At 60.2% G+C, this 56,280-nt stretch carries 54 protein-coding genes and 2 pseudogenes (2 of these 56 running past the window's edge); 25 read left to right on the forward strand and 31 right to left on the reverse strand.

Annotated features, from left to right (window positions below; translation table 11 throughout):
• The 6 genes and pseudogenes from H043_RS29190 to H043_RS29195 all read left to right on the forward strand — a co-directional run.
• A protein-coding gene (locus H043_RS29190) for a toxin C-terminal domain-containing protein (RefSeq protein ID WP_049827907.1) crosses the window boundary here: on the forward strand, positions 1 to 1,308 show its 3' end. The gene continues 10,464 nt to the left of window position 1, outside the view; only the last 1,308 of its 11,772 coding nucleotides appear in the window; its start codon lies off the left edge, out of view; the stop codon is at positions 1,306 to 1,308.
• Position 1,309: 1 nt separating this feature from the next.
• A complete protein-coding gene (locus H043_RS0118205; protein WP_049827908.1) occupies positions 1,310 to 1,501 on the forward strand; it encodes a hypothetical protein in 192 nt (63 codons plus the stop codon).
• A gap of 277 nt (positions 1,502 to 1,778) precedes the next feature.
• Positions 1,779 to 1,997: pseudogene (locus H043_RS31015) on the forward strand (deaminase domain-containing protein); the annotation flags it as partial.
• 29 nt (positions 1,998 to 2,026) lie between these two features.
• A complete protein-coding gene (locus H043_RS30720; RefSeq protein WP_256214316.1) occupies positions 2,027 to 2,392 on the forward strand; it encodes a hypothetical protein in 366 nt (121 codons plus the stop codon).
• Positions 2,393 to 2,676: 284 nt separating this feature from the next.
• A complete protein-coding gene (locus tag H043_RS0118220) occupies positions 2,677 to 3,225 on the forward strand; it encodes a hypothetical protein (RefSeq protein ID WP_027613048.1) in 549 nt (182 codons plus the stop codon).
• Between the two features lie 126 nt (positions 3,226 to 3,351).
• On the forward strand, positions 3,352 to 3,660 hold the full coding sequence (locus tag H043_RS29195) for a hypothetical protein (RefSeq protein WP_049827909.1): 309 nt from the start codon (positions 3,352 to 3,354) through the stop codon (positions 3,658 to 3,660).
• Between the two features lie 92 nt (positions 3,661 to 3,752).
• Here H043_RS29195 and H043_RS0118230 read toward each other — a convergent pair whose 3' ends face one another.
• Together H043_RS0118230 and H043_RS0118235 are read right to left on the reverse strand one after the other, a co-directional pair.
• Positions 3,753 to 4,796 carry an LLM class flavin-dependent oxidoreductase gene (locus H043_RS0118230; protein WP_027613049.1) on the reverse strand — a complete coding sequence of 348 codons (1,044 nt, stop codon included), beginning with the start codon at positions 4,794 to 4,796 and terminating at the stop codon, positions 3,753 to 3,755.
• 159 nt (positions 4,797 to 4,955) lie between these two features.
• Positions 4,956 to 5,441, reverse strand: a complete 486-nt coding sequence (locus H043_RS0118235) for a flavin reductase family protein (RefSeq protein ID WP_003225754.1) — start codon at positions 5,439 to 5,441, stop codon at positions 4,956 to 4,958.
• Between the two features lie 323 nt (positions 5,442 to 5,764).
• Between H043_RS0118235 and H043_RS0118240 the strand changes: the two genes are divergently transcribed.
• Complete coding sequence (locus tag H043_RS0118240) at positions 5,765 to 7,186, forward strand: cytosine permease (protein WP_027613050.1); 1,422 nt, start codon at positions 5,765 to 5,767, stop codon at positions 7,184 to 7,186.
• Positions 7,187 to 7,482: 296 nt separating this feature from the next.
• A complete protein-coding gene (locus H043_RS0118245; RefSeq protein ID WP_027613051.1) occupies positions 7,483 to 8,583 on the forward strand; it encodes a polyamine ABC transporter substrate-binding protein in 1,101 nt (366 codons plus the stop codon).
• Positions 8,584 to 8,822: 239 nt separating this feature from the next.
• Here the strand turns inward: H043_RS0118245 and H043_RS0118250 are convergent, their stop codons facing one another.
• Positions 8,823 to 9,794, reverse strand: coding sequence for a TerC family protein (locus H043_RS0118250; protein ID WP_027613052.1), 972 nt, complete (start codon positions 9,792 to 9,794; stop codon positions 8,823 to 8,825).
• A 203-nt stretch (positions 9,795 to 9,997) separates the two neighbouring features.
• On the opposite strand from H043_RS0118250, the gene H043_RS0118255 reads away from it, so the two are divergent.
• Entirely contained in the window at positions 9,998 to 10,708 is a 711-nt protein-coding gene (locus tag H043_RS0118255; protein ID WP_027613053.1) for a hypothetical protein, read from the forward strand.
• Positions 10,709 to 10,799: 91 nt separating this feature from the next.
• On the opposite strand, the gene H043_RS0118260 is transcribed toward H043_RS0118255, so the two are convergent.
• A complete protein-coding gene (locus H043_RS0118260) occupies positions 10,800 to 12,512 on the reverse strand; it encodes an amidase (RefSeq protein WP_027613054.1) in 1,713 nt (570 codons plus the stop codon).
• Positions 12,513 to 12,651: 139 nt separating this feature from the next.
• Positions 12,652 to 13,440: a helix-turn-helix domain-containing protein gene (locus H043_RS0118265; protein WP_027613055.1), complete on the reverse strand. Its 789-nt coding sequence runs from the start codon at positions 13,438 to 13,440 to the stop codon at positions 12,652 to 12,654.
• 85 nt (positions 13,441 to 13,525) lie between these two features.
• On the opposite strand from H043_RS0118265, the gene H043_RS0118270 reads away from it, so the two are divergent.
• On the forward strand, positions 13,526 to 14,524 hold the full coding sequence (locus H043_RS0118270; protein WP_027613056.1) for a bile acid:sodium symporter family protein: 999 nt from the start codon (positions 13,526 to 13,528) through the stop codon (positions 14,522 to 14,524).
• Between the two features lie 83 nt (positions 14,525 to 14,607).
• Here the strand turns inward: H043_RS0118270 and H043_RS0118275 are convergent, their stop codons facing one another.
• Positions 14,608 to 14,802, reverse strand: a complete 195-nt coding sequence (locus tag H043_RS0118275) for a PLD nuclease N-terminal domain-containing protein (protein WP_027613057.1) — start codon at positions 14,800 to 14,802, stop codon at positions 14,608 to 14,610.
• A 54-nt stretch (positions 14,803 to 14,856) separates the two neighbouring features.
• Complete coding sequence (locus H043_RS0118280; RefSeq protein ID WP_027613058.1) at positions 14,857 to 15,471, reverse strand: response regulator transcription factor; 615 nt, start codon at positions 15,469 to 15,471, stop codon at positions 14,857 to 14,859.
• Positions 15,472 to 15,584: 113 nt separating this feature from the next.
• On the opposite strand from H043_RS0118280, the gene H043_RS0118285 reads away from it, so the two are divergent.
• Positions 15,585 to 17,210, forward strand: a complete 1,626-nt coding sequence (locus H043_RS0118285; RefSeq protein ID WP_027613059.1) for a hybrid sensor histidine kinase/response regulator — start codon at positions 15,585 to 15,587, stop codon at positions 17,208 to 17,210.
• A gap of 1 nt (position 17,211) precedes the next feature.
• On the opposite strand, the gene yecR is transcribed toward H043_RS0118285, so the two are convergent.
• The 5 genes from yecR to H043_RS0118310 form a co-directional block, all read right to left on the reverse strand.
• On the reverse strand, positions 17,212 to 17,520 hold the full coding sequence (yecR, locus tag H043_RS0118290; protein WP_027613060.1) for a YecR family lipoprotein: 309 nt from the start codon (positions 17,518 to 17,520) through the stop codon (positions 17,212 to 17,214).
• A gap of 33 nt (positions 17,521 to 17,553) precedes the next feature.
• Positions 17,554 to 17,868 (reverse strand): hypothetical protein, encoded by a 315-nt coding sequence (locus H043_RS0118295; RefSeq protein ID WP_027613061.1) that lies wholly within the window; start codon positions 17,866 to 17,868, stop codon positions 17,554 to 17,556.
• A 184-nt stretch (positions 17,869 to 18,052) separates the two neighbouring features.
• A complete protein-coding gene (locus H043_RS30725; RefSeq protein WP_256214319.1) occupies positions 18,053 to 18,661 on the reverse strand; it encodes a phage infection protein in 609 nt (202 codons plus the stop codon).
• A 530-nt stretch (positions 18,662 to 19,191) separates the two neighbouring features.
• Positions 19,192 to 20,364, reverse strand: coding sequence for a cystathionine gamma-synthase (locus tag H043_RS0118305; protein ID WP_027613062.1), 1,173 nt, complete (start codon positions 20,362 to 20,364; stop codon positions 19,192 to 19,194).
• On the reverse strand, positions 20,361 to 21,737 hold the full coding sequence (locus tag H043_RS0118310) for a cystathionine beta-synthase (protein ID WP_027613063.1): 1,377 nt from the start codon (positions 21,735 to 21,737) through the stop codon (positions 20,361 to 20,363). The genes H043_RS0118305 and H043_RS0118310 overlap by 4 nt, the downstream gene beginning before the upstream one ends.
• 392 nt (positions 21,738 to 22,129) lie before the next feature.
• On the opposite strand from H043_RS0118310, the gene metE reads away from it, so the two are divergent.
• Positions 22,130 to 24,418, forward strand: a complete 2,289-nt coding sequence (gene metE, locus H043_RS0118315) for a 5-methyltetrahydropteroyltriglutamate--homocysteine S-methyltransferase (RefSeq protein WP_027613064.1) — start codon at positions 22,130 to 22,132, stop codon at positions 24,416 to 24,418.
• Between the two features lie 125 nt (positions 24,419 to 24,543).
• Here the strand turns inward: metE and H043_RS0118320 are convergent, their stop codons facing one another.
• Entirely contained in the window at positions 24,544 to 25,479 is a 936-nt protein-coding gene (locus H043_RS0118320) for a Ppx/GppA family phosphatase (protein ID WP_027613065.1), read from the reverse strand.
• 297 nt (positions 25,480 to 25,776) lie between these two features.
• Between H043_RS0118320 and H043_RS0118325 the strand changes: the two genes are divergently transcribed.
• Positions 25,777 to 26,004 carry a ParD-like family protein gene (locus H043_RS0118325; protein ID WP_025111624.1) on the forward strand — a complete coding sequence of 76 codons (228 nt, stop codon included), beginning with the start codon at positions 25,777 to 25,779 and terminating at the stop codon, positions 26,002 to 26,004.
• Positions 26,001 to 26,792: a type I methionyl aminopeptidase gene (map, locus tag H043_RS0118330; protein WP_027613066.1), complete on the forward strand. Its 792-nt coding sequence runs from the start codon at positions 26,001 to 26,003 to the stop codon at positions 26,790 to 26,792. The genes H043_RS0118325 and map overlap by 4 nt, the downstream gene beginning before the upstream one ends.
• 5 nt (positions 26,793 to 26,797) lie before the next feature.
• On the opposite strand, the pseudogene H043_RS30730 reads toward map, so the two are convergent.
• The 6 genes and pseudogenes from H043_RS30730 to ribBA form a co-directional block, all read right to left on the reverse strand.
• Positions 26,798 to 26,929: pseudogene (locus H043_RS30730) on the reverse strand (metal ABC transporter ATP-binding protein); the annotation flags it as partial.
• On the reverse strand, positions 26,926 to 28,080 hold the full coding sequence (locus tag H043_RS0118335) for an ABC transporter ATP-binding protein (RefSeq protein WP_027613067.1): 1,155 nt from the start codon (positions 28,078 to 28,080) through the stop codon (positions 26,926 to 26,928). The gene H043_RS0118335 and the pseudogene H043_RS30730, both read right to left, overlap by 4 nt.
• 17 nt (positions 28,081 to 28,097) lie before the next feature.
• Positions 28,098 to 28,907 (reverse strand): ABC transporter permease, encoded by an 810-nt coding sequence (locus tag H043_RS0118340; RefSeq protein WP_025111627.1) that lies wholly within the window; start codon positions 28,905 to 28,907, stop codon positions 28,098 to 28,100.
• 6 nt (positions 28,908 to 28,913) lie between these two features.
• Positions 28,914 to 29,828 carry an ABC transporter permease gene (locus H043_RS0118345; RefSeq protein ID WP_027613068.1) on the reverse strand — a complete coding sequence of 305 codons (915 nt, stop codon included), beginning with the start codon at positions 29,826 to 29,828 and terminating at the stop codon, positions 28,914 to 28,916.
• Positions 29,825 to 30,850 (reverse strand): ABC transporter substrate-binding protein, encoded by a 1,026-nt coding sequence (locus H043_RS0118350; protein WP_027613069.1) that lies wholly within the window; start codon positions 30,848 to 30,850, stop codon positions 29,825 to 29,827. The genes H043_RS0118345 and H043_RS0118350 overlap by 4 nt, the downstream gene beginning before the upstream one ends.
• Positions 30,851 to 31,170: 320 nt before the next feature.
• A complete protein-coding gene (gene ribBA, locus H043_RS0118355) occupies positions 31,171 to 32,280 on the reverse strand; it encodes a bifunctional 3,4-dihydroxy-2-butanone-4-phosphate synthase/GTP cyclohydrolase II (RefSeq protein ID WP_027613070.1) in 1,110 nt (369 codons plus the stop codon).
• Positions 32,281 to 32,349: 69 nt separating this feature from the next.
• Between ribBA and H043_RS0118360 the strand changes: the two genes are divergently transcribed.
• The gene (locus H043_RS0118360; protein ID WP_027613071.1) at positions 32,350 to 32,646 is read left to right on the forward strand and encodes a DUF1330 domain-containing protein; all 297 of its coding nucleotides are present in this window, start codon (positions 32,350 to 32,352) and stop codon (positions 32,644 to 32,646) included.
• 124 nt (positions 32,647 to 32,770) lie between these two features.
• On the opposite strand, the gene H043_RS0118365 is transcribed toward H043_RS0118360, so the two are convergent.
• From H043_RS0118365 to H043_RS0118395, 7 genes are all read right to left on the reverse strand, one after another.
• Positions 32,771 to 33,334, reverse strand: coding sequence for an NUDIX hydrolase (locus H043_RS0118365; RefSeq protein ID WP_027613072.1), 564 nt, complete (start codon positions 33,332 to 33,334; stop codon positions 32,771 to 32,773).
• Position 33,335: 1 nt separating this feature from the next.
• A complete protein-coding gene (locus H043_RS0118370; protein ID WP_007968636.1) occupies positions 33,336 to 34,088 on the reverse strand; it encodes a GntR family transcriptional regulator in 753 nt (250 codons plus the stop codon).
• 58 nt (positions 34,089 to 34,146) lie between these two features.
• On the reverse strand, positions 34,147 to 34,536 hold the full coding sequence (locus H043_RS0118375; protein WP_027613073.1) for a carboxymuconolactone decarboxylase family protein: 390 nt from the start codon (positions 34,534 to 34,536) through the stop codon (positions 34,147 to 34,149).
• 134 nt (positions 34,537 to 34,670) lie between these two features.
• Positions 34,671 to 35,156, reverse strand: coding sequence for a flavin reductase family protein (locus H043_RS0118380; RefSeq protein WP_027613074.1), 486 nt, complete (start codon positions 35,154 to 35,156; stop codon positions 34,671 to 34,673).
• A 12-nt stretch (positions 35,157 to 35,168) separates the two neighbouring features.
• Positions 35,169 to 36,650, reverse strand: coding sequence for an aldehyde dehydrogenase (locus tag H043_RS0118385; RefSeq protein WP_027613075.1), 1,482 nt, complete (start codon positions 36,648 to 36,650; stop codon positions 35,169 to 35,171).
• Positions 36,647 to 37,480 carry an alpha/beta fold hydrolase gene (locus H043_RS0118390; RefSeq protein WP_027613076.1) on the reverse strand — a complete coding sequence of 278 codons (834 nt, stop codon included), beginning with the start codon at positions 37,478 to 37,480 and terminating at the stop codon, positions 36,647 to 36,649. The genes H043_RS0118385 and H043_RS0118390 overlap by 4 nt, the downstream gene beginning before the upstream one ends.
• A gap of 31 nt (positions 37,481 to 37,511) precedes the next feature.
• Complete coding sequence (locus H043_RS0118395) at positions 37,512 to 38,102, reverse strand: amino acid synthesis family protein (protein WP_027613077.1); 591 nt, start codon at positions 38,100 to 38,102, stop codon at positions 37,512 to 37,514.
• A gap of 461 nt (positions 38,103 to 38,563) precedes the next feature.
• Between H043_RS0118395 and H043_RS0118400 the strand changes: the two genes are divergently transcribed.
• Both H043_RS0118400 and H043_RS0118405 read left to right on the forward strand, forming a co-directional pair.
• Positions 38,564 to 39,607, forward strand: a complete 1,044-nt coding sequence (locus H043_RS0118400) for a YCF48-related protein (protein WP_027613078.1) — start codon at positions 38,564 to 38,566, stop codon at positions 39,605 to 39,607.
• Positions 39,604 to 41,988, forward strand: a complete 2,385-nt coding sequence (locus H043_RS0118405; RefSeq protein ID WP_049827910.1) for an RND family transporter — start codon at positions 39,604 to 39,606, stop codon at positions 41,986 to 41,988. Before H043_RS0118400 ends, H043_RS0118405 begins: the two co-directional genes overlap by 4 nt.
• A gap of 181 nt (positions 41,989 to 42,169) precedes the next feature.
• Here H043_RS0118405 and H043_RS0118410 read toward each other — a convergent pair whose 3' ends face one another.
• Positions 42,170 to 42,889, reverse strand: a complete 720-nt coding sequence (locus H043_RS0118410) for a FadR/GntR family transcriptional regulator (RefSeq protein ID WP_027613080.1) — start codon at positions 42,887 to 42,889, stop codon at positions 42,170 to 42,172.
• 186 nt (positions 42,890 to 43,075) lie between these two features.
• Positions 43,076 to 44,812, reverse strand: a complete 1,737-nt coding sequence (locus H043_RS0118415) for an IlvD/Edd family dehydratase (RefSeq protein WP_027613081.1) — start codon at positions 44,810 to 44,812, stop codon at positions 43,076 to 43,078.
• 194 nt (positions 44,813 to 45,006) lie between these two features.
• On the opposite strand from H043_RS0118415, the gene H043_RS0118420 reads away from it, so the two are divergent.
• The 8 genes from H043_RS0118420 (at position 45,007) to H043_RS0118455 (ending at position 51,776) form a co-directional block, all read left to right on the forward strand.
• Entirely contained in the window at positions 45,007 to 46,329 is a 1,323-nt protein-coding gene (locus H043_RS0118420) for an MFS transporter (protein WP_007968618.1), read from the forward strand.
• A gap of 158 nt (positions 46,330 to 46,487) precedes the next feature.
• Positions 46,488 to 47,480: an AraD1 family protein gene (gene araD1, locus H043_RS0118425; protein ID WP_027613082.1), complete on the forward strand. Its 993-nt coding sequence runs from the start codon at positions 46,488 to 46,490 to the stop codon at positions 47,478 to 47,480.
• A 9-nt stretch (positions 47,481 to 47,489) separates the two neighbouring features.
• Positions 47,490 to 49,070 (forward strand): aldehyde dehydrogenase (NADP(+)), encoded by a 1,581-nt coding sequence (locus H043_RS0118430; RefSeq protein ID WP_027613083.1) that lies wholly within the window; start codon positions 47,490 to 47,492, stop codon positions 49,068 to 49,070.
• A gap of 169 nt (positions 49,071 to 49,239) precedes the next feature.
• Positions 49,240 to 49,542 carry a DUF5629 family protein gene (locus H043_RS0118435; protein WP_027613084.1) on the forward strand — a complete coding sequence of 101 codons (303 nt, stop codon included), beginning with the start codon at positions 49,240 to 49,242 and terminating at the stop codon, positions 49,540 to 49,542.
• On the forward strand, positions 49,539 to 50,714 hold the full coding sequence (locus tag H043_RS0118440) for a lactonase family protein (RefSeq protein ID WP_027613085.1): 1,176 nt from the start codon (positions 49,539 to 49,541) through the stop codon (positions 50,712 to 50,714). Before H043_RS0118435 ends, H043_RS0118440 begins: the two co-directional genes overlap by 4 nt.
• A gap of 157 nt (positions 50,715 to 50,871) precedes the next feature.
• Positions 50,872 to 51,051, forward strand: a complete 180-nt coding sequence (locus H043_RS0118445; RefSeq protein WP_007968605.1) for a hypothetical protein — start codon at positions 50,872 to 50,874, stop codon at positions 51,049 to 51,051.
• A 261-nt stretch (positions 51,052 to 51,312) separates the two neighbouring features.
• Positions 51,313 to 51,522: a hypothetical protein gene (locus tag H043_RS0118450; protein ID WP_027613086.1), complete on the forward strand. Its 210-nt coding sequence runs from the start codon at positions 51,313 to 51,315 to the stop codon at positions 51,520 to 51,522.
• Positions 51,519 to 51,776, forward strand: coding sequence for a hypothetical protein (locus tag H043_RS0118455; protein WP_027613087.1), 258 nt, complete (start codon positions 51,519 to 51,521; stop codon positions 51,774 to 51,776). Before H043_RS0118450 ends, H043_RS0118455 begins: the two co-directional genes overlap by 4 nt.
• 157 nt (positions 51,777 to 51,933) lie before the next feature.
• Here H043_RS0118455 and H043_RS0118460 read toward each other — a convergent pair whose 3' ends face one another.
• The 3 genes in view from H043_RS0118460 to H043_RS0118470 are tightly spaced (each overlapping or abutting the next) and all read right to left on the reverse strand, a layout consistent with a single transcriptional unit that may run on beyond the window.
• On the reverse strand, positions 51,934 to 52,518 hold the full coding sequence (locus H043_RS0118460) for a glutathione S-transferase (RefSeq protein WP_027613088.1): 585 nt from the start codon (positions 52,516 to 52,518) through the stop codon (positions 51,934 to 51,936).
• Positions 52,515 to 56,156, reverse strand: coding sequence for an SbcC/MukB-like Walker B domain-containing protein (locus H043_RS0118465; RefSeq protein WP_027613089.1), 3,642 nt, complete (start codon positions 56,154 to 56,156; stop codon positions 52,515 to 52,517). The genes H043_RS0118460 and H043_RS0118465 overlap by 4 nt, the downstream gene beginning before the upstream one ends.
• Positions 56,153 to 56,280, reverse strand: partial view of an exonuclease SbcCD subunit D C-terminal domain-containing protein gene (locus H043_RS0118470; protein WP_027613090.1) — the end only. The gene runs 1,117 nt beyond the window's last position; only the last 128 of its 1,245 coding nucleotides appear in the window; its start codon lies off the right edge, out of view; it ends in the stop codon at positions 56,153 to 56,155. The genes H043_RS0118465 and H043_RS0118470 overlap by 4 nt, the downstream gene beginning before the upstream one ends.

Here is a 56,280-nt window from a genome sequence, read left to right on the forward strand (position 1 = left end):
AACCCTACAGAGTTGACGTTTGATTCGGCCGGCGCCAAGACAGTGGCAATCAAGATTGCAGCCGACACGGTGGCCAAAACGGTAATGGGCGGTAGTCTGACGGATAATCTGGTCGACGCGACGTTGGGAGCCGGGATCAGTATTGGCGGGGCACTCGGGGCCAGCAAGATCGGTGATGTAACCCTGTTTGAAAACGGTAAGTTGACGAAACTCGCAATGCACGCCGCTCTCGGCGGCCTGATGGCTGAGGCTATGGGGGGCGACTTCCGTACAGGGGCTCTGGCTGCAGGGGTAAATGAAGCGGTTGTGGACTTCCTGGCTGAAAAGCTGTTACCGGTCGGGGTCGACAAAAATAGCCTTGAGTACCAACAAGGGGTTAGTAAGCTCCTGGCGGCGTCTCAACTGGTTGGCGTGTTGACGGCGGCCGTTACGGGGGGGAATGCGTCATCCGCTGCTGCAGTGACGGCAAACGCAACGCAGTACAACAACCTCGACCACCCTTCTGCTGAACGGCTACTCAAAGAGCTTGAGGGTTGTCGGGCCACTGAGGGCTGCAGTGCACAGAACATTCACGAGATTGTTGCGCAATACGAAGACTTGTCCACCAAACGTTCGATGGCCATCAATGCCTGTGACAGCAGGGCTTGTGTAGAGTCGATCCAGAAAAGTGCGGTTTCACTGGAAGCACCGGTGGCCAAGGATTTGATGGACTTCCTGCGGCGTAATATTTCCTACGATATGGCCGGGCTCCTCACTGGGAATCCAGGGGTAATTGCTGTTCCATCGCAGGGCGTTGATGGCTGGGGAGCGCTGTTTACTTCGGATAAGCAAATAGCTTTTGCGAAGAACCTCAAGGAGGGCTGGCTGACGCCGAGCGAGTTGGCAGGGGTCGATCAATGGGCCAAGGAGACCAGTTGGCTTGATCAACAGGCTGGACGACAGCTGTCTCTGGAAGAGCGGGCAACGATGTTGACTGAGCTGAAGATCACGCTGGGTATGGCGATCTTGGGCAAAAGTCCGATAGGTGCAGGCGGCGGCGGTGCAACGAGTCCGCGTGTAAGAGTTGAGCCTGTATATAAAACGAATGCAGAGGCTCAGCAGGCAGCGAAAATGCTAGGATTTGCAAAAATAAACGAAACAGTACACGGTGGCCAGGCGGTATTTAAGCTAGGGAGTCGTTATATTACTAGAGATCTTGATGGGCATAATGGTGGTGCTTGGAAGATGGCAGATTCAGTTAGGGCTCTTGGTAGTAAAAAGACGCGATCAGGAACCTACGATGCAAACTTAAATCGCATTGGAGATTGATATGGACGATAAAATAACTCCCGGCTGGGTTGGTCGGGGGAAAACTATTAAGCAACTTATCGTTGAGTTGCAATCTTTCGAAAATCAAAATTTGTTGGTTGAAATATCAACTGATGATGGTATGACCAAAAGGCCGATTAGCTTGGTTGTGAAGTCTGGTGATACTTGCGTACTGGTACATTGCGAGCAGTAAAGGGGGCGGATTTATTTGCCTAGTCCTTCTGGAGGAGGGTAAATGGGGACAGACCACGTTTAGAAACACTCCGAAAATGTGGTCTGTCCCCGTTAACCTCCAGGCCTTATAAACGCCCTTCAAGAAATACGCAGGGAACTTCCGGATCAAGGGAATGCTGCATTCGCACAAATAAAGATTGACTCGCTATCTACCGAGCCCATGGGGTCAAGGCATACAGTAAATACAATGAGCGTGATGGATCCTATTTGCCGAAACCGCCAGGTGATGTGGATACATGGGTCTTGAAGCCGCAGGTCGCATCGAGCAAATATGTAAACTCACCGAGTACGTGCGAGATATGGATACGGAATTCAAGATTCTTGAAGCAGTGGCGCAACGGCTCGGTGATAACAAGGGTGCAGTTGAGAGAATAGACTTGATCTCCGAGAAGGCTGTCTGCCCTAGCTGTACGGATGTAATCTCCCAGTTCCGTAACCGCTATCCAAAAATTCAGTTGAATGTATTTACAGTGGAAAATTGTATATGCGAGTCGAAAGTATGTTTAATCAGGCTAGAGCTATGGTTGCAGGGAACTATAGCTACGCGATTGATGAGCTTGGTTTTCGTCCGGAACAAGCGTTTGCGTATACTCAAGATGAATTGGAGCGTCTTATGCGAAAGGATGCCCCTGGCGCTAACGCTGTTCTTCAGACTGCTATTTATATGGAAGGCATTCGTCGTGGGCTAAGGCTGTCAAGGGAAAGTCAATACGCGATTGATATGTTGGAGATTTTGGCAGATACGTACGAAAAGTGCAGCGTTGAGAGTCTTGTAGAAATCGGCGTTGATGATAAAGAATTAGAGATTATCCAGTCTGATATGGACACTGTTAGAAAAGTGTTTTTGTGATTGAAATTATTAGGCCGGGTTTCAATTGCTTCTATGAGGGTGGACCTGTGAAGAGTAAATGGGGGCAGTAAATGGGGAGACAGCAGTAAATGGGGACAGACCATGTTTAGAAAGCGCTTCGAAAATGTGGTCTGTCCCTGTTAACCGTGCGTTTCCACGTTTTCCAGGGCGATAGAACCTACAGGTTTTACCCAGAGTCAACATCGACGAAAGAGCCTTCCGCTTAATTGGATATAGCAGGAATCCAAAAAACGATTGTCAAAATCCGATTCAAGGGTAAGTAAATGGGCCTGTCAAAGACCGATTTTAATGAGGCGAGTCGGATAGCGAAAATACTATCGAATCGTCTTGAACTGAAAAAAGATCTGCCCGCGATGGTTTTTCGCGGTGCCGGGCTTGAGTATTACTTTTTTGAAAGGCCGCTGCTGAGCTCCATTGACGTCTTGCACGAATTGGTCCGCTTGAGCTATGAAACTTTTTCAACGAAAGTTTTTGTCCTGTTTGGCGAGCCGCAAAACGGCGCCTACTATGTATTAGATGGTCAGGGCCTTGAGGAAGATATTGAAAATTTAAGTGCTGGATTTCTAGATTTTTTCAAAGGAACCGTCGATTACCCAATGGTTATCGGTAATCTGGATTGTGATTGGTTGGCATTTGAAAGTGCGTGCGAAGAATATGGCGTATTGGCTTTAAATTCAGATGGCAGTCGTCTGGAGTTCTCTGAGTTCCTTCGCGAAAACTTGATAAGTTCCGAAGAGTTTCGAGGCCTGAAAGGTAATTATGAGATTCTGGATAAAATCATCGATGCCTTTCATGAATATTTCATGAGGTAAATGGGGACGGACCACGTTTAAAACCCACTCCGAAAATGTGGTCTGTCCCCGTTTACCCATGTCCCCGTTTACCCAATTTTTTAGGTGCGCAGGACGTTTGGGATAATATCGTTAAAGGAACTGTCGATGCCTATAACAAGTAAATCAATAATCAGCGGGCTATTCAAATACCGTGATTGGGTGGGGGTGGGGCTATTGCTCGCAGCGCTACTCAATGGCTACTTTCAGTTCAATGGCAGTTGGGGGCGTTTTTTTACGATACTTGCTGTTCAGTTATGGTTTGCTCAAGGTGTTTATAACTATTTAAGAGGGGCAACGGTTGCCATTGCACCCGGTGGATTAGGCAGGGATGCTGACCCCGCCGGGCGGGCGGCATTGGCAATTTTTGCTTTCTTTTTGTATGCGATATTTTTCTTTTCGGATTACCAGTATTGAATTGTTGATTGCAAAATTTCCTTTGATATTCGAACTGTTTCGGAGACACCTATAAAAAAACCGGGCTGATGCCCGGTTTTTTACAAGTCAGCTCAGCGAAACGCCGGCACCACATCCCTGATAAATAACTCCAACGACTTCTTCTTCTCCGCATGCGGCAAGCTGTTATCACACCAGAAACTGAACTCATCCACCCCCAGTTCCTGGTAATACTTGATCCGCGGAATAATCTCTTCCGGCGTACCAATCATCGCCGTCTTGTGCAGGCTCTCCAGCTCAAACTCTGGACGCCCGGCGAACTTCTCTTCCGGGCTCGGGGCGAGGAAGCCGTTGACCGGTACTTCCTTATTGCCGAACCACGCATCGAAGGTGCGGTAGAAACGCGAGATCGCCTTGGCGCCAACTTTCCAGCCTTCTGGGTCGTCAGCCGAGTGCACGTGGGTGTGACGCAGCACCATCAGTTGCGGACGCGGCACATCCGGGTTGTTATCCAGCGCAGTCTGGAACTTGTTCTTCAGGTCGACGACTTCTTCGTCGCCCTTCATCAATGGCGTGACCATCACATTGCAGCCGTTTGCCACGGCGAAGTTGTGCGAATCCGGGTCGCGGGCGGCGATCCACATTGGCGGATTCGGCTTCTGAATCGGTTTCGGCACGCTGGTGGAGGTGGGGAATTTCCAGATGTCGCCGTCGTGGGCGTAGTCGCCTTGCCACAGGGCGCGGACCACCGGGACCATTTCGCGCAGTGCCTGGCCGCCGCTGGAGGCGGGCATGCCGCCGGCCATGCGATCGAATTCGACCTGATAGGCGCCGCGCGCCAGGCCGACTTCCATGCGGCCGTTGCTGATGACGTCGAGCAGGGCGCATTCACCGGCCACCCGCAGTGGGTGCCAGAACGGCGCGATGATGGTGCCGGCTCCGAGGTGAATGGTGGTGGTTTTGGCGGCGAGGTAGGCCAGCAGCGGCATCGGGCTGGGTGAGATGGTGTATTCCATCGCGTGGTGTTCGCCGATCCACACGGTGCTGAAACCACCGGCCTCGGCCATCAGGGTCAGTTCGGTCAGGTCTTCGAACAGTTGACGGTGGCTGACGCTTTCGTCCCAGCGTTCCATGTGGATGAACAGGGAAAATTTCATGACGCTTCCTCGGATCTTTTATTGTTGAGGCTACAAAACTGTGTGGGAGGGGGCTTGCTCCCGAAAGCGGTGGGTCAATCGACATCTCTGGTGGCTGACACATCGCCTTCGGGAGCAAGCCCCCTCCCACAGTGGATTTGTGTGGGGTTGCAGTTTTGCTCAGGCCAGAACGGGCAGGGCGCCCATCTTGCCGTGGCAATACACCAGCGGCCCGGTGTGCTGCTCCGGGACGATCAGGTTCTTCACCGCGCCGACCATGATCGCGTGGTCACCACCTTCGTATTCGCGCCACAACTCACACTCAATGATAGCCGTCGCATTGGCCAGGATCGGGTTGCCCAGCTCGCTCAACGTCCACTCGATGCCCTGCGCCTTGTCCTTGCCTTTACGGGCGAAGGCATAAGCTTCGCTTTGCTGGCCACCGGAAAGGACGTGGATCGCGAAGCGCTTGTTCTTGATCAGCACAGGATAGGAGTCGGAGCTGTAGTTGGGGCAGAACAGCACCAGGGCCGGGTCCATCGACAGTGAACTGAAGGCGCTGGCGGTGAGGCCGACGATCTGGCCGTCATCGTCCAGCGTGGTGATGACAGTGACGCCGGACGGAAACGAGCCCATGACTTGTTTGTAGATGGCAGCATCGATCATTGGACGGTCCTCGGGTGTTGTGACGCGATTTTTATGTATTTGTTGGTCTGATGGTATACCAGTATTCTTTCTTTGCAAGGGCTTTTAGGCTGAACCGATAAACGTGGTGCTTTCGTCGGAAACTCAGCGTTTATTGGGCTTTCGGCTGGCCTGCAGGTCGCGGTATCAGTGAGGATGACGGATCAGATGGTGCCGTAAACTACGGATCAGTCTTGTGAAATGTTTGGAATACCATAATATGGTCTGCATCTGAGGGGCGACCCAGAGTCCCCCCGGTTTGGCTTCATACAAAGATAAGAACAGACAAACTCGAGTTCATGCATATGTCCCAGATGTCCCGGCAAGATCCGTTGATCGAGAATCACACGGTCGACTACGTCCCACTCGCGGAACGCCACGGGAAGGCCCGCGACCTTTTCACCTTATGGTTCAGCACCAACATCGCGCCACTGCCCATCGTCACTGGCGCCATGGTGGTTCAGGTGTTCCATCTCGATTTGCTTTGGGGGCTGCTGGCGATTGCGCTGGGGCACCTGATCGGCGGCGTGGTGATCGCTCTGGCGTCGGCGCAAGGCCCGCGCATGGGCATTCCGCAAATGGTCCAGAGTCGTGGTCAGTTCGGGCGTTACGGCGCACTGCTGATCGTGTTTTTTGCGGCGCTGATCTACATCGGCTTCTTCATTTCCAACATCGTGCTTGCCGGTAAATCGATTGTCGGCATCGCACCGTCGGTACCAGCGCCGCTGAGCATTCTGATCGGCGCACTGGCGGCCACGGCGATTGGCGTGATCGGCTACAACTTCATCCACACGCTCAACCGCATCGGCACCTGGGTGATGGGCAGCGCGCTGCTCGCCGGTTTCATCTACATCTTCGCCCACGACTTGCCGGCAGACTTCCTGACGCGCGGCAGCTTCAACCTGTCGGGCTGGCTGGCGACGGTGTCGCTGGGGATCATCTGGCAGATCAGCTTCTCGCCGTACGTGTCCGATTATTCGCGTTACCTGCCGGCGGATATCGGTATCGCCAAACCGTTCTGGGCCACTTATCTGGGGGCGACGCTGGGGACGATTCTGTCGTTCAGCTTTGGCGCGGTGGCGGTTTTGGCAACGCCTGAAGGCACCGAGGCGATGGCCGCGGTCAAGCAATCCACCGGGTGGCTCGGGCCGATTCTGATGGTGTTGTTTCTGCTCAATATCATCAGCCACAACGCGCTGAATCTGTACGGCGCGGTGCTGTCGATCATCACCTCGATCCAGACCTTTGCCAGTCAGTGGACGCCGAGCATCAAGGTGCGTGTGCTGTTGTCGAGCGTGGTGCTGGCGGGGTGCTGCGTGGTGGCGCTGGGTGCCTCGGCGAATTTCATTTCGCAGTTCATCGGGCTGATTCTGGCGTTGCTGCTGGTGTTGGTGCCGTGGGCGTCGATCAATCTGATCGATTTCTACCTGATCAAGCGCGGCGCGTATGACATTAGCTCGATTTTTCGCGCGGACGGCGGCATTTACGGGCGCTTCAATCCGCACGCGATCATTGCCTATTTCATCGGGATCATTGTGCAGCTGCCGTTCGCCAATACCTCGTTGTATGTCGGGCCGTACGCCAATCTGGTGGACGGTGCGGATCTGTCGTGGCTGTTTGGCCTGGTGGTGACGGTGCCGCTGTATTATTGCCTCGCCACACGCGGGCAGACGCAGAAGCAACGTGGCGAGGGGATTTATCCCCGATCGGCTGCGAAGCAGTCGTGAAATCAGCGAGTGCGGGCCCCTTTGAGATGTAAAGGGGGCCGCTTCGCGCCCCATCGGGGATGAATCCCCTCACCACAAGTGATCCCCGTCCAGCTTCCGCATTCCAGTGGTCATTCAAATTGGCCATTTCGATCCCCTTTTGGCCCATCCCCCACTGTGCCGCGACCCCGCGGTCGGCAAGAATCAAAGCCACAACGAAACGCTGGACCTTCCTTGCCCTTGGCTACCTTTACAGCCGCTGCCGTGTACAGAACATAAAAACCATCGATCTCACGTCGCATTCTGGGGAAACAACCATGGTCACGATGAAACGCATTCTGGGTGCCACCGTGTGTGGGCTGACGCTGCTGGCCAGCGCGGTACACGCCGAGCAGCGCGAGCTGCGGGTCTACAACTGGGCGGATTACGTTCTGCCGTCGGTGCCCAAGGATTTCGCCGCGAAAACCGGCATCAAAGTGACCTGGGACACCTTCGACACCAATGAATCGCTGGAAGCCAAGTTGCTCACCGGCAACTCCGGCTACGACCTGGTGGTGCCGTCGAACCAGTTCATCGACACTCAGATCAAGGCCGGGGTATTCCAGAAACTCGACAAGTCAAAACTGCCGAACTGGAGTCATCAGGATCCGGCGCTGCTCAAACTGCTCGACGCCAATGACCCTGGCAACCAGTACGGCGTGCCCTACATGTACGGCACGGTACTGATCGGTTTCAACCCGGCCAAAGTCAAGGCAGCGCTCGGCGACAACGCGCCGGTGGACAGCTGGGATCTGGTGTTCAAGCCGGAGAACATGGAGAAGCTCAAATCCTGCGGCGTGGCGATGCTCGATTCGCCGTCGGAAATTCTGCCGCTGGCCCTGCATTACCTCGGTCTCGATCCGAACAGCCAGAACCCGGCCGACTATGAAAAGGCCAAGGATCTGATGCTGAAGATTCGTCCGTACGTGACCTACTTCAACTCGGCCAAATACATGACCGACATCGCCAATGGCGACATCTGCGTGGCCATCGGATACTCCGGCAGCTTCTATCAGTTCGGCAACCGCGCGAAAGAGGCGGGTAACGGTGTGGTGGTCGATTGGCGTTTGCCGAAGGAAGGCGCGCCGATCTGGTTTGATACTTTCGCCATTCCGAAAAGCGCGAAGAATGTCGAAGAGGCGCATGAATTCCTCAACACCTTGCTCGATCCGAAAGTCATTGCGCCGATCAGCGACTTCCTCGGCTACCCGAACGTGAACAAGGATTCGATGCCGCTGGTGAACAAGGACATCACCGGCAACCCGAACCTGACGCCAACGCCTGAGGCTCTGAAAACCCTCTATGTCGTCCAGCCACTGCCGCAAAAACTCGAACGCGTACGCACGCGGGTGTGGACCAGCATCAAGTCCGACAAGTAACGCCGCGGTCACCTGTAGGAGTGAGCCTGCTCGCGATGCGTCGTGTCAGCCGACATTCAATAAAGGTGTCGGCTGACCCGACGCCTTCGCGAGCAAGCCCGCTCCCACAGGTGATAGTCAGTGGATGGAGGATCCGGAGCTGGCCGAGATCAAAGGGTGGGAGTGGGCTTGCTCACGAAGGGGCCGGCACATCCAGCATCAATGTCGGCTGACACGACGCATCGCGAGCAGGCTCACTCCTACAGGTTTTGTGGCGCGTTTTTACTCATCACCAGACTCAACACCACCGATCCCAGAATCACCCCGCCGACCACCGCCAGTGACCACTCCACCGGCATGTGAAACCAAGGCATCAGCGTCATCTTGCCGCCGATGAACACCAGCACAATTGCCAGTCCGTACTTGAGCAAATGAAAGCGATCGGCCATGTCTGCCAGCAGGAAGTACAACGCACGCAGGCCCATGATCGCGAAGATGTTCGAGGTGAACACAATGAACGGGTCGGTGGTGACGGCGAAGATCGCGGGGATGCTATCGACTGCAAACATCAGGTCGCTGGCCTCGATCAGCACCAGCACGAGGAACATCGGCGTGGCCCAGCGCACGCCGTTCTGCAGCACGAAAAAGCGCTCGCCATGAAAGCCCTGAGTGATCCGCATGTGCCCGCGCACCCAGCGCAGCAGCGGGTTTTTGTCGAGGTCCGGTTGCTGCTCGGCGAACATCAGCATCTTGATCCCGGTGATGATCAGGAACACCCCGAAGGCATACAACAGCCACTCGAACTGCGACACCAGCCACACCCCGGCAAAGATCATCGCCGCGCGCATCACGATCGCCCCGAGTACGCCGTACAGCAGCACCCGGCGCTGCAATTCCGGTGGCACGGCGAAGTAGCTGAAGATCATCACGAAGACGAACATGTTGTCGATCGACAGTGATTGCTCGATCAAATAACCGGTGAGGAATTCCAGCGTCTTGCGCTGGGCAATTTCGGCGCCGAACTCGCCATTCAGATACCACCAGAGCAATCCGGCGAAAGCCATGGCCAGTCCGCACCAGGCGATCACCCAACAGGACGCTTCCCGCACTGAAACGCGGTGTGCCTTGCGTCCGCCGAAGACGAACAGGTCCAGTGCAAGCATGGCGAGAACGAAGATGATAAACGCGCCCCACATCCATGGTTCGCCAATATTGATGTTGGTGGTTGGCATGGTTGGCTCCCTGGCTTTTATTGAATTAGGGTCAGGCAGGGCCATGCTAGCGGCGAGTTTAGATGTAAGAAAAATCGCTTATTTCTTAGCGACAGTTCGGGAAAAACGAAGTGTTGTACTGATGATGCGCGCATAGCGGTATGATCGCCGCCTTCATTGGGTCGGGCGAATGCCTTGTCCGGCAACGAAAAGGAGTTTCGTAATTGAATCAGCCAGTCAATGAGTTGCGTGCAGAAGAGGGGTTGGAACGCTACCGGAAATACTTGCGCATCGAGGTTTCGTTATTCATTGCGGCGATGCTCGGCGCATTCGTACTCAATGGCTACGCTCATCTGGAAAAATATTATCTGGTGCTGGATGTGCCGTTTGACCGATTGAATATCAGTGGTCAAAAGCTTGCTGCGTATGGCGCTGCAGGACTTGGCGCGATGATCGGCGCGTTACTGTTCGCCATAGCATTTGTCATTGCCGTTTCATTGATCATTGCCTTGACTGAGCGGCCGGGAAGGCTGCCGGTATCCCCGACAAATCCTCTGTGGCTTGTGAGGTTTCGCCAACGTGCAAGTGAATTGAACATCGTGTTCAAACTCTTCGCTTTTTCCGCAGTCCTGGCCGGATTTTCCATTCTGGCCTGGTATCTGACCGTCCACGTACCCTCGATGTCGGGCAGAAAATCTGCCCTGGATACCGCCGCGAAGTGCGAGGAGCGCACCTTGACCTTCCGCAGCCTGGACCGCTACACCGCCTGCCAGGTCGCAGAGTCTGAGGACATGTTGTATCTGCTCAAGCGCGACTCAAAAAACAACACCCAGGTTTCGTTTTATACCTTTCAGCTCCCCAAAGCCGGCCTTGTTGAAAGTAAGGGAGAAAGCAAGAAAATGAAATTCGATCCGGATGATGACGACGCGAAATAACATGACTGTCGGCATCAGGACCGATCAAGTGCGCGCACCTGATCGGTCATCTGGCGTGCCCGAGGAGGCTGCAGCTGCCGCCTCGGGTTAGTTATTTGCCACGGGCCAACGCCGGAGTACGCGGCGGCACCTGACGCTTCGATCCGGTAGCCTCAAACGCCGAGGCCAGACGCAACAGATTCGAGTCATCGTAAGCACGACCGGCGAAGGTCAGGCCGACCGGCATGCCGATGTCGGCCATGATCCCCATCGGCACGGTGACAGTTGGCACGCCGAGGTGCCGGATCGCCAGATTGCCGTTGGCGACCCAGACGCCATTGCTCCAGGCGATGTCTGCCGATTCCGGATTGATATCGGCATCTGCCGGGCCGACGTCGGCGTTGGTCGGGAACAGCACCGCGTCGAGTTTCAGCGCATCCATCCAGTCTTCCAGATCAAGCTTGCGGGTCTTTTCCAGACCGCGCAGGCCATCGGGCAGCGTCGGGATCTGGTCCCACGGAGTGATTCCGCGCTCGGCCATGCGCACGTACTCGTCCATGCCGGCGGCCAGATCGCCTTCACGGTTGGGCAGGGTACCCGGGTCGTGCGGGAAGATTTTCGGCCCGTCGACATCGGCCAGGCGATTGAGCTTCGGATCGTCGTTGGCGCGCAGGAAATCGTCGAAGGCCCAGGCCGACAGATCCCACAGTTCGTGGTGCAGGAACTCCTTGGAAACGATGCCGCGATTGAACACGGTCGGCGCGCCCGGACGGTCGCCCTCGCAGTTGGAGACCAGCGGGAAATCCACTTCGATGACTTCGGCGCCGGCCGCTTCCAGAGCAGCGCGGGCCTGTTTCCACAGGTCGATCACTGACGCACGAGTGTTGATGCGTTGCCCGGTCGGGCCGCCGATGCCCGGCGCTTCGCTGGTGCCGGCTTCAGGGTCGGCATTGATGTACATCTTCGGCACACCGAGGCGTTTGCCGGCCAGTGCCGCGGGTTTCACTGCCAGTTCGGCGTAGGACGCCGGGCGCACCGAGGTGACGCTCGGGATCGGCACCCACGGCTGCAGGCGCCACAGGTCGCCACGGGTGTCGGGGTCTTCCGCGACGACCACGTCGAGCACTTCAAGCAGATCGGCCATGGTCCGTGCGTACGGCACCACCACATCCATGGTCGGCGTCAGCGGCCAGTTGCCGCGTACTGAAATCACTCCGCGCGACGGCGTGTAGGCGCACAAACCGTTGTTCGACGCCGGGCCGCGACCGCTCGACCAGGTTTCTTCCGCCAGGCCGAACGCCGAGAAGCTCGCAGCGGTGGCGGTGCCGGCGCCGTTGGACGATCCGGAGGCAAACGGCGCGGTCAGGTAGGCGGCGTTGTACGGGCTCTCGGCCCGGCCATAGACGCCACGCTGCATGCCGCCATTGGCCATCGGCGGCATGTTGGTCTTGCCCAGGCAGATCGCCCCGGCGGCGCGCAGGCGTTCGATGGTGAAGGCGTCGCGATGCGCCACCAGATCGGCGAAGGCCGGGCTGCCGGAGGCGGCGGTCAGACCCTTGACCAGATAGCTGTCCTTGGCGGTGTAAGGGATGCCGTCGAGCGGGCCGAGGGTTTCGCCCTTGGCCCGGCGCGCGTCGGACGCCCGGGCTTCGGCCAGTGCTTCGGGATTGCGCACCACTACGGCATTCAGTGCGGTGGCGGTGTTCGGGCCGTCGTAGGCGTCGATCCGGGCCAGATAGGCCTGCACCAGTTCAACCGCGGTGGTCTGGCCGGCTTCGAGCGCCGCGCGTAATTGAGCAATGGAGACTTCAGTGACTTCGATCATGCTGTTACCGCCGACAGGTTCGCTAAAGGGGTGGGTCATTATGGTTATCGTCGAAACGTGTGAAGAATTACCGATGGGCGAAACTCTACCCTGAACTTTGCCGAATGGCATGTGCTAATTCGATAAATATCGACAAAACTCAGCGAAAAAATTCACCCGGTGTCTCGCCAAACTGTTGGCGGAAGGCTGCGATGAACGCCGAGGTCGAGTCATAACCGCAGGCCAGAGCCACGTCGGTGACGCGTTCGCCACGTTCCAGCGGGGTCAGTGCGCCGAGCAATCGCAAGCGCTGGCGCCAGGCGCGGAAGGTCAGGCCGGTGTCGCGTAAAAACAGGCGGCTGAGGGTTTTTTCGGTGACGCCGAATTTTTCGCTCCAGTGCTGCAGTGTGGTCTGCTGTTCCGGATGTTGCTCCAGGCTTTGATAGATCTGCCGCAGACGGCTGTCCTGCGGCAGCGGCAGCATCAGGTCGATCTGCGGCGCCTCGGCCAGTTGATCGAGGATCACCTGGGCCAACCGACCATGTGCGCCACCCTCGTCATATTCCACCGGGACCAGACTGAACGCGCGGATCAGTTCGCGCAGCAGGTCGCTGACGCCCAACACATGACAGCGCTCCAGCGCCCAGCCGGCCACGCTGCAGTCGATGTACAGGCTGCGCATTTCGGTGTGCGGCGAGCTGAACACTCGGTGCGGCACGCCCGCCGGAATCCACACCGCGCGCTCCGGTGGCGCGACGAAACGCCCGGCGCCGGTCTGCACTTCGAGCACGCCCTGAATCGCGTACGACAATTGCACCCACGGGTGGCTGTGACGCCGGGTCAGTGCGCGATTGGGCAGCGATTCGGTGCGCCCGTACAGCGCACGGGGCAGGCTGGGCAGCCCGGGAATGCTGCGCCTGAAGCTTTTTTCATGTCCTTTAGGCGGCATCTGTTGGCTCTTCGGCGTTAGTCGGTAATTTCTGCTCACGTTAGAGTCGCAGTCACGTACTGGCAACCCCCGGATGAACAAGCCCATGACTCGCCCAAGATTCCTGCCCGACAACTTTACCCTGACCCTGATCGGCGTCGTGCTGCTGGCCAGTTTTCTGCCGGCCAGCGGGCAGGTCGCGGTGGGGTTCGGCTGGCTGACCAATATCGCCATTGCGCTGCTGTTTTTCCTGCATGGCGCCAAGCTGTCGCGTGAATCGATCATCGCCGGTGCCGGCCACTGGCGCCTGCACCTGTTGGTGTTCGGTCTGACCTTTGTGCTGTTCCCGCTGCTCGGGCTCGCGTTGAAACCGCTGCTGTCGCCGCTGATTGGCGACAAGCTGTACATGGGCATGCTGTATCTCTGCGCGTTGCCCGCCACCGTGCAGTCGGCAATTGCCTTCACCTCGCTGGCCCGAGGCAATATCCCGGCGGCGATCTGCAGTGCAGCGGCGTCGAGCCTGTTCGGGATCTTTCTCACGCCGTTGCTGGTGACGCTGCTGCTGAACGTGCACGGCGACGGTGGCTCGACCCTGGATGCGATCCTGAAAATCAGCGTGCAACTGCTGCTGCCGTTTATCGCCGGGCAGATCGCTCGGCGCTGGATCGGCGCATGGGTGGGGCGCAACAAGAACTGGCTGAAGTTTGTCGATCAGGGTTCGATTCTGCTGGTGGTGTACGGCGCATTCAGCGAGGCGGTCAACGAAGGTATCTGGCATCAGATTCCGGTAGTGGATCTGCTGGGGCTGGTGGTGGTCTGCTGCATCCTGCTGGGGCTGGTGCTGTTGGCGTCGACCTTGCTGGGCAAGGCGTTCGGTTTCAGCCAGGAAGACCGCATCACCATTTTGTTCTGCGGTTCGAAGAAGAGTCTGGCCACCGGCGTGCCGATGGCGCAGGTGTTGTTTGCCGGCAGCACCATCGGCGTGTTGATTCTGCCGCTGATGCTGTTCCATCAGATTCAGCTGATGGTCTGTGCGGTGCTGGCGCAGCGTTATGCCAAGCGGCCGGAATCGGTGCCGGAGCTGATGGCGCAGGTTGATCCATAATGCAGTGATGCCCGGCGGTCAGCCATCGCGAGCAGGCTCGCTCCCACAGTTGACCGCGCAGGGCATTACAGCGCAAGAATCCTTCAGTCCTGAGTCACGTGTTTCGGGCCGGCCAGTGCCCAGGCAATCAGGCCAAACAACGGCACGAACACGATGGCGATAATCCACACGCCTTTGTTGCTGCCTTTGCCTGCGCTCTTGCGCACGCGGTTGATCGCCCACAATTCAACGATCACAAGAACGACGGCGAGTACGATCCAGACGGGTTCAATTTGCATGGGCTACCTCCTGATGGTCTTTCAGTTAGGTGAGTCCAAGCGCGCAGGGTTCATTTAAATTGTGCCGCTGCCTCCCGAATACTTCACCGCAGCGGCTGCCCGCGACGGCACATTGAGCGTGCGCAACAGCGACGACACATGGATGCGCACGGTGAACGGCGAGATATCCAGTTCCCGGGCGATTTCCTTGTTGGTCTTGCCTTGGGCGATCAGCCGTAACACATCCTGCTGACGCGGGGTGAGGGCGGTGCCGGTCTCCAGCGGCAGCAGCCCGGAAGGCGCGAACCTGACCAGCACTTCGCCTTCGCGGATCGCCAGAATGGCCTGACCGATCTCATCCGGGACAATGTTCTTGCCGATGAAACCGTCGATGCCGGCCGCCATCACTTCGCCGATCAATGCCTCGTCGTCGACCATCGACACCACGATCAGCGTGGTGCGCGGCAGTTTTCGGCGCAGTTCGGCGAGTTGGCTGATGCAGGTCAGGCCGGGGAAGCGCAGGTCGAGAATCAGTGTGTCCGGCTCGCTGCCGTCGGGCAGCAAGGCCAGCACGGCGTCGAGGTCGCCGGCCTCCTCGATAGCCGCCTCGGGCAACAAACGCTGCACGGTGCGCCGCATGGCTTCGCGAAACAACGGGTGATCGTCGGCTATGATGATGCGGCATGTCATGACGTGACCCTCCCTGGATCAGCGTGGTTTACGGCATGCACCTTAGCACCGCAAGCGCAGATTGCCTGCCGGCCGCTGCTGAATCTGACGACTGTCGCACAAGGACGTTGCCCATGAAGTTCGAGAAAAACACCGAGCTGGATCAGGCCAATCTGCGGATCATCATCGCCAGCATTGCCATGGTTTACATCTGCGCGCTCGGTGTTTTGCCGGGGCAGCGCTTCGATACCTATCTGCCGGTGGTGGTCTACATCTCGCTGTTTCTGCTGGCGTCGATTGTCCTGCGCCAGGCCATCGCGCGCTGGCCGGGGCATTACCCGGCGCGACGAATATTCGCGATGATCCACGATTACACCGGCACCTGTTTCGGCCTGGTGCTCGGCGGTGAAGCGGCGTTGCCGCTTTACGCGGTGATCATCTGGGTCAACCTGGGCAACGGCATGCGCTATGGCTCGCGCTATCTGGCGATTGCCACGGTGTTGGCGCTGCTGGCGTTGCTGGCGGTCTATCGGTTGACGCCGGTGTGGCAGGCGCAACCGTACATGGTGCTGATGTTGATGCTCACCAGCACGGTGATTCCGTTCTACGCGCACTTGCTGCTGGAGCGCACGCGCAAGGCCTCCGAAGAGGCGGTCGCGGCCAATCTGGAGAAATCGCGGTTTCTCGCCCAGGCCAGCCATGATCTGCGCCAGCCGATTCACTCCATCGGGCTGTTCACGGCGTGCCTGCGTGAGTCGCGGCTGGGCGAGCAGGAGCGGCAGCTGGTCGACAACATCGACCGTTCGCTGCTCAACGTCTCGCAGTTGTTCCGTTCGATTCTCGACCTCTACACCCTCGACAACGGGCGCATCCTGCCGAGGTTGCAAGTGTTCAATCTTGGCGAGTGGCTGGCCGACCTGATCCGCCAGAACGCCGAGGCGGCGCGCTGGGCCGGCGTGGAGTTGCGTCTGCGCCCCTGCCAATACTGGGTACAGAGCGATCCGGCGTTGCTCGCGACCATGGTGCAGAACGTGCTTTCCAATTGCTTCAAATACGGCGCGCAACGCCCGGTACTGATCGGCGTGCGCAAGCGTGGCAACGGGCTGGCCATCGTGATTTATGACCGCGGCAACGGCATTGCCGAGGAACATCTGCCGAAGGTCTTCGAGGAGTTTTATCGAGTGCGTCAGGTGCGCGACAAGGACGTGGAAGGCGTCGGCCTCGGGCTGTCGATCGTCAAGCGTCTGGGGCAGTTGATAGGCGTCGATGTGGCCTTGCGCTCGCAGCTTGGGCGCGGCACGGCGGTCTCCCTGTATGGCTTGCCGGTGGCCGTGGCGCCGCAGTTGCCGGTCATGCGTGACGATGTGCGGCAGGCCGGCCTGTTGACCGGGCTGAAGGTGTGTCTGGTGGAGGATGATCGCAACGTCTTGCTGGCGACCTCGGCGCTGCTCGAGCGCTGGGGCTGCGTGGTGCAAGGCGAATTGAGCGGGCAGGGGCTGGTCACCGATTGCGACATCATCGTCGCCGATTACGATCTGGGTCCACATTCCACGGGCATCGAGTGCATTGACGAGGTGCGGCGCCAGCGGGGTTTTGCGGTGCCGGCGATGATCATCACCGGGCATGACATCGAGAAAATACAGGCGGCCTTGCACGACCGCCAAATTGCCATCCTGTCCAAACCGGTACGCCCGGCCGAGCTGCGCGCGACCTTGCGCAGCCTGCGCGACCGGCAAACCGAGCCGGCCGAGCAGGTTTGACTCAACGCTTGCAGAGGTAGTCCTGAGTGATGGTGGTTTGCAGGCAGTTGAACTGGCCCATGGTGCGGCAGATGTTCTTCTCGGAACCGGTCACCTCGGCGTTCTTGTAACCCCAGGTCTTGCAGCGCTCCATCGCCACAGTCAGGCCTTGCGCGGCGTTGGTCTGGCCGCTTTCGAACTGACCCAATTCGTAGGAGACCTGGACCACGCCGTCGTTCTTGCTGCCACCGGTGGCCTCCCATTGTTTGGGCGTGGCGCAGCCTGTCAGAGCGAGGGCGGTGAGAGTGAGAGTTGCGATCAGGATTTTCATGATGGAACGTAGTCCTTTACCGGGGATGAAGGTTTACTGGAACGGAATCGGCGAGGCGCCTTTGGGCAGGCACGACAGCGGCGGGGTCATGATGCCCATGCTCGCCACCGCGATAATCGCGCCGCTGGGCAACTCGCAGTTGTACTCGCCGGCGGGGGTGTAGGCGGTGTAGTAGGTGAGGGTGCTGTCGCTGCGGATGTTGTCGATTTTCGACACCGGTTTACCGATGACCGTCTGGGCCCGTTCTTTCATGCTGGCTTCTGTAGGTTTGGCGGTCTGGCAGCCGCTGGCACCAAGCAGCAGAGCGCTGACGATGGCCACTTTGCACAGATTGGAATGCAGTTTCATGGTGTTTCTTCCTTGGTGTTGTTCTGATTTCCAGGCACGACGATCCCGCGCACTGCACAGCGGCAATGTTGGAGAGCATCGGGGGTTGCGAGGGAATATAACGCCGGGTGGCGGGGCGGTCGATTAGCACAAATGTGCTAGTGCGGCGGAGGGAGAGGCGACCCAATGGGTCGCCTCGCGCCGATTACTGAGGGGAGTTGAACTGGTCGGAATAGCTGCCGGTCATCAGCGCCGAAGCGACGCGATCAGAACCGACACCAACGCGTGAGTAGGCATAACGATTGGCGCCGACCTTGTCGGTGCCGTCGGAAGCCAGTGTGCCTGCGCCGACGTGATCGGAGCCATCGGAGGCTACTGCGCCAGCCCCGACGTGATCGGAACCATCCGAGGCGACTGCACCAGCGCCGACATGATCCGAACCGTCCGAGGCGACTGCACCAGCCCCGACATGATCCGAACCGTCCGAGGCGACTGCACCAGCCCCGACATGATCCGAACCGTCCGAGGCGACTGCGCCAGCGCCGACATGATCGGAACCGTCCGAGGCGACTGCACCAGCCCCGACATGATCCGAACCGTCCGAGGCGACTGCACCAGCGCCGACGTGATCGGAACCATCGGAAGCCACTGCGCCAGCACCGACATGATCAGAGCCATCGGACGCCACTGCAGCGGCTCCGACATGATCCGAACCATCAGAGGCCACCGCCTGCGGCTGCGCAGCCCAAACCGTTGGCAACATCACGGTCGCCGCGACCGCAAGGATGGCGCCTGACAAAAGCGTGTGTTTCATGATTTTCTCCACGACCCATCAGCCACACAGCATTCGTTGGCCCGGGGTTGACCAGGTTGGCAATTGGCACGGGCGCGCTGGATGGGCGCACGGGTGCCGACGTTTTTGCATGAAACCGCGTTAGCGAACTGAAAAGTATAGATCGGCAAAATGCAGGCGCAGGTGCGACAACATGCAAGCGATAGTCGGTTAACTTCCTTGCACACGGGCGCTTGAAGGAAATCAGTCTAAAAACACCACCCGCGACTCGATGCTTTTGCTAGCCTCAAAGGTGTAGGCGAAGACGCAGACTGATGCGCAAGCGGATAGCAAGGGGACGTGGGGCGCGTTCCGAAGGGTACACGGTTAGAAAGATCTCCGCGCTGAGATCCAGCCCTTATGCCGTGTGAGGCAGCAAAGCACCGCTCTTTTTCCATGGTTGCTTTTGTACTGTGAGAGGCCCGATAAACCTTGTAAGCCAGAGACCAGCACTGGCCGCCTACTCGAACACCAAAGCCCGCATTGCTGCGGGCTTTGTCGTTGTTGCAGGGTCAGATTTTGGTCAGTGCGTGCGCCAGATCGGCGCGCAGGTCTTCGAGATCTTCGACCCCCACCGACAGACGCACCAGGCCATCGCCGATGCCCAGTTTCGCGCGGGTTTCAGCTGGAATGGTCGCGTGGGTCATGATCGCCGGATGCTCGATCAGGCTTTCAACACCGCCCAAACTCTCTGCCAGGGCAAAGATCTTCACGTTTTCCAGAAAGCGCCGTGCGCCCTCCAGATCACTGTTCAGATCCACCGAGATCATCCCGCCAAAACCATGCATCTGCCGTTTGGCCAACTCATGCTGCGGGTGCGACGGCAGGCCCGGGTAGTAGACGCGTTTGACCTGCGGTTGCTGCTCCAGCCACTTGGCCAGTTCCAGCGCGTTGCTGCAGTGACGTTCCATGCGCAGCGCCAGGGTTTTCACCCCGCGCAGGGTCAGGAACGCATCGAACGGCCCGGAAATCGCGCCGACCGCGTTTTGCAGGAAGCCGAGTTTGTCCGCCAGTTCGGCATTCTGCCCAACCACCGCGATACCACCGATCACGTCGGAGTGACCGTTCAGGTACTTGGTGGTCGAGTGCAGCACGATGTCGAAACCCAGCTCCAGCGGGCGCTGAATGTACGGGCTGGCGAAGGTGTTGTCGGCAACGCTGATGATCCCGCGTGCGCGGCAGATGCGCGCAATCGCGGCCAGATCCGACAGGCTCAGCAGCGGGTTGGTCGGCGACTCGACAATCACCAGGCGGGTGTCGTCCTGCAGCGCCGCTTCGAACGCCGCCAGGTCAGTCAGATCGACATAGCTGAAGCGATGCCCGGCACTGCGCTGGCGCACCTTGTCAAACAGACGGAACGTGCCGCCGTACAGGTCATTGCCGGAGATCACATGCGAACCGGCATCGATCAGTTCGAGCACGGTGGAAATGGTCGCCAGCCCGGAAGCGAACGCGAACGCGCGGGTGCCACCTTCCAGATCCGCCACGCAACGCTCCAGGGCAAAACGCGTCGGGTTGTGCGAGCGCCCGTAGTCGAAGCCCTTGTGCACGCCGGGGCTGTCTTGCAGGTACGTCGAGTTGGCGTAGATCGGCGGCATCAGCGCACCGGTGGTCGGGTCCGGCGCTTGCCCGGCGTGGATCACCCGGGTCGCGAAGCCTTGGGATTTATCGTCGTGCTGACTCATGCGAGGGATCTCCGTAATTGGTTGAGCATGTCGGTGCGGGTAATCAGGCCGTGGAAGCCCGACGTGTCGGCGATGATCGCGACGAGGCCGCGACTGAGCACCGCTTCCAGCTCGGCGAGGTTGGCACCGGGGGCGAGGGTTTGCAGTTTGTCGGTCATCACGCTGGACACCGATTGACTGAAGCGCGCAGCGTCTTCGTGCACCGCCAGCAGGATGTCGGATTCGTCGATCACACCGACCAGTTGTTTGCCTTCCACCAGCACCGGCAATTGCGAAACATCCGCCAGGCGCATGCGCTGGAACGCGGTCAGCAGGGTGTCGTCGGGGCCGACGCTGATCACGCGGCCATCTTCGAAGCGCCGGGCGATCAGATCGCGCAGGTCGCCATAGCGTTTGCGCTGCAACAGGCCCTGATCGGTCATCCACTGGTCGTTGTAAACCTTGGACAGATAGCGCGTGCCGGTGTCGCAGACAAAGCTGACCACGCGTTTCGGCTCGGTCTGTTCGCGGCAATAACGCAGCGCGGCGGCGAGCAGGGTGCCGGTCGACGAGCCACCGAGAATGCCTTCGGCCTTGAGCAACTGGCGGGCGTGATCGAAGCTTTCTTCGTCGCTGATCGAGTAGGCGTGGCGCACGCTGGTGAGGTCGGTGATCGACGGAATGAAATCTTCGCCGATGCCTTCCACCGCCCATGAACCGGGCGTTGGCATCGTGCCGTCGCGGCTGTACTGAGCCATCACCGAACCGACCGGGTCGGCGAGGACCATTTCCAGATCCGGTTGTACCCGTTTGAAGAAGCGGCTCAGCCCGGTCAGGGTGCCGGCGGAACCGACGCCAACCACGATCGCATCCAGATCATGCTCGGTCTGCGCCCAGATCTCCGGCGCGGTGCTGCATTCGTGTGCCAGCGGGTTGGCGGGGTTGTTGAACTGGTCGGCGAAGAACGCGCCGGGAATGTCTTTTGCCAGGCGTGCGGCCACGTCCTGGTAATACTCGGGGTGGCCCTTGCCGACGTCGGAGCGGGTGATGTGCACTTCGGCGCCCATGGCTTTCAAGTGCAGGACTTTCTCGGTGGACATCTTGTCCGGGACTACCAGTACGACGCGGTAGCCTTTGGCCCGGCCGACCAGCGCCAGGCCCAGACCGGTGTTGCCGGCGGTGGCCTCGACGATGGTGCCACCCGGTTGCAGGCGCCCGTCGCGTTCAGCGGCATCGATCATCGCCAGACCGATGCGATCCTTGATCGAGCCGCCGGGGTTTTGTGATTCCAGTTTGAGAAACAGTGTGCAGAGGCCGGTATCGAAGCGGGTAACCTGTACCAGCGGCGTATTGCCGATCAGCCCAAGTACGGCAGGGCGTGAATCCTTTGACATTTCTTCACCTCTTGTAGTGGTGTTGATCGCGTTCCATTCGCGGGGAAAAGCTCGCGTGCAACATAGGCTTAGACATGATCCGTCGCAACCTTTAACCCGCCGCTGCGCCAGCCATTTCGATCTAACCATAGAACAGAATCGCAGCCTGCAAGCGCCCGGTTTCAGAGGGTTTACATCAAGGCGCCATCGAGTATTGAAAGGGCGTCGCCAGCGCCCCTCACAGCTTGATCTGCGTAGGAATATCCTGCAGGGCGAATCGTGTTTTCAGCGGGCATACGGCCGACAACTGATCATGAGGGAAACTTGTGATCATCAAGATTAAAATGAGTTTGTCTCACTAGAGGCTGATCCTGACAATGGCCGCCATCAACAAGACATTGGAGTTGTTTGTCATGGCACTGGCCCATTCCCTCGGATTTCCGCGCATTGGTCGCGACCGCGAATTGAAAAAAGCGCAAGAGGCGTTCTGGAAAGGAGAACTGAACGAGGCCGGCCTGCGTGAAGTGGGTCGTGAATTACGCAAGGCCCACTGGGACTTGCAGAAGAACGCCGGCATCGAGCTGCTGCCGGTGGGCGATTTCGCCTGGTACGACCAGGTGCTGACCCACTCGCTGATGTTCGGGGTGGTTCCCGAGCGCTTCCGACCGCACGACGGCAAAGCCACGCTGCAAACCTTGTTCGGCATGGCCCGTGGTGTCAGCGACAGTTGCTGCGGCGGTGCCCATGCGCAGGAAATGACCAAGTGGTTCGACACCAACTACCACTATCTGGTACCGGAATTCAGTGCCGATCAACAGTTCCAGCTCGGCTGGGAACAGTTGTTCGAAGAAGTCGAAGAGGCTCGCGAACTGGGGCATAACGTCAAACCGGTGATCATCGGCCCACTGACTTATCTATGGCTGGGCAAGGCCAAAGGCGCCGAGTTCGACAAGCTGGAATTGCTTGATCGTTTGCTGCCGCTGTATGGGCAGATCTTCGCCCGGCTGGCCGCACTCGGTGTGGAATGGGTGCAGATCGATGAGCCGATTCTGGTGCTCGACCTGCCGCAGGAGTGGAAGAATGCTTTCGAGCGTGCGTACAACCAGATCCAGCGTGATCCGCTGAAGAAACTGCTCGCCACTTACTTCGGTGGTCTGGAAGAGAACCTCGGTCTGGCCGCCAACCTGCCGGTCGACGGTTTGCACATCGACCTGGTGCGCGCAGCGGAACAGTACCCGACCATCCTTGATCGCCTGCCGGCCTACAAGGTGCTGTCGCTGGGTGTGGTCAACGGCCGCAACGTCTGGCGCTGCGATCTGGAAAATGCGCTGGCGACTTTGCAGCATGCACATGAGCGCCTGGGTGATCGCCTGTGGGTCGCGCCATCGTGCTCGCTGTTGCACAGTCCGGTGGATCTGGGCCGCGAAGACCAGCTCGATGCCGAGCTGAAAAGTTGGCTGGCGTTTGCCGTGCAGAAGTGCGAAGAAGTCGCCGTGCTGGCGCAGGCGGTCAACGAGCCGGAAGCGCCGAAAGTGCTGCGCGCCTTGGCCCAAAGTCGCTCGGTACAGACCAGCCGCGCCGCCTCGCCTCGTATTCACAAACCGGCAGTGCAGGCCCGTGTGGCGGCCATTACTGCGCAGGATAGCCAGCGCCAATCGCCGTTTACCCAGCGCATCGCCAAGCAGCGCGCCGGCCTCGATTTGCCACTGTTCCCGACCACCACTATCGGTTCGTTTCCGCAAACTGCGTCGATCCGCCTGGCGCGGCAGTCGTTCAAGCAAGGCAAACTGAGCGAAGCCGAATACACCGAAGCCATGTACAGCGAGATCCGCCACGCCGTGCAAATTCAGGAGCAGTTGGGCCTCGACGTGCTGGTGCACGGTGAAGCCGAGCGCAACGACATGGTCGAGTACTTCGCCGAGCAACTCGACGGCTACGCGTTTACCCGTTTTGGCTGGGTGCAAAGCTATGGTTCGCGTTGCGTCAAACCGGCGGTGATCTTCGGTGATTTGAGCCGTCCGCAAGCCATGACCGTGGACTGGATCCGCTACGCCCAGGGCCTGACCGGCAAGGTCATGAAAGGCATGCTGACGGGACCTGTGACCATGCTGATGTGGTCGTTCCCGCGCGAAGACGTGTCCCGTGAAGTGCAGGCGCGGCAACTGGCGCTGGCGCTCCGTGACGAAGTGGTGGACCTGGAAGCCGCCGGAATCAGGATCGTGCAGATCGATGAAGCCGCGTTCCGCGAAGGTTTGCCGCTGCGCCGCGCGCAATGGCAGCACTATCTGGATTGGGCCACCGAAGCGTTCCGCCTGTGTGCCTCCGGTGTACGCGACGAAACGCAGATCCACACGCACATGTGCTACAGCGAATTCAATGATGTGATCGAGTCCATCGCCGCCATGGACGCCGATGTGATCACCATCGAAACCTCGCGCTCGGACATGGAACTGCTGGAGGCGTTCGAGGCCTTCGATTACCCGAACGAGATCGGCCCGGGCGTCTACGACATTCACTCGCCGCGGGTGCCGGATGCTTCGGAAATGGCCAATCTGCTGCGCAAGGCAGCGCAGCGAGTTCCGGCCGAGCGGTTGTGGGTCAACCCGGATTGCGGTCTGAAAACCCGTGGCTGGCCGGAGACAGAAGCGGCGTTGGTACACATGGTCACCGCCGCCCGGCAACTGCGCAAAGAACTGGCCTGAGGAGACACCCACCAAACCCTGTGGGAGCGAGCCTGCTCGCGAAGGCGGCGTGTCAGTCGAATAATGTTTCTCTGATACACCGCTTTCGCGAGCAGGCTCGCTCCCACACTGAGTTCAGTGATCGGTCAGTGACGGCTCATCAAACCATGCAACACACCGAGGCGCAGCCCCGGTTCCGACGGCGCCATCTGCGAAATGCCAAACACCTTGAACGCCGCCAGCATCAGCACCAGCCCTCCCGGGAGGATGCTCTGGCGATGCGGCTGCAAGCCTGCCAGCTTCAATTGCTGAACGTTCTTCACCTTCAGCAGCAACAGCGACAAACGCAACAACCCACCATAGGTGATGCCATCCTGACCGAAGTCATTCAAGCGATTGGCCTTGAGCACCTTCGCCAGCATCCGCGCCGTGCCGGAGGAACCAATGGTCTGTTGCCAGCCCTGCGCGCGATAGCGGCGGGCGACTTTTTCGAATTGCAGGATCGCCACGCGCTCGGCTTCCTGCAGTGCACCGGGCGCGATGCGTCCGTCAGGGAAATAGCGTGCGCCCAGGCTGCCGCTGCCGATGGCGATGCTTTCGGTGAGCAGCGGTTGCGACCCCTGGCCGAGAATCAGCTCGGTGGAACCACCACCGATGTCGACCACCAGCCGCATGTCCTCCGCCCCCGGCAGGGTATGAGCGACGCCGGCATACACCAGTTGCGCCTCTTCATGGCCGGAGATGACGTCGATGCGAAAACCCAGATGGCGTTCGGCACTGTGCAGAAACAACTGCGCATTGTCGGCCTCGCGCACCGCGCTGGTCGCCACGGCCCGCACCTTGCCGGCCTCGAAGCCGCGCAGTTTCTTGCCGAACCGCGCCAGCGCCTGCCAGCCACGATCCAGCGCCATTTCGTCCAGTGCACCGCCGTCGAAGCCTTCGGCCAGCCGCACCGGTTCACGCAGGGTTTTGACTTCCTGAATCATGAAGCCTTTTCGACTGCGAACCGACTGGCCGATCATCAGGCGAAACGCATTCGAGCCCAGGTCGATGGCGGCAAACAGCGAGGCGTCTTCTTTCATGGGAATCCCTGCGAAACATCCGTCGAAGGGTCAAGACGGTTTGCGAGGATTCTGCGATGCGCTTGATGACATCCTGATGACGGGGCAGGGGCGGTTCAGTGAATTGTTGGCTGTCATGACACTGTCATTATCCGGCGTCTATCCTGAGCCCAATACATCGCGTGTTCTTAAAGTTTTTGCTGCCTCTTTGGGCAGCTTTTTTTTGCCCGCGATTTGGCAAGCCGTGCGCAAGGTTTGCAATCGTGGGCGTCCCTTGGCTAATATACGATCCATATACACTTCGTATCGGATTCGGATATGGGCATCGTAAAGATTTCAGAAGACATGCACGAGAACCTGCGCATCTCCAGCACCGCGCTCAGCCGCTCGATCAACGCGCAGGCCGAGCACTGGATGCGCATCGGCATGCTCGCCGAGCTGCACCCCAACCTCGACCACAGCGCCATTTGCCGCTTGCTGATCCGCGCCGAACAGAACGGCGGGCTGGATCTGCATCAACTGACTCAGGAAGCCGTCAGCGCATGAGAAATCAGATCAAGATCAATACCCCTGCGGAAATCGCGAAGTCGCGCGCGGCGGGCAAACTCGCCGCCGAAGTGCTGGCAATGCTGGTACCGCATGTGAAGGCCGGCGTGACTACCGATGAGCTGGATCGGTTGTGCAACGATTACATCGTCAACGTGCAGAAAGCCATTCCGGCCAACGTCGGTTATCACGGTTTCCCGAAAACCGTCTGCGCCTCGGTCAACGACGTGGTGTGCCACGGCATCCCGTCGGGCACGCCGCTGAAGGATGGCGACATCGTCAATCTCGACATCGCGGTAATCAAGGACGGCTGGTTCGGCGACACCAGCCGCATGTACGTGGTCGGCGAGGCGACGCCTGAAGCACAACACCTGATCAAGACCACCTACGACGCCATGTGCGCCGGCATTCGCAGGGTGCGTCCGGGCGCGACACTGGGCGACATCGGTCATGCGATCCAGAGCCTGGCGGAGAGCGAAGGTTTCAGCGTGGTGCGCGAGTATTGCGGGCATGGCATTGGCAAGGTGTATCACGATGAACCGCAGATCCTGCATTACGGTTTCCCCAATCAGGGCATGAAGCTCAAGGCGGGGATGATTTTTACCGTTGAACCGATGCTCAATGCCGGCAAGCGCCATGTGAAGAACATGCCGGACGGCTGGACGGTGCTGACCAAGGATGGCTCGCTGTCGGCGCAGTGGGAGCATATGGTCGCGGTGACCGAAACCGGCTTCGAAATCCTCACCGCCTGGCCGGACGCAATAGAAGGTTTCACCCCTATCGCCTGAACACCACCAGACCCCTGTGGGAGCGGGCTTGCTCGCGAATGCGGTGTGTCATTCAACATAAACAGTGACTGACACGTCGCCTTCGCGAGCAAGCCCGCTCCCACAGGGGGGATTTGCGGTGCTGCCGAGATCCTCAGTGAGAACCGGCGGCTTTGTTGAGGTCGCTTTCAGCCCATTCGGTGTAGACGCAGGCATCCGCCGTAGCCCAGCGCACTCGCACCGGATCGCCAGCCTTGAGCGGCATGCCCGCCGCCGACAGCGCTTTAACCGTCATCGAAGTACCGCCCGACGTCACCACGCTGCACGTCTGGCTTTCGCCAAGAAACAGCACCTCCACGACCTTGGCCGACACCTCATTCCAACCCGCTGCCAGCGGCTCCTCGCTCGCCTGCTGCACGCTCAGCGCCACAGCTTTTTCCGGCCGCACCATCAGCAGCACATCCTGATCGGTATGCAAGCCAGCGGTCAGTCGAATCGACAATGACTGTCCTTCAAACGAAGCCGCCGCATTGCCCTGGGCCTTGAGCTTGAGGAAGTTCGAGTTGCCGAGGAATGACGCGACAAACGCGTTCGGCGGATTCTGATACAGGTCATAACCGCTGCCCAGGCCAACAATCTTGCCGTGACTGAAAATTGCGATGCGCTGCGACAGGCGCATGGCTTCTTCCTGATCGTGGGTCACGTAGACGATGGTGATGCCCAGGCGCCGATGCAGCTGGCGCAGTTCATCCTGCAAGTCTTCACGCAGTTTTTTATCCAGCGCGCCGAGCGGTTCGTCCATCAGCAGAATACGTGGCTCGTAGACCAGCGCCCGGGCGATGGCGACCCGCTGCTGCTGGCCGCCAGAGAGTTGCGAAGGGCGGCGATGGGCGAATTGTTCGAGCTGCACCAGTTTCAACATCGCATCGACACGCTTGTCACGTTCGGCGGCGGCGAGTTTGCGGATCGCCAGCGGGAAGGCGATGTTGTCGCGCACCGACAGATGCGGGAACAGCGAATAGCGCTGGAACACCATGCCAATGTCGCGCTTGTGCGGCGGCACGTTGACCAGCGACTGACCGTTGACCAGGATCTCGCCGCAGCTCGGGGTTTCGAACCCGGCGAGCATCGACAGCGTGGTGCTTTTGCCCGAGCCGCTGGAGCCGAGGAAGGTCAGGAACTCGCCGTCCTTGATGTCCAGCGAGATGTTGTCGACGGCGGCAAAGTCGCCGTAGTGCTTGTTCAGATTGCGCAGGCTGACCAGGGGTTTGTCGTTCTGCTGGGATGCGTCTTTGATCACGGCACTCATGTCGTACTCCTGGGCGCTCAGGCGCTGATTTCGTTGCGCCGGCGCAGCGCGGCGGCGATCACCATGACCAATACCGACAGGCCGATCAGCAGCGTCGAAGCGACGGCGATCACCGGGGTCAGGTCCTGGCGCAAAGTGGTCCACATTTTCACGGGAAGGGTTTGCAGGGTCGGGCTGGCCATCATCACGCTGAGCACCACTTCGTCCCACGAAACCAGAAAGGCGAAGAGGGCGCCGGCAACCATACCCGGACGGATCGCCGGGAACGTCACCTTGAACACCGCTTGCAGGCGTGAGGCGCCGCAGATCACCGCCGCGTCTTCAATCGACTGATCGAACAGCTTCAGCGAGTTGATGATCGAGATGATGGTGAACGGCAGCGCGACGATCACATGGCTGACCACAAACGCAAACATGGTCCCGGTGTAACCGAGCTTGAGAAACAGCGCGTACACCGCCACGGCGATGATCACCAGCGGCACGATCATCGGCAGGGTGAACAGGCCGTAGAGCATTTCCCGACCGGGGAAGCGCCCGCGCACCAGAGCAAACGCGGTTGGCAGACCGAGGGCCACGGCGCAAATCGTGGTCAGCACGGCAACCTTGAGGCTGGCCGCCGCAGCGTTCATCCAGTCGGCGTTGGAGAAGAACTGGCCGTACCATTTCAGCGTCCAGCCCGGCGGTGGGAACACCAGCCACTGCGACGAGCCGAACGACAGCAGGACGATGAACACGATCGGCAACAGCAGGAACAAACCGATCAGTCCGGTGGTTGCATACAAGCCGAAACGCATCCGCCGGCTCATGGCATTGGGAGTCAGGAGCATCTCGGCTTACCTCGCGTTGCTGGCGCCAACCGGGGATTCCGGCTGAAGCTTCAGGTAGAAGTAGAACAGCACCAGCGTGATCGCGATCAGCAACGCGGCGCCGGCACTGGCCAGGCCCCAGTTGAGGAACGATTGCACCTGCTGAATGATGAACTCCGGCAGCATCATGTTCTGCGCCCCACCGAGCAGCGCCGGGGTCACGTAGTAACCGAGCGACATCACGAACACCATCAACCCGCCGGACGCCAGACCCGGCCGGCACAGCGGCAGGAACACCCGGAAGAAGTTGGTCCACGGGCTGGCGCCGCAGATCGAGCCGGCTTGGAGAATCATCGGGTCGATGGCCTGCATGGTCGCCTGCAACGGCAGGACGATGAACGGGATCATGATGTAGCTCATGCCGATCACCACGCCGGTCAGGTTGTGCACCATTTCCAGCGGCTGATCGATGATGCCCAGCGCCATCAGCGCCTTGTTGATCACCCCCGAAGCTTGCAGCAGCACCAGCCACGAATAGGTGCGGGCGAGCAGGCTGGTCCACATCGATAGCAGCACGATATTGAGGATCCAGCGGCCCCAGCCGCGCGGCACCAACGTGATCGCCCAAGCCAGCGGAAAGCCCAGCAACAGGCTGAAAATCGTCACCAGCCCGGCCACCGAGAAGGTGTTGAGCAGCACCCGCGCATACGCCGAGTTGGCGAACAGTTGTTCATAGTTGCCAAGGCCCGGGGTCGGTTCGAGCACGCCGCGCAACAGCAGGCCAATCAACGGCGCGAGAAAGAACAGGCCGAGGAACAGCAGTGCCGGGACCAGGTTGCCGGCACCTTTCCAGCGTTGTCTGAAGGTGTGGGTCGAGCCGGCAGCGCCGGTGGCGCTCCCGGTCACCGTTGCAGGACGGGGCGCAGTGGCCGCCATTTTCATTTGACCAGCCATTCGTTCCACCGTGTCGCGATGGCCGGGCCGTTCTTGGCCCAGTACGCGAAATCAAGAGTGATCTGATCCTTGGCGTAGGCCGTCGGCAGGTTCGGGGCCAGCACCGAGTCCAGGCGCGCCACGCTGTCGACGTTGACCGGGGCGTAGGCGGTCAGGTTGGAGAAGTCGGCCTGGCCTTTGGCACTGCTGGCGTTGGCCAGGAACTTCATCGCCGCGTCCTTGTTTTTCGAGCCTTTTGGAATCACCAGAATGTCGGCCATGACCAGGTTCTGTTTCCAGCTCACACCGACGGGTGCGCCATCTTCTTGCAGGGCGTGAATCCGGCCGTTCCAGAACTGGCCCATGCTCGCTTCACCGGAGGCCAGCAGTTGCTGCGACTGCGCGCCGCCGCCCCACCAGACGATGTCTTTCTTGATGGTGTCGAGTTTCTTGAAGGCGCGATCCAGATCCAGCGGGTAGAGCTTGTCAGCCGCTACGCCGTCGGCCAGCAGCGCCAGTTCGAGCACGCCGGGGCTCGGCCATTTGTACAGGGCGCGTTTGCCGGGGTAGGTCTTGGTGTCGAACAGGGCGCTCCAGTCCTGCGGCTTGTTGGCGCCGAGTTTGCCATCGTTGTAGCCGAGGACGAAGGAGAAGAAGAACGAGCCGACGCCGTGATCGCTGACGAAGCGCGGGTCGATCTTGTCGCGCTGGATGACTTTGAAATCGAGGGGTTCGAGCAGGCCCTCTGAAGCGGCGCGCAGGGCAAAGTCGGCTTCGACATCGACCACGTCCCATTGCACGTTGCCGCTCTCGACCATGGCCTTGAGTTTGCCGTAGTCGGTCGGGCCGTCCTGCACCACGGTGATGCCGCTGGCCTTGCTGAACGGATCGGCCCAGGCCTGTTTCTGCGCATCCTGGGTGCTACCGCCCCAGCTGACGAAGTTCACGCTTTCGGCGGCCATTGCAGCCTGGCCGGTCACGCTCAGCAGTCCCGCAAAAAGGATTGCGGTTGCAGCTTTGTTCAACACCATTTTTACGCCCTCATTGTTGTGTTTTTGAGCGGGCTTGCGTTGTTGCCCGCCTGTCGGGAGCAGTAGCCGGACGGTTTTTCAGGTCGCTCGGTCTATGGAATATCATATTATGGTATTCCAAACTTTGTGCAAGCACTTTGCCTTACCGGTTATCTGGCGGATGGGCTTTTTGTGAGCTCGAGGGAATTAAATTGAAATGCAAAACCCTGTAGGAGTGAGCCTGCTCGCGAAAGCGGTGTGACGTTCTGCGATGATGTTGGCTGATCCACCGCTATCGCGAGCAGGCTCACTCCTACAGTTGGAATTGTGGTTGGCGTGGATTATTCGCTGAAGGGGATGCTCTCGACCACTTCCAGGTCATACCCGGTCAACCCTGCATACTTCAGCGGCGGACCCAAGTGGCGCAGCTTGCCCACCCCCAGGTTCTGCAGAATCTGCGCCCCGGTACCCACCTCCGAATAAATCCGTGATTGCGAGCGGCTGAACTGCCGCGGCGGCTGGGTCAATTGCGGCACGCGCTCCAGTAGCGCCTGCGACGATTCATGATTGGCCAACACCACGACCACGCCATGGCCTTCCGCCGCGACCCGTTGCAGCGCCGCCCACAACGTCCAGTTGCTTGGCCCGCTGTACTCAGCGCCGACCAGATCACGCAGCGGATCAATCACATGCACACGCACCAGCGTCGGCTCTTCGCGGTGCAGATCGCCCATCACCATCGCCATGTGCACGCCACCCTCGATGCGGTCTTCGAAAGTGATCAGACGGAACGTGCCATGCACCGTCGGCAGCTCACGTTCGCCGATGCGTTCGATGGTGTGCTCGGTGCTCAGGCGATAATGAATCAGGTCAGCGATGGTGCCGATCTTGATTCCGTGCTTGCGCGCGAACACTTCCAGATCCGGGCGGCGGGCCATGGTGCCGTCATCGTTCATCACCTCGACGATCACCGAGGCCGGGGTGAAACCGGCGAGGCGGGCGAGGTCGCAGCCGGCTTCGGTGTGGCCGGCGCGGGTCAGCACGCCGCCTTCCTTGGCGCGCAGCGGGAAGATGTGCCCAGGCTGCACCAAGTCTTCGGCGCGGGCGTCTTTGGCCACAGCGGCCGCGACCGTGCGTGCGCGGTCAGCTGCAGAAATGCCAGTGGTGACCCCGACCGCCGCTTCAATCGACACGGTAAACGCGGTACTGAACACGCTGCCGTTGCTCGGCACCATTTGCTCAAGGCCCAGGCGCTGGCAGTGCTCGTCGGTCAGTGTCAGGCAAATCAGCCCGCGTGCTTCACGGGCCATGAAGCTGATCGCTTCGGGCGTGCAACAATCGGCGGCCAGCAGCAGGTCGCCTTCGTTTTCCCGATCTTCGTCATCGACCAGCAGGACCATTTTGCCGAGGCGATAATCTTCGAGGATTTCTTCGATGCTGTTGAAGGCCATGCTGGACTCTCAGGGTTGGTTGCAAATAATATTGGTATACCATAATACAAAATCAACAAAGAGGTCACTATGAAGGCGTACTGGATTGCCCACGTGGATGTCGACGATGCCGAGCACTACAGCCAATACACCCAGCGCGCACCGGCAGCCTTCGCCGCGTTCGGCGCGAAATTTCTGGCCCGGGGCGGACGCAGCGAAGCGCTCGAGGGCAGGGCTACCCCTCAGCGTAGCGTGGTGATCGAATTCGAGAGCTATGAGAAGGCCGTGGCGTGCTACCACTCGGCGGCGTATCAGGAGGCGAAACGTTATCGCGAGGAATGGGCGAGGGCGGAGATCGTCATCGTAGAAGGCATCGCCCCACTTTAAGCAACACCACAAATCCCCTGTGGGAGCGGGCTTGCTCGCGAAGGCGGTCAATCATTCAACATTTCTATCGACTGACACACCGCCTTCGCGAGCAAGCCCGCTCCCACAGGGGCGAAGGTGATCCTCAGCGGATAAAGTGGATCTTCCCGCTGTCATCATTGCCCATGTAGATCCCATACACCCCGGCCTGACGCTCCTCGATGTAACGCTCAAGAATCTGCCGGATCGCCGGGTAATAGATCTGCTCCCACGGAATGTCCTCAGGGGCGAAGAATTTGTAGTCGAGGGTTTCCGGGCCGTACTGCCCGGTGATCTCCAGCGCGATCGCGCGGAAGATGATGTACACCTCGCTGATCTTCGGCACGCTGAAAATCGAATACGGCGAGACTATTTCCGCGCGCACGCCGCTTTCTTCCCAGACTTCGCGCAGCGCCGCCTGCTCGGTGGTCTCGCCGCTTTCCATGAAGCCGGCCGGCAGCGTCCAGGTGCCCGGGCGCGGGGGGATCGCCCGTTGGCACAAGAGATATTTGCCGTCCTGCTCGATAATGCAGCCGGCGATGATTTTCGGATTGACGTAGTGGATATAGCCGCAGCCGCGGCATATAAGGCGCTCGTGCGTATCGCCCGGCGGTACCTGCTGACCGAGGTCAGGGCCACCGCATTTCGGGCAAAAGCTCGGGCTGAACATGTCAGTGACCTATACGCGGTTCTTTCAGCGCGATCGGCAGGGTGATGTTCGGCGTGGCGCCGGTCTCTTCCTGTTTGCGCTTGAGGTAGTCGAGGGCCACGGCGGCAGCGGCGCGTACGTGATCGACACAGGCCTGATGCGCCGCCAGCGGATCGCCGCTCTTGATCGCCTCGACCATTTTTTCCATCTCGTGGTTGCTCGCGCCGCGCCGGTTTTCCTGGGACACTGAGGTCGCCCGCAGGTAGCTGATGCGCGCTTGCAACTGGCGTAATTGAGTGGCCGCCACATGGTTGCCCGAGCCTTCGAGCAGCACGTCGTAGAAGCCCTGTACCGAGTCGATCACCTGCTGCAGTTCGCCGTCCTTGAGCGCCTTGCGGTTCTCGTCGAGGGCTTTTTCCAGGGCCTTGATGTCCTTGGCCTTGGCACGCAGGGTGAACAGCTGGACGATCAGACCTTCGAGCACGCAGCGCAGCTCGTAGATGTCGACTGCATCGGCGAGGGTGATGATCGCCACCCGTGGGCCTTTGGCATCGGCGAACTCGACCAGACCTTCGGACTCCAGGTGGCGCAAGGCTTCGCGCACCGATGTGCGGCTGACACCGAGGCGATCGCACAGATCGCGTTCGACCAGACGATCACCGGGCATGAGCTGAAAATTCATGATCGCGCTACGCAGTTTATCCAGCACGATTTCGCGCAGGGTAACGGGGTTGCGATTGACCTTGAAGCTGTCGTCGAGTGGCTGGCGTTTCATGGGGTCCGCTCTTTAAGTTGGCTGTCCATGCCAGACGGGCATCTAAACAGCCGAGGGGTTAACTGGAGGCCTCGGCGTCGGCTTCGGCGAAGGCTTCACGGGCGAGCCGGAAACTGTCCACGGCTGCCGGGACGCCGCAATAAATACCGACCTGAAGCAGAATTTCGCGTATTTGCTCACGACTCAGGCCGTTACGCAAGGCGCCGCGCACATGCAGCTTGAGTTCGTGCGGGCGGTTGAGCGCCGAGATCATCGCCAGGTTGATCATGCTGCGCTCCTTGAGCGACAAACCCTCACGCCCCCAGACGTGGCCCCAGCAGTATTCGGTGACCATTTCCTGCAGTGGGCGGGTGAAGTCGTCGGCGTTGTCGATGGAGCGCTGCACATAGGCTTCGCCCAGCACCTGGGTGCGGATCTTCAGGCCTTTTTCGTACTTTTCGTTACTCATCATTCCTCCTGTCACCCTGTTTCCCCTGTGGGAGCGGGCTTGCTCGCGAATGCGGTAGATCATTCAATATTTATGTCGACTGACACGACGCCTTCGCGAGCAAGCCCGCTCCCACAGGGGGATCTATGTATCCATCAGGCCAGGGTTGGCAACGGCCCGAGCTTGCCCTTGTGATAGATCATCGGCGTCACCGGTTGCTCGGGCAGGATCAGGTTCTTCACCGCGCCGACAATGATCGCGTGATCACCACCGTCGTATTCACGCCACAACTCGCACTCGATGATTGCCGTGGCCTTGGCGAGGATCGGGTTACCGAGTTCGCTCAAATGCCACTCGATGTGCTTGGCCTTGTCCTTGCCTTTACCAGCAAAGGCATAGGCTTCGGCGGTCTGGTCGGCGGACAGCAAATGGATCGCGAACTTCTTGCTGTCGCGCAGCACCGGGTAGGTGTCGGAAGCGTAGTTGGGGCAGAACAGCACCAGCGCCGGATCAATCGACAGCGCACTGAAGGCGCTGGCGGTGATGCCGACAATGGCGCCGTCCGGGTCGAGGGTGGTCACCACCGTGACGCCGGACGGAAACGAGCTCATGACGTCTTTGTAAATGCCGGGTTCGATCATGTCGCAGGACTCCTAGCGCATCACAAACGGATCAGGCATCGGAGCCTGAGAGAGATTGATCCACACCGTTTTCAGTTCGGTGTAGGCCAGCACCGAATCGATGCCGCTTTCGCGTCCATAGCCACTGTTCTTGAAACCGCCGATCGGCGCCATGGCCGAAACTGCGCGGTAGGTGTTGACCCAGATGATCCCCGAACGCACATCCCGCGCCAGACGATGGGCGCGACCGAGATCGCGGGTCCAGATGCCGGCGGCGAGGCCGAACTGCGAGTCGTTGGCGATCGCCAGCGCTTCGGCTTCATCTTTAAAGCGAATCACCGATGCCACCGGGCCGAAGACTTCTTCCTGCATGATCCTCATCGAGTTGCGATCGCACTCGAACAGCGTCGGCTCGTAGAACCAGCCGTCACCGAGATCGGTCGGACGCTTGCCGCCGGTGCGCAACCGCGCGCCTTCAGCAAGGGCATCAGCCACCAGACCTTCGACCACCGCCAATTGCTGCGCGGTGGCCATCGGACCCATTTCGCTGCGGTCTTCCTGCGGGTTGCCGATGCGTATGCGCTGGGCGCGTTCGACCAGGCGGTTGACGAACTCGTCGTAGATTTCGTCCTGCACCAGCAGGCGCGAACCGGACACGCAGCTCTGGCCCGAGGCGGCGTAGATCCCGGCGATGGCGCCGTTGATCGCGCTGTCCAGATCGGCGTCGGCGAAGATGATGTTCGGCGATTTGCCGCCGAGTTCCAGCGACAGTTTGGCGAAGTTTTCGGCGCTGCTGCGCACCACATGCCGGGCCGTGGCCGCGCCGCCGGTGAAGGCGATCTTGCGGATCAGCGGATGGCGGGTGAGGGCGGCGCCGGTGCTCGGGCCGTAACCGGTGACAACGTTGACCACGCCCGGCGGAATCCCGGCTTCGAGGGCCAGACGTGCCAGCTCAAGGATGGTCGCCGAGGCGTGTTCGGAAGGCTTGATCACGATGGTGTTGCCGGCGGCGAGGGCCGGGGCCAGTTTGATCGCGGTCAGGTACAGCGGGCTGTTCCACGGAATGATCGCGGCAACCACACCCATCGCTTCGTGCACGGTGTAGGCAAACAGGTCGGGCTTGTCCAGCGGCAACGTACCGCCTTCGAGCTTGTCAGCCAGGCCTGCGGTGTAGTGGAAGAACTCCGGCAGATAGCCGACCTGACCCCGGGTTTCGCGGATCAGCTTGCCGTTGTCGCGGCTTTCCAGCTGCGCCAGTTGTTCCTTGTTTTCCGCGATCAGGTCACCGAGACGCCGCAGCAGCTTGCCGCGCGCGGTGGCGGTGAGGCCGCGCCAGGCCGGGCTGTCGAAAGCCGTCTGCGCCGCTTGCACGGCGCGTTCGACGTCAGCTTCACCGGCGTCAGGCAGTTCGGCCCAGGCTTGCGCGCTGGCCGGGTTGAGGCTTTCGAAGGTCTTGCCGGAGAGGGCGTCGACCCATTCTCCGCCGATGCACATCTGGAAGCGTGCGAGTGTCATGCAACGATCCCCTTTATAGGGTTTTGTCGGGAGTGTGCGTATTCGAGGAATTCCAGCAGCGTCTGATTGACCAGCCGCGGCGACTCTACCGGCATCATATGCCGTTGCTCGGGCAGCACCGCAACCTTCGCGCCGGGGATGCGCCGCGCCAGTTGCTCGGCCATTTCCGGGGTGGAACCGGGGTCGAGTTCGCCGGTGGCGATCAGCGTCGGCGCCTGGATGCTGCCGAGGTCGTCGGCGCGGTACATGTCCTGGGTGGCGAACAATTCGTAGGTGGTCAGGTAACCCTGCGGGTCGTTGCCGGCCAGGGTCTGACGAATGGCTGCGATCTGCGCCGGGTTGGCCGCCTGATATTCACGGCTGAACCAGCGCGACAGCGCCGCTTCGGCGTTGGCATCCGGGCCGTGCTCAGCGGCCTGCGCGGTACGGGCGATAACCCCGGCGCGCTGTTCTTCACTGCGGTTGAACACGCTGTTAAGCACCACCAGGCTTTGCAGGCGCTCCGGGTAGTGCAGGGCAAACGCCCGTGCCACCAGTCCGCCCATGGAGAAACCGATCACCGCTGCCTGGGGCAGATTCAGGTGATCGAGCAGCTCCAGCAACTGATCGGCATAACCGAGCAGGCCGGTGCCGCTGGCCGGGCGCGGGCTGGCGCCGTGGCCGAGCATGTCGTAGGCGATCACCTGGTATTGGGCAGACAGGCCAACGTTCTGGCCGCCCCACATTTCTTTGTTCAGGCCCACGCCGTGGATCAAGACCACGGGCTGGCCTTGGCCGGTCGCCAGGTAACTGGTGCCAGCCGGGGTGAGTTCAGCGGTGAGCCGAATCATGGAGCGCTCCTGCAATGCCTTTTTATTGTGATTACTGGGCTTTTTCGGCGGCCAGTTCTTCCAGATCGATGTAGCGGTTGCCGATGCGCGGGTGCAGGCGACCACCGTCGGCGCAACCGAGCACCACCACGATTTCGTCGGCACGCGGCGCGTCTTCGATCTGCATTTCCAGGGTGATGTAGTGCGAACGCTGGCCTTCGTCGTCCTTGTGCATCATCGGGATCTGAATCGAAGTGCCCGGGCCGCCGCGCTTGTTGGTGAAGCTCAGGTAGCTCTTGGCCTTGACCGCCTCGCGGTAGTGATTACCGAAGCGCAGGGTATGGATCACCGCCGAGGCGTGTTCGATCTCACCGTCGGCGCCGACCACTGCCGCTTTGCCGTACGCCTCGATCTTCTCGGCGCCGCCGATGATGCCCACCAGACGCTCGACCATCGTGGCGCCGAGGTCGGAGCAGTTGGCGCGGATCTGCGGTTTCAGATCCTCGACGAAACCGTTGCCGACCCACGGGTTCTTCATCACCACGGCCAGCCCGACCATGGTCACCGGCTTGTCAGTGGCCTTGCCGCCTTCGATGAAGGTTTCTTCGACATAGCTGACGATCTTGCGAATTTCGAAACTCATGAGCTGCTCCGTAGGGGGATTGAGAGTGTCTGTGCGTCTGATGGTATACCATAATACCGATCGTGCAAGTCCCCCACGCAAGATTTGCCGCATCCATCCGGCGAATGGCGGTGTATTCACTGCCAGCCCCAATCTCACAAACACCATTACACCCTGTGGGAGGGGGCTTGCTCCCGAAAGCGGTGGATCAGTCGACATCTCGGGTGCCTGACACAGCGCCTTCGGGAGCAAGCCCCCTCCCACGATGGAAATCACCGCTGACAGGGGGGGGCATCCGGTTAACAAAAGATAACGTGGCGCCGATTGTCAGACGTTTCCAAAGCCCGATAGGATGAGCCAGCTTCCCAAGGCGCTCTGGACTGCGGGTTTCACGGCTATGCTTGTGACCTGTCAGTCACCACGAGCACCCTTGCGGCGCCCTAAGGCCCAATGGCCTAACAATAATAAATAGGGGAAGGTCTATGAGTCGTTGCCGCCCGCCGGCGTTTCGCAACACCGCGTTGCTGGCCACAGCCCTCACACTGCTGGGCTGTGCTGCCTTGTCGGCACCCGTGCTGGCCGCCGAAGCGCCCGCCGACGGGGTGTATTCCACCGAATCGGCCAAAGCCGCCAAAAGCCTGATACTCGATGTTGTCCACGCCGGCACCCGGTTGGTGGCGGTGGGTGATCGCGGGCACATTCTCTATTCCGATGACCAGGGCAAGACCTGGACCCAGGCCAAGGTGCCGACCCGGCAACTGCTGACGGCGGTGTATTTCGTCGACGACAAGCACGGCTGGGCGGTCGGTCACGACGCGCAGATTCTCGCCAGCGAAGACGGCGGCCTGACCTGGAGCAAACAGTTCGAAGACCTCAAGCGCGAAGCACCGCTGCTCGACGTCTGGTTCCAGGACGTTAATCACGGTGTTGCGGTCGGTGCTTACGGTGCGCTGCTGGAAACCACCGACGGCGGCAAGAACTGGCAAGACGTCAGCGACCGCCTCGACAATCAGGATCAGTTCCACCTCAACGCCATCGCCGCCGTCAAGGACGCCGGGCTGTTCATCGTCGGCGAGCAGGGCAGCATGTTCCGCTCCCCGGACTGGGGCCAGACCTGGGAGAAAATCCAGGGCCCGTATCAAGGCTCGCTGTTCGGCGTGATCGGCACCGCGCAGGCGCAGACTCTGTTGGCCTACGGCCTGCGCGGCAACCTCTACCGCTCCAGCGATTTCGGCAGCACCTGGCAGCAGGTCGAACTCAAGGCCGCGCGCGGTGCGCTGGAGTTCGGTCTGTCCGGCGCCACGTTGCTCGCGGACGGCTCGATCGTGATCGTCGGCAACGGCGGCTCGGTGATCAGCAGCAGCGACAACGGCGAAACCTTCAGCGTGTTCAACCGCCCGGACCGCATCTCGCTGTCCTCGGTCACTGCGGCCGGCGACGGCAATCTGATTCTGACCGGGCAGGGCGGCGTGCACACCACGCAGCCCAACGGCGCCGAGATCAATAATAAGAAGGCGGGGCTATGACTTCCTTGATCACTCCTCAGCAGGACAAAGCGACGCTCCTCGAACGTCTGATTTTCAACAACCGCCCGGCCGTGATCCTGATCTGCCTGGTGGTCAGCATCTTCCTGTTCTGGCAGGCCACGCTGATTCGCCCATCCACCAGTTTCGAAAAAATGATCCCGCTCAAGCATCCGTTCATCGAGAAGATGATGGAGCACCGCAACGATCTGGCGAACCTGGGCAACACCGTACGGATTTCGGTGGAAGCCAAGGACGGCGACATCTTCTCCAGGGAGTACATGGAGACCCTGCGGCAGATCAACGACGAGGTGTTCTACATCTCCGGCGTCGACCGTTCCGGCCTCAAGTCGCTGTGGAGTCCGAGCGTACGCTGGACCGAAGTGACCGAGGAAGGTTTTGCCGGCGGTGAAGTGATTCCGCAGAGCTACGACGGCTCGCCGGACAGCCTCGACATGCTGCGCAACAACGTCCTCAAGTCGGGGCAGGTCGGGCGTCTGGTGTCCAATGACTTCAAGTCGAGCATCGTCGACATCCCGCTGCTGGAGTCCTACCCGGACCCGCAGGACCAGGGCAAGTTGCTCGCCCTGGACTATCGGAAGTTCTCCCATGAACTCGAAGACAAGATCCGCAACAAGTTCGAAGCACAGAACCCCAACGTCAAGATCCACATCGTCGGTTTCGCCAAGAAGGTCGGTGACCTGATCGACGGCTTGGTGATGGTGGTGATGTTCTTCGGCATCGCTTTCGTCATCACCCTGATCCTGCTGCTGTGGTTCACCAACTGCCTGCGCAGTACCGTCGCGGTGTTGAGCACCACGCTGGTGGCGGTGGTCTGGCAGCTCGGGCTGATGCACTTCTTCGGTTTCGGGCTGGATCCGTACTCGATGCTGGTGCCGTTCCTGATCTTCGCCATCGGCATTTCCCACGGCGTGCAGAAGATCAACGGGATCGCCCTTCAATCCAGCGAAGCCGATAACGCCTTGACGGCGGCGCGGCGCACCTTCCGGCAATTGTTCCTGCCGGGGATGATCGCGATCCTCGCCGACGCCGTCGGCTTCATCACTCTGCTGATCATCGACATCGGCGTGATCCGCGAACTCGCAATTGGCGCCTCCATCGGCGTGGCGGTGATCGTGTTCACCAACCTGATCCTGCTGCCGGTAGCGATTTCCTATGTCGGCATCAGCAAGCGCGCCATCGCCAAGAGCAAGAAGGACGCGAATCGCGAACATCCGTTCTGGCGCTTCCTGTCGAACTTCGCCAGCCCGAAAGTCGCACCGATCTCCATCGCTTTGGCGCTGATCGCTTTCGGCGGCGGCCTCTGGTACAGCCAGAACCTGAAAATCGGCGACCTCGACCAGGGTGCACCGGAGCTGCGTCCGGACTCGCGCTACAACAAGGACAACAACTTCATCATCAACAACTACTCCACCAGTTCCGACGTGCTGGTGGTGATGGTCAAGACCGCCACCGAAGGCTGCTCGCGCTACGAAGCCATGGCGCCGATCGACGAACTGATGTGGAAGATGCAGAACACCGAGGGCGTGCAGTCGGCAATCTCGCTGGTGACCGTGTCCAAGCAGATGATCAAGGGCATGAACGAGGGCAACCTGAAATGGGAAACCCTGTCGCGCAATCCGGACGTGCTGAACAACTCGATCGCCCGCGCCGACGGCCTGTACAACAACAGCTGTTCGCTGGCGCCGGTGTTGATCTTCCTCAACGACCACAAGGCCGAAACCCTCGACCGTGCGGTACACGCGGTGCAGGAATTCGCCAAGGCCAACAACAAGGACGGTCTTGAATTCATCCTCGCCGCCGGTAACGCCGGGATCGAAGCGGCCACCAATGAAGTGATCAAACAGGCCGAACTGACCATCCTGATCCTGGTGTACATCTGCGTCGCGGTGATGTGTATGATCACCTTCCGCTCGTGGGCGGCCACCCTGTGCATCGTCCTGCCGCTGGTGCTGACCTCGGTGCTGGGCAACGCGCTGATGGCGTTCATGGGCATCGGCGTCAAGGTCGCGACCCTGCCGGTGGTGGCGCTGGGCGTGGGGATTGGCGTGGACTACGGCATCTACATCTACAGCCGTCTGGAGAGTTTCCTGCGCGCCGGTCTGCCGTTGCAGGAAGCCTATTACCAGACCCTGAAATCCACCGGTAAAGCGGTGCTGTTCACCGGTCTGTGCCTGGCCATCGGCGTGTGCACCTGGATCTTCTCGGCGATCAAGTTCCAGGCCGACATGGGCCTGATGCTGACCTTCATGCTGCTGTGGAACATGTTCGGTGCGCTGTGGCTGCTGCCGGCGCTGGCGAAGTTCCTGATCAAACCGGAAAAGCTGGCGGGGCAGAAGGGCAACTCGCTGTTTGCTCACTGATCCGGATGCCTGAAACGACGAAGCCGCAACCTTGGGGTTGCGGCTTTTTCATGCCTTGAACTTCACGCTGACCCCCTGTGGGAGCGGGCTTGCTCGCGAATGCGGTGTGTCAGATAAGTTTGTGCCGACTGACACACCGCATTCGCGAGCAAGCCCGCTCCCACAGGGGATTTGTGGTGTGTCAGGAGAGCTCGGTGCCTAGCACGACGCTAAGCGCACTGCGCGCATCATCCAGCTGCACCAGCGTTGCATGCCTTGCACCCAGCGCATCACGGTTCTCGATCGCCGTAAGAATCGCTTTGTGCCTCGGCAGCGCCAGTTCATGCAGATTCGGGCGCTGGTTGGAATGCTTCAACGCCTCGGCAATCGCCACCGAAAGCATGTTGCACAGGTTCGCCAGCAGATCGTTATGGGTCGCGTCAGCGATGCGGCTGTGGAAGTCCAGGTCCGGTTGTAGCAAGGCTTCCGGCGTCGGCGCTGATTCCATGCGTTGATAGGCCTCGCCGATGGCGGCGATGTCGGCCTCGGTCGCGTGCTGGGCGGCGAGGGCGGCAGCGGCCGGTTCGATGATGCTGCGCACACTGGTCAGCACATTGAAGAATTCATTCTGCGGGCTGCTTTGCATCAGCCAGTGCAGCACATCCGGGTCGAGCATGTGCCACTCGCGACGGGCCTTGACCACCGTGCCGACGCGCGGTTTTGAATACACCAGCCCCTTGGCCACCAGCACTCGCGTGGCTTCGCGCAACACCGGGCGACTCACCGCGTATTCCTCGCACAACAGCGCTTCGGCGGGCAGTTTGTCATCGGGCAAAAAGCGTCCGGAGACGATCTGCATGCCCAGTTCCTGGACAATGCGCGAGTGCATGCTTTTACGGTCGGAAGGTTTGCGGTAATCCATGGGGAACGGCGCGATCCTGAGCGATGGAGATGCCGCGCATCATAGCAGGCACGGCGCATTCTTGAGGTGGATACACAAAGCAAATGTGGGAGCTGGCTTGCCAGCGATGGTGGGGTGTCAGTCAACATAAATGTCAGCTGGCAGACCGTAATCGCTGGCAAGCCAGCTCCCACAGGGGCGACGGTGTCAGTGGGAATGACGCGGGACTTCCGCCCCTCGGCAACCTACCAGGAAGTCGAAGTCACAGCCCTGATCCGCCTGCAGCACATGGTCGATGTACAGCTGACGATAGCCGCCGACCAGTAGCTGCTGCGGTGGTTGCAGATCCGCCATGCGCGCCGCCAGTTCGGCATCCGGAATGTCCAGATGCAAACGCCCGCTGGCACAATCCAGCTCGATCCAGTCGCCTTCCTGCACCACCGCCAACGGCCCGCCGGCTGCCGCTTCCGGGGCGACGTGCAACACCACCGTGCCGTACGCGGTGCCGCTCATTCGCGCATCAGAAATGCGCACCATATCGGTCACACCCTGCGCCAGCAGCTTGGCCGGCAAGCCCATGTTGCCGACCTCGGCCATGCCCGGATAACCCTTCGGCCCGCAGTTCTTCATCACCAGAATCGAATCTTTATCGACATCCAGTTCCGGATCATTGATCCGCGCCTTGTACATGTCGAAGTTCTCGAACACCACCGCACGACCGCGATGTTGCATCAGCTCAGGTGTGGCGGCGGACGGCTTGAGCACCGCACCGAGCGGCGCCAAATTGCCGCGCAGCACGCAGATGCCACCGTCAGCGCGGATTGGATTGTCGAGGGTGCGGATCACTTCGTCCTCGCCGTAGATCGGCGCGTCTTTGGTGTTCTCGCCCAGCGATTTACCGTTGACGGTCAGCGCATTGGGATTGGGGATCAGATTGGCTTCGCCGAGACGCCGCAGCACCGCCGGCAAGCCACCGGCGTAGTAAAACTCTTCCATCAGGAAACGCCCGGACGGTTGCAGGTCGACGATGGTCGGCATGCCGCGTCCGATACGGGTCCAGTCGTCCAGATCCAGCTCGACACCGATGCGCCCGGCGATGGCTTTCAGGTGAATCACTGCGTTGGTCGAACCGCCAATAGCCGCGTTGACCCGAATGGCGTTTTCAAAGGCTTCCTTGGTCAGGATTTTCGACAGGCGCAAGTCTTCGCGCACCATCTCCACCGCGCGCATGCCGGACATGTGCGCCAACACGTAACGTCGCGCATCGACGGCCGGAATCGCCGCGTTGTGCGGCAACGACGTGCCCAGTGCTTCGGCCATGCAGGCCATGGTCGACGCGGTGCCCATGGTGTTGCAGGTACCCGCCGAGCGCGACATGCCGCCCTCGGCCGCGAGGAAGTCGTCGATGGTGATGGTGCCGGCCTTGACCTGCTCGCTGAGCTGCCAGACCACGGTGCCGGAGCCGATGTCCTTGCCCTTGTGCTTGCCGTTGAGCATCGGCCCGCCGGTGACGACGATCGCCGGCACATCGCAACTGGCCGCGCCCATCAGCAGCGCCGGGGTGGTCTTGTCGCAGCCGGTCAGCAGCACCACGCCGTCAATCGGGTTGCCGCGAATCGCTTCCTCGACGTCCATGCTCGCCAGGTTGCGGGTGAGCATGGCGGTCGGGCGCAGGTTTGACTCTCCATTGGAGAACACCGGGAATTCCACCGGAAAGCCACCGGCCTCGATCACCCCGCGTTTGACGTGCTCCGCAATCTGGCGGAAATGCGCGTTGCACGGGGTCAGTTCCGACCAGGTGTTGCAGATGCCGATGATCGGCTTGCCATGAAACTGGTGGTCGGCGATGCCCTGATTCTTCATCCAGCTGCGGTACATGAAGCCGTTCTTGTCGGCAGTGCCAAACCATTGGGCCGAGCGCAGGGTGGGTTTCTTCTCAGACATGATCGATTCTCTTATTGTAAGACTATTGTTTGCGAGTTACGGCTAAACATAAGCGCAAAATCGCCGCTTTGGAAGTGTTGTTGGGTAATTAGTATTACTATATAGTCGTTTTCGACGGAGGGATTGGCCCTGGCGGTTTTCCGCGAGAGGCGTCCCCCGAGGTTCTATAAAAACAACAATCGGAGACCGATCCCATGAGCCAGGAACTGCGGCTTGTTCGCCGCATCACGCTGAAACTGATTCCCTTCCTGATCCTGCTGTACCTGATCGCCTATGTGGATCGCTCCGCCGTCGGCTTCGCCAAACTGCACATGGGCGCCGACATCGGCATCGGTGATGCGGCCTACGGTCTCGGTGCCGGGCTGTTTTTCATCGGCTACTTTCTTCTCGAAATCCCCAGCAACCTGATGCTCGAGCGCTTCGGTGCGCGGCGCTGGTTCGCGCGGATCATGATCACCTGGGGCGCGATCACCATCGGCATGGCGTTCGTCCAGGGGCCGCACAGTTTCTACGTGATGCGCTTTCTGCTCGGCGCGGCGGAGGCGGGGTTCTTCCCTGGCGTTCTCTACTACATCACCCAATGGTTCCCGGTGCGCCATCGCGGCAAGATCCTCGGCCTGTTCATCCTCTCCCAGCCGATCGCGATGATGATCACCGGCCCGGTGTCCGGCGGCTTGTTGGGCATGGACGGCATCCTCGGCCTGCACGGCTGGCAGTGGCTGTTCATCGTCATCGGCACCCCGGCGATCCTGCTGACCTGGCCAGTCCTGCGCTGGCTGCCCGATGGCCCGCAAAACGTGAAGTGGATGGATCAGGCCGAGAAAGACTGGCTGACCGGCGAACTGAAAAAGGATTTGCAGGAATACGGCCAGACCCGTCACGGCAACCCGCTGCATGCACTCAAGGACAAACGCGTGCTGCTGCTGGCGCTGTTCTACCTGCCGGTGACCCTGAGTATTTATGGCCTCGGCCTGTGGCTGCCGACGCTGATCAAACAGTTCGGTGGCAGCGATCTGGTGACCGGTTTTGTCTCGGCGGTGCCGTACATCTTTGGCATCGTCGGTCTGCTGATCGTGCCGCGCAGCTCCGACCGCATGAATGATCGCTACGGCCATCTGGCGGTGCTCTATGTACTGGGTGCGCTGGGCCTGTTCTTCAGCGCGTGGCTGACCCTGCCGGTGGCGCAACTGGCGGCGCTGTGCCTGGTGGCGTTCGCGCTGTTTTCCTGCACCGCGGTGTTCTGGACCTTGCCCGGGCGGTTCTTTGCCGGTGCGAGTGCGGCGGCGGGGATCGCGCTGATCAACTCGGTGGGCAACCTCGGTGGCTACATCGGGCCGTTCGTGATCGGCGCGCTGAAGGAGTACACCGGGAATCTGGCTTCGGGGCTGTATTTCCTCAGTGGGGTGATGGTGTTCGGTTTGATTCTTACCGGAATCGTCTACCGCGTGCTTGAGCGCAAACACGTGCTACCGGTCGAGCAGTTCGCCGCCAGTGCACGCGGTGCTACCCGAACCTGATATCAAACGAACCATCACCGCAAACCCTGTGGGAGCTGGCTTGCCAGCGATGGCGGCGGTACATCCAACATAGTGGTGTCAGACAGATTGCTATCGCTGGCAAGCCAGCTCCCACAGGGTTTTGCAGTGTTTCGAAGTTTTGTTTACAGGAGAAATTTATGCATCTGGTTCAATTCGAATTGATTGACGCCGAGCGCCGCGTCGGCGTGGTCGACAACGGGCTGATCCGCGAAGTGCAGGACGCCCGCAGCGTACGCGATCTCGCGCTGGCCGCGATTGAGGCCGGCGGCACTCTGGAGCAGCAAGTACAAACCCACGGCCTCGGCATCAGTCATGACTACGCGCAGTTGCTCAAAGACCGGCGCATCCTGCCGCCGCTGGATCACCCGGACCCGGCGCACCTGCTGGTCAGCGGCACCGGCCTCACGCACCTGGGCAGCGCCTCGGCGCGGGACAAGATGCACCAGCAGGCCGGCGACGAAGCGCAAATGACCGACACCATGCGCATCTTCAAATGGGGCGTGGAGGGCGGCAAACCGGCGGCGGGGCAGGCGGGCGTGCAGCCGGAATGGTTCTACAAGGGCGACGGCAGCATCGTCGTGCGTCCGGGCGAAGCGTTCCCGTTGCCACCGTTTGCCGAGGATGCCGGCGAGGAACCGGAAATGGCCGGGCTCTACGTCATCGGCCACGACGGCAAACCGTATCGCCTCGGTTTCGCGGTGGGCAACGAGTTCTCCGATCACGTCATGGAGCGCAAGAACTACCTGTACCTGGCCCACTCGAAACTGCGCAGTTGCAGCTACGGCCCGGAACTGCGCACCGGTGAATTGCCGCAGCATCTGGCCGGCAGCAGCCGCATCCTGCGTGACGGCGAAGTGCTGTGGCAAAACGAATTTCTCAGCGGCGAAGCCAACATGTGCCACAGCCTCGCCAACCTCGAATACCACCATTTCAAATACCGCCAGTTCCTGCGTCCCGGCGACGTGCACATCCACTTTTTCGGCACCGCGACCCTGTCGTTCGCCGATGGCATCCGCACCCAACCGGGCGACCGGTTTGAAATCAGCCAGGCCGAATTCGGCGCACCGCTGGTCAACGGCATCGCCCCGGCAGCAGCGGCTTATCAACCGGACAGCATCGGCACCCTTTAAGGAGCTCCCATGACTCAGATTCTTGGCCACAACTACATCGGCGGACAGCGCAGCGCAGCGGGCAATGTGAAACTGCAAAGCGTCGACGCGACCACCGGCGAACAGCTGCCGTACGATTTCATTCAAGCGACTGAAGCCGAAGTCGATGCCGCCGCCAAAGCCGCCGCCGCAGCGTACCCGGCCTATCGCAGCCTCAGCGCCGAGCGCCGCGCACAGTTTCTCGACGCGATTGCCGATGAGCTGGATGCCTTGGGTGATGATTTCGTCGCGCTGGTCTGCCGTGAAACCGCGCTGCCGGCTGGGCGGATTCAGGGCGAGCGCGGGCGTACCAGCGGGCAGATGCGCCTGTTCGCCAAAGTCCTGCGGCGCGGTGATTTCTACGGTGCGCGAATCGATTTGCCATTGCCGGATCGTCAGCCATTGCCGCGTCCAGATCTGCGCCAATACCGCATTGGCCTCGGCCCTGTCGCAGTGTTCGGTGCGAGCAACTTCCCGCTGGCGTTCTCGACGGCCGGTGGCGATACCGCTGCGGCGCTGGCCGCCGGTTGCCCGGTGGTGTTCAAGGCCCACAGCGGCCACATGGCAACCGCTGAACTTGTCGCCGATGCACTGATTCGCGCCGCCGAAAAAACCGCGATGCCGGCAGGCGTTTTCAACATGATCTACGGCGGTGGCGTTGGCGAATGGCTGGTCAAGCATCCGGCGATCCAGGCAGTGGGTTTTACCGGTTCGCTCAAGGGCGGTCGGGCACTCTGCGACATGGCAGCGGCGCGGCCGCAACCGATCCCGGTGTTCGCCGAGATGTCGAGCATCAACCCGGTGATCGTTCTGCCTCAAGCCTTGGCTGAGCGCTCGGAAACCATTGCCCGCGACCTGACCGCTTCGGTGGTGCAGGGCTGCGGCCAGTTCTGCACCAATCCGGGTTTGGTCATTGGTATTCGCTCGCCGCAGTTCAGCGCCTTCGTCCAGCAAGTCTCCGGGCTGATTGGCGACCAACCGGCGCAGACCATGCTCAACGCCGGCACCCTCGGCAGCTATGGCAAAGGTCTGCAAAGGTTGCTGGCGCATCCCGGCATCGAGCATCTGGCGGGTAATGCGCAGCAGGGAAGTCAGGCGCAGCCGCAACTGTTCAAGGCAGACGTCAGCCTGTTGATCAACGGTGATGAAGTGCTGCAGGAAGAAGTGTTCGGCCCGACCACGGTGATCGTCGAAGTAGCGGACAAGGCCGAGTTGAGCGCGGCGTTGCAGGGCCTCCACGGCCAACTGACCGCGACGATGATCGGCGAACAAGCCGACTTCGAACGCTTCCCGGAACTGACGCCGCTGCTCGAACAGAAAGTCGGGCGGATCCTGCTCAATGGCTATCCGACGGGTGTGGAAGTGTGTGATTCGATGGTGCATGGCGGGCCGTATCCGGCGACGTCGGATGCGCGCGGAACGTCGGTGGGGACGCTGGCGATCGACCGGTTCCTGCGCCCGGTGTGCTTCCAGAATTACCCCGACAGCTTGCTGCCGGAACCGCTGAAGAATGGCAATCCGTTGCGCATTCAGCGGCTGGTGGATGGCAAGCCCTCGCGCGACGCCTTCTAACCCACACCGCAAATCCCCTGTAGGAGTGAGCCTGCTCGCGATAGCGGTTTCACATTCGACATCTTGGTTGGATGACACACCGCCATCGCGAGCAGGCTCACTCCTACAAGGGCCGGGCACGACAATGAGCTATCATTGGCCCTTTCCCCCCTAAGAAAGACTGTTTGCCATGACTGCCCAAACCCTTCTCAACGCCCTCGAACACTGCGGCATGGTCGAAATCGATGGCTTGCATGCCTTCGAATTCGCCCTCGACGAAGACGACAACCTGCACATCGAATGTATCGATGGCCGCACGGCCAAGCATTGGGAGTTCACCCCGGCGCAGGTTACGGCGGCGACGTTTGACGAAGATCTGCAGAGCTGGCTGATCATTGGCTACGCCAGCGACACCAAGACCACCGGCGAGCACCGTCTGGTCTGCCTCGGTGATGTAGTCAGCAGCAGCGATGACGAGGAAGATGATCAATGAACATGCGTAAATTCTGGCCACTGCTGATGGCCGGCAGCGTCGGTGCGATGGGCCTGTCCAGTGCCAGCGCCGAGACCTATCAATTGCTGGTGGGCTCCTACACTGCCGGCACCAGCCAGGGTATCTATCGAATGAATTTCGATAGCGCCACCGGGCAGATTGCCGCCCAGCCACTGCAAGTGGTGAAGAGCGAAAACCCGTCGTGGCTGACCCTGTCCAAAGACCAGAAGCAACTGTTCGTGGTCAACGAAAACGGCCCCGGCCAGAAAGATCCGGTCGGCCGCGTCAGCAGCTACTCGATCGATTGGAAGACCCACGCCCTGACCCTGATCAATCAAGTGCAGAGCCTGGGCAACGAGCCGACCCATTCGAGCCTCAGCGGCGATGCCAGCCATCTGTTCGTCAGCAACTATTCGGTGGTCGAAGATCCGGGTGGCACCCTCGCGGTGTTGCCGGTCGGCGCCGATGGCAAACTCAAACCGGTGGTGCAGATGAGTGCGCACCCGGCGAGCCGGGTCAATCCCGAGCGTCAGGCCTCGAACCACGTGCACTCGACGGTGTCCTCGCCGGATGGTCGCTACGTGTTCTCCAACGACCTCGGTGCGGACAAGGTCTTCATCTACCAGTTCGACCCGAAGGCCAACCCGGACCTGCCGCTGACCCCGGCGAAAACCGCTTCGGTGAGCCTGCCGGCCGGCAGTGGCCCGCGTCATCTGCTATTCAGTGCCGACGGCAAGCATGCCTGGCTGACCATGGAAATGAGCGCGCAGGTCGCGGTGTTCGACTACCACGACGGCGTGCTGACCCAGACGCAAATGGTCGATCTGGCCGCCGGTCAGCCGACCTCGGACAAAGCCGCCGCCGCGCTGCATGCCTCGGCCGATGGCAAGTTTCTCTACGTCAGCAACCGTGGCACCGCCAATCAACTGCTGGTGTTCAGCATCGATCCGGCGAACGGACAGCTCAAAGAGCTGCAAAAACGCTCAGTTGAAGGCGATCACCCGCGTGAGTTCAGCCTCGATCCGAGCGGCAAGTTTCTGCTGATCGCCAACCAGAAGAGCAACGAAATTGTCGTCGTCGAGCGCGACGCCAAGACCGGTCTGCTCGGCAAAACCGTGCAAAAACTGCCGATGGACGCCCCGAGCGATCTGAAGTTTCTAGTGCGACAATAAGCCACAGGCCCCGGTTTACGGGGCCTGTCTCGTTGTATTAATCGCGCTGATATCCGGTAATGCTACAAAGCATTTCAAGCGATCAACCCTCGAGCGTTAAGTTTGCTTCACGGCCCAACCGGGCAAAGCAAGCCAACCGAATACGAGGGTTACCGCCATGAATTTCAATCTCTTCTCTATCATCGCCGCTTCCGCCATCTCCGCCACCGTTGCATTGCCAGCCAGTGCCAGCGTTGAAATCGCCGGCAAAAAATCCCACACCCAGAGCTACACCCAGAAATATCTGCAACAGAGCGCCAACTTCTACGCCGCGCTGGATCACAAAGCCCAACACTGAAATGCCCGCTTCGAACAACTCCCTGTAGGAGCTGCCGAAGGCTGCGATCTTTTGATCTTCAACGTCAAAAGATCGCAGCCTTCGGCAGCTCCTACACGTATGTGTGATCGAAAAATCTGCGCTCGATAGGTTTTTCCCAACGCTGAGATAGAAGGTCTAAATAATCAACCAAGCTGATGTTTACTATGGCAAACCCTGAGTGGTTAGCGCGGCTTTTTTGATCGATCCTGACGGCACTGAAACATGCCCACGGAGCACATCATGGCCAGTTCAATCATTACCTCAGCCAAGCGCGGCGCCTATCTGGCCATCGGTCTTTACCTGGCCCTGGTGCTGTTTGTCAGCATCGCCGCGCAAACCCAACACAGCTTCGACGCACCGATCCAGGTCGCACACCCCGGCATCCAGTTCGAACACCGCGCAGACGTGCTGGTTGATCGCGCTGAACTCGCAGGAGTGGGCGGCGCATGAAAGGCTACAGACTCTGGGTCATCGCCAGCCTGGCACTGATGACCAATGGTGCGGCGTTGCTCGGCTTTGGCCAAGGCTCGGTGGGTGCGCTGGCTCGGGCCATAGAGGCCAATCACAGCATCGCGCACAACATCGAACGGGCCAACTCCCAAGGGTTGCTGGCCGGCAATCCGCCAATCAAGGCTGAGGTCGATTTTCTCGGGCCGTTTGAAGTGGATTGCATGGCACTAGGCATGTGCAACGCCTTGGCTTAGACAACCCGATCATTGTGGTGAGGGGATTCATCCCCGATGGGCCGCGAAGCGGCCCCAGACCCGGCGAACCGGATTATTCTGATACACCGAGGTGTCTGATTTCAGGGCAGCTTCGCCGCCCATCGGCGATGAATCCCCTCGCCACAAGGAGTTCGGTTTACTTCTTCATGATCGCCGTGAACAGCTCGGACTCAAGAAAACCTTGCAACCACGCTTGCAACCGCACATAAGGCGTCTGCGCAAACCACTCGCGATCAACATGCGCAAACTGCCGAACGAACGGCAGCAACGCGATATCTGCAAGGCACGGATGATCACTCAGCAAATAATCCCGACCTTCAAGCAACCCATCCAGCCTCTGCAAAAACAACGCCCCCTCAGCCCGATAAACCTCCATCGGCTGCTCGGGATAGCGCTCGGCGTATTTGTAGCGGTTCAAATGCACCTTGAATGCCTGATCGTTGGCTTCGATCAACTCGGCAATCCGTGAATCACCGCCGAGTAGCCAATCGTCCGGATCATTCTGTGCCAACGCCCAGCGCATGATCTCCAGACTTTCATCAATCACCTGTCCATTGGCATCCAGCACCGGCACCGTGCCTTTGGGCGAGATCGCCAGCATCTCGGCCGGTTTGGCCTTGAGTCTGACTTCGACGATTTCCACCGGCACGCCCGAATAGCGCAGGGCCATCCGCGCGCGCATCGCGTACGGGCAGCGGCGGAACGAGTACAGCGTGTTCATTTCACCTCCAGCGTACTCAAGCCGTTGCCTTGGCGTTGCACCTGAATCTGCACCGGAATCCGTTCGTGCATTTCCTGCACGTGGGAAATCACCGCGACTTTGCGTCCCTGGGCCTGCAAGCCATCGAGGGCGTCCATGGCCAGTTGCAGCGATTCCGGATCGAGGCTGCCGAAGCCTTCGTCGATGAACAGCGATTCGATTTTCAGCGTGCTCGAGGCCATCGATGCCAGCCCCAGTGCAAGGGCCAGCGACACGAGGAAAGTCTCGCCGCCGGACAGCGAATGCACCGAGCGCAATTCGTCGCCCATTTCGGTATCCATCACCAGCAGGCCGAGCATGCTGCCGCCGCGTTTCAGGCGATAGCGTTTGACCAGTTGGCGCAACTGCACGTTGGCGTGATGTACCAGCAGGTCGAGGTTGTAGGCCTGGGCGATCTTGCGGAAGGTGTCACCGGTGGCCGAGCCGATCAACGCATTCAAACGCGCCCAGCGCTGGTACTCGGCATAGGCGTCGGCAATCTGCTGCGCGAGTGCCTGATTGGCGTTTTTCCGGCGCTGATCTTCGGCCTGTTCGGCGCGCAGTTCGGCGCACTGTTGCTCGCTGAGGTTGAACTGGTTTTGCAGATCAGCGAGGGCGCTGGCGAGTTGTTCGGCATCGAGATTGCCGTTGTGCTGCGCCTGATGATCGGCCAGACGCTGATCACGTTCCTGCAGCAGCACCTTGGCCTGTTCGATGGCTTTTTCGTTGTGCTGCAAGCGCTGGCGCAATTCGCTGAGCTGCGTGTCATCGACGCGCAACAGGTCTTCGAGGCCGCCGTCATCCAGTTCAGGATGGCGTGCGCGCCAGTCGGCAATCTTCTGCGTCAGATCGTCGTTTTCACTTTGCAGCGCCTGCCAGCGTTCTTGCTGAGCCTTGAGTTCGGCACTGATCTGCACCCGTTGCGTGCGCACGCTCTGCAGTTCCGCAGCGGTGCTGGTTTCGGCGTTGCGCGCCTGTTCCACAGTCTGTTCCAGTTGCTGCTGCCAGTGCTCGGCGCTGCTGTGTTCGCCCAGCAGTTGCGCGAGTTTTTCCTGACTGGCCTGTTGCTGCTCGGACAGTGCACTGAATTGCTGCTCGGCGCTTTGCAACTGCTGTACGCGGCTGAGCTGGCGATCCTGTTCTTTCTCCAGCGTCTGCTGGCGTTGTTGCTGTTCGGCCAACTCTTCCTTCTGCTGATCAACCTGCGCCAGGCGCTCGGCAATCTGCCGGTCCAGCTGCATGAAGGTTGCCGCTGGCTCGACGCGCAAGGCTTCGAGGGTGTCGGCCGGCAGCAGGCTGGCGAACGCAGCGAGCTCTTCGTCGAGACGCTGACGGTCGCTGCTCAGTTCGCGTTGTTGGTTGCTCAGGTGCTGCGCCGCTTGCTGATGCGCGGTTTCGGCATTGCGCAGTTGCTGGGTCAGACGCGCCGCGTCCTGTTGCAGGGTGAGCAGGGCGCTCTGGCGTTGTTCGTCCTGGGTGATGCTCTGATTCAGTTGATCGTTTTGCCGGGTCAGCCAGGCGTCGCGTTTGTCGGCGTCCTGGTTCAGTAACTGAGCGGACAGCGGATGGGCGTCGAGGCTCGGCGCTAGTGCCTGTTGTTGCGCGACCAGTTGTTCCTGTTGTTGCAGCAGCTCCTTTTGTTGAGCGATCACGCCACCGACTTCGGCGCGCAGTTCGATGAGCTTTTCCTTGAGCTGATCGACCACTTGCTGGGCGTTGGCCTGTTCGCTTTCATCATGACGGCCGAGGCTTTGCAGCAGCGCTTCCGGCTGATGATACGGATGCTCGTTGCTGCCACAGACCGGGCACGGCTGATCGTCCTGCAACTGCGTGCGCAGCTCTTCGACACTGGCGCTGCGGGCCAGACGCTGGCGCTCGAGCAGTTCACGGGTGACGTTGAGGGTTTGTTCGGCGACGGTCAGCTCGGCCTTGGTTTTCACCCCGTCCTGGGTCAGACGTTCACGTTCCTGCTGTGCATCGAGCAGGCGCTGTTGCAGCTCTACGCCGCGTTTTTCCAGCTCCTGCTGGCTGGCCCACAACCGCGTCAGATCTTCGATGGCACGCAGTTGTTTGCGGTTGTCCTGCAACAGATTGCCGAGGATACCGATCTGCTCGGCGACGGCATCCGGCTCGGCGCCGGCCTCTTTGAACAGCACTTCCAGTTGCTGTTTTTGCGTGGCCAACGCGTCGGCGCTGTGCGCGGCGTTCTGTGCGAGGGTCGCCAGTTCGGCCTGGCCCTTGTTCAGGCGATTGCCGATCAGCATCAGCTGTTGCAGGCGATCGCGATAGGCATTCCACGCATCGCTGAGCGGTGCCAGATCGGCACTTTGTTCCAGCTCGGCGGCGATTTTCTGCAAGCGCTCAGCGACTTCGGCCTGTTTCGTCTGCAACGCTTGAATCGCGCTCTGGCCTTCGGTGCAGGCTTGCTCGGCGGACTGCCGGGTCTCGGCGCTGAGTGCGGTGTCCTTGGCGAGGCGGGCGAGGGTGCTTTGCTCATCGAAGGCCTGACGCAGCAGCGGGGCACTTTCGCTGTGCCGCTGCTGCGCTTCGCTCAGGGCGATTTTCGCCGCATCCAGCGCCTGTTCCAGTTGCGTCTGGCGCTCGTTGAGCTCGCCGTGTTGCTGGGTATGCGCGGCAATTTGTGCGGCCAGCGGCGTCAGCTGCACATCGAGTTCAGTCTTGCGCGCGAACTGGTGACGTTGCGGGGCGAGTTGTTCCAGGCGCGTCAGTTTCAGGCGTTCACCCGCCAGACCTTCCCACTGTTGCTGCGCACTGTGCAGTTGCTCGGCGGCGGCTTGCTGCGCGTCCTGCAACTGGCGCAAATCCTTGAGCCAGCTGTGCTGTTGTTCCAGTTGCTTGAGTTGCGCCTGCTGCAACTTCAACTGTTGCTGGGCAGCGTTGAAACGCTCATCCAGTTCGGCCCGGGCTTCGGGGGCCAGCGGGGTGACGCCGGTGGCTTGATCCTGCAACAACTTGTGCGCTTCGCGGGCCTCTTTGGTCTTGTCGAAGGCGCGGCGGCCAAGACGAGTGTAGAGCGCGGTGTCGGTGAGTTTTTCCAGCAGTTCGCTGCGGTCGTTGTCGTCGGCCTTGAGAAATGCGCTGAACTCACTCTGGGCCAGCAGCACGGCACGGGTGAACTGTTCGAAGTTCAGGCCCAGCGCGGCTTCGAGCTGGGTCTTGTATTCGCCTTTCTGGCTGGCGAGCAGTTGATCCTGATCGATGTCGCGCAGGCTCTGCCGGCTGGCCTGCAACTTGCCGCCGGCCTTCTCCCGGGCACGGTTGGCTTCCCAGCGCGCACGGTAACGGCGGCCATCGACGCCGACGAAATCCACTTCGGCATAACCTTCACCAGTGCCGCGCCGCAGCAAGGTGCGCGGGTCGCCGGTGGCGATTTCGCCGTCGGCATCCGGAACCTTGGCGTCACGGCCAGTGTTGTTCAGGCGCGGCACGGCGCCAAACAACGCCAGGCACAGGGCATCGAGCAAGGTACTTTTACCGGCGCCGGTCGGTCCGGTGATCGCGAACAAACCGGCACTGGCCAACGGCTCGGCAGTGAAATCAATCTCGAACGGCCCGGCCAGCGAGGCGAGGTTCTTCAAGCGAATGGCGAGAATCTTCATGGCTGCTCGCCCTCCAGTTGTACGTCCTGCAGCAGTTCGGCGAAGTCCTTGAGCGTCTGCTCATCGACCTCATTGCCGTAGTTGTCGAGCCAGGCGCGGCTGAACAGCTCCTGCGGAGTGAGTT

The organism is Pseudomonas sp. URIL14HWK12:I6 (assembly GCF_000514195.1).
Classification (GTDB): Bacteria; Pseudomonadota; Gammaproteobacteria; order Pseudomonadales; family Pseudomonadaceae; genus Aquipseudomonas; species Aquipseudomonas putida_A.

Coding starts and splice junctions, on each gene's coding strand:
- H043_RS0118205 (WP_049827908.1), top strand. CDS start 1,310: ATGGACGATAAAATAACTCCCGGCTGGGTTGGTCGGGGGAAAACTATT.
- H043_RS30720 (WP_256214316.1), top strand. CDS start 2,027: ATGCGAGTCGAAAGTATGTTTAATCAGGCTAGAGCTATGGTTGCAGGG.
- H043_RS0118220 (WP_027613048.1), top strand. CDS start 2,677: ATGGGCCTGTCAAAGACCGATTTTAATGAGGCGAGTCGGATAGCGAAA.
- H043_RS29195 (WP_049827909.1), top strand. CDS start 3,352: ATGCCTATAACAAGTAAATCAATAATCAGCGGGCTATTCAAATACCGT.
- H043_RS0118230 (WP_027613049.1), bottom strand. CDS start 4,796: ATGAAATTTTCCCTGTTCATCCACATGGAACGCTGGGACGAAAGCGTC.
- H043_RS0118235 (WP_003225754.1), bottom strand. CDS start 5,441: ATGATCGATGCTGCCATCTACAAACAAGTCATGGGCTCGTTTCCGTCC.
- H043_RS0118240 (WP_027613050.1), top strand. CDS start 5,765: ATGTCCCAGATGTCCCGGCAAGATCCGTTGATCGAGAATCACACGGTC.
- H043_RS0118245 (WP_027613051.1), top strand. CDS start 7,483: ATGGTCACGATGAAACGCATTCTGGGTGCCACCGTGTGTGGGCTGACG.
- H043_RS0118250 (WP_027613052.1), bottom strand. CDS start 9,794: ATGCCAACCACCAACATCAATATTGGCGAACCATGGATGTGGGGCGCG.
- H043_RS0118260 (WP_027613054.1), bottom strand. CDS start 12,512: ATGATCGAAGTCACTGAAGTCTCCATTGCTCAATTACGCGCGGCGCTC.
- H043_RS0118265 (WP_027613055.1), bottom strand. CDS start 13,440: ATGCCGCCTAAAGGACATGAAAAAAGCTTCAGGCGCAGCATTCCCGGG.
- H043_RS0118270 (WP_027613056.1), top strand. CDS start 13,526: ATGACTCGCCCAAGATTCCTGCCCGACAACTTTACCCTGACCCTGATC.
- H043_RS0118275 (WP_027613057.1), bottom strand. CDS start 14,802: ATGCAAATTGAACCCGTCTGGATCGTACTCGCCGTCGTTCTTGTGATC.
- H043_RS0118280 (WP_027613058.1), bottom strand. CDS start 15,471: ATGACATGCCGCATCATCATAGCCGACGATCACCCGTTGTTTCGCGAA.
- H043_RS0118285 (WP_027613059.1), top strand. CDS start 15,585: ATGAAGTTCGAGAAAAACACCGAGCTGGATCAGGCCAATCTGCGGATC.
- yecR (WP_027613060.1), bottom strand. CDS start 17,520: ATGAAAATCCTGATCGCAACTCTCACTCTCACCGCCCTCGCTCTGACA.
- H043_RS0118295 (WP_027613061.1), bottom strand. CDS start 17,868: ATGAAACTGCATTCCAATCTGTGCAAAGTGGCCATCGTCAGCGCTCTG.
- H043_RS30725 (WP_256214319.1), bottom strand. CDS start 18,661: ATGAAACACACGCTTTTGTCAGGCGCCATCCTTGCGGTCGCGGCGACC.
- H043_RS0118305 (WP_027613062.1), bottom strand. CDS start 20,364: ATGAGTCAGCACGACGATAAATCCCAAGGCTTCGCGACCCGGGTGATC.
- H043_RS0118310 (WP_027613063.1), bottom strand. CDS start 21,737: ATGTCAAAGGATTCACGCCCTGCCGTACTTGGGCTGATCGGCAATACG.
- metE (WP_027613064.1), top strand. CDS start 22,130: ATGGCACTGGCCCATTCCCTCGGATTTCCGCGCATTGGTCGCGACCGC.
- H043_RS0118320 (WP_027613065.1), bottom strand. CDS start 25,479: ATGAAAGAAGACGCCTCGCTGTTTGCCGCCATCGACCTGGGCTCGAAT.
- H043_RS0118325 (WP_025111624.1), top strand. CDS start 25,777: ATGGGCATCGTAAAGATTTCAGAAGACATGCACGAGAACCTGCGCATC.
- map (WP_027613066.1), top strand. CDS start 26,001: ATGAGAAATCAGATCAAGATCAATACCCCTGCGGAAATCGCGAAGTCG.
- H043_RS0118335 (WP_027613067.1), bottom strand. CDS start 28,080: ATGAGTGCCGTGATCAAAGACGCATCCCAGCAGAACGACAAACCCCTG.
- H043_RS0118340 (WP_025111627.1), bottom strand. CDS start 28,907: ATGCTCCTGACTCCCAATGCCATGAGCCGGCGGATGCGTTTCGGCTTG.
- H043_RS0118345 (WP_027613068.1), bottom strand. CDS start 29,828: ATGAAAATGGCGGCCACTGCGCCCCGTCCTGCAACGGTGACCGGGAGC.
- H043_RS0118350 (WP_027613069.1), bottom strand. CDS start 30,850: ATGGTGTTGAACAAAGCTGCAACCGCAATCCTTTTTGCGGGACTGCTG.
- ribBA (WP_027613070.1), bottom strand. CDS start 32,280: ATGGCCTTCAACAGCATCGAAGAAATCCTCGAAGATTATCGCCTCGGC.
- H043_RS0118360 (WP_027613071.1), top strand. CDS start 32,350: ATGAAGGCGTACTGGATTGCCCACGTGGATGTCGACGATGCCGAGCAC.
- H043_RS0118365 (WP_027613072.1), bottom strand. CDS start 33,334: ATGTTCAGCCCGAGCTTTTGCCCGAAATGCGGTGGCCCTGACCTCGGT.
- H043_RS0118370 (WP_007968636.1), bottom strand. CDS start 34,088: ATGAAACGCCAGCCACTCGACGACAGCTTCAAGGTCAATCGCAACCCC.
- H043_RS0118375 (WP_027613073.1), bottom strand. CDS start 34,536: ATGAGTAACGAAAAGTACGAAAAAGGCCTGAAGATCCGCACCCAGGTG.
- H043_RS0118380 (WP_027613074.1), bottom strand. CDS start 35,156: ATGATCGAACCCGGCATTTACAAAGACGTCATGAGCTCGTTTCCGTCC.
- H043_RS0118385 (WP_027613075.1), bottom strand. CDS start 36,650: ATGACACTCGCACGCTTCCAGATGTGCATCGGCGGAGAATGGGTCGAC.
- H043_RS0118390 (WP_027613076.1), bottom strand. CDS start 37,480: ATGATTCGGCTCACCGCTGAACTCACCCCGGCTGGCACCAGTTACCTG.
- H043_RS0118395 (WP_027613077.1), bottom strand. CDS start 38,102: ATGAGTTTCGAAATTCGCAAGATCGTCAGCTATGTCGAAGAAACCTTC.
- H043_RS0118400 (WP_027613078.1), top strand. CDS start 38,564: ATGAGTCGTTGCCGCCCGCCGGCGTTTCGCAACACCGCGTTGCTGGCC.
- H043_RS0118405 (WP_049827910.1), top strand. CDS start 39,604: ATGACTTCCTTGATCACTCCTCAGCAGGACAAAGCGACGCTCCTCGAA.
- H043_RS0118410 (WP_027613080.1), bottom strand. CDS start 42,889: ATGGATTACCGCAAACCTTCCGACCGTAAAAGCATGCACTCGCGCATT.
- H043_RS0118415 (WP_027613081.1), bottom strand. CDS start 44,812: ATGTCTGAGAAGAAACCCACCCTGCGCTCGGCCCAATGGTTTGGCACT.
- H043_RS0118420 (WP_007968618.1), top strand. CDS start 45,007: ATGAGCCAGGAACTGCGGCTTGTTCGCCGCATCACGCTGAAACTGATT.
- araD1 (WP_027613082.1), top strand. CDS start 46,488: ATGCATCTGGTTCAATTCGAATTGATTGACGCCGAGCGCCGCGTCGGC.
- H043_RS0118430 (WP_027613083.1), top strand. CDS start 47,490: ATGACTCAGATTCTTGGCCACAACTACATCGGCGGACAGCGCAGCGCA.
- H043_RS0118435 (WP_027613084.1), top strand. CDS start 49,240: ATGACTGCCCAAACCCTTCTCAACGCCCTCGAACACTGCGGCATGGTC.
- H043_RS0118440 (WP_027613085.1), top strand. CDS start 49,539: ATGAACATGCGTAAATTCTGGCCACTGCTGATGGCCGGCAGCGTCGGT.
- H043_RS0118445 (WP_007968605.1), top strand. CDS start 50,872: ATGAATTTCAATCTCTTCTCTATCATCGCCGCTTCCGCCATCTCCGCC.
- H043_RS0118450 (WP_027613086.1), top strand. CDS start 51,313: ATGGCCAGTTCAATCATTACCTCAGCCAAGCGCGGCGCCTATCTGGCC.
- H043_RS0118455 (WP_027613087.1), top strand. CDS start 51,519: ATGAAAGGCTACAGACTCTGGGTCATCGCCAGCCTGGCACTGATGACC.
- H043_RS0118460 (WP_027613088.1), bottom strand. CDS start 52,518: ATGAACACGCTGTACTCGTTCCGCCGCTGCCCGTACGCGATGCGCGCG.
- H043_RS0118465 (WP_027613089.1), bottom strand. CDS start 56,156: ATGAAGATTCTCGCCATTCGCTTGAAGAACCTCGCCTCGCTGGCCGGG.